Origin of the sequence: Streptomyces sp. NPDC058534, assembly GCF_042717365.1 — a bacterium.
Taxonomy (GTDB): domain Bacteria; phylum Actinomycetota; class Actinomycetes; order Streptomycetales; family Streptomycetaceae; genus Streptomyces.
Window position 1 is genome coordinate 1 of sequence record NZ_JBHXNW010000021.1, and the last position, 55,526, is coordinate 55,526.

The 55,526-nt window shown below is 71.0% G+C and carries 54 protein-coding genes (1 of these 54 running past the window's edge); 18 read left to right on the forward strand and 36 right to left on the reverse strand.

Annotated elements, in window-relative coordinates:
- Window positions 1-72: 72 nt before the first annotated feature.
- The gene (locus ACFWR9_RS15385; RefSeq protein WP_383841321.1) at window positions 73-969 is read left to right on the forward strand and encodes an alpha/beta fold hydrolase; all 897 of its coding nucleotides are present in this window, start codon (window positions 73-75) and stop codon (window positions 967-969) included.
- Window positions 970-1,031: 62 nt separating this feature from the next.
- Here the strand turns inward: ACFWR9_RS15385 and ACFWR9_RS15390 are convergent, their stop codons facing one another.
- Entirely contained in the window at window positions 1,032-1,925 is an 894-nt protein-coding gene (locus tag ACFWR9_RS15390) for an NYN domain-containing protein (RefSeq protein ID WP_383841324.1), read from the reverse strand.
- A gap of 244 nt (window positions 1,926-2,169) precedes the next feature.
- On the opposite strand from ACFWR9_RS15390, the gene ACFWR9_RS15395 reads away from it, so the two are divergent.
- A complete protein-coding gene (locus ACFWR9_RS15395) occupies window positions 2,170-2,322 on the forward strand; it encodes a hypothetical protein (protein ID WP_383841327.1) in 153 nt (50 codons plus the stop codon).
- 89 nt (window positions 2,323-2,411) lie between these two features.
- Here ACFWR9_RS15395 and ACFWR9_RS15400 read toward each other — a convergent pair whose 3' ends face one another.
- The 3 genes from ACFWR9_RS15400 to ACFWR9_RS15410 form a co-directional block, all read right to left on the reverse strand.
- Window positions 2,412-3,017, reverse strand: coding sequence for a MarC family protein (locus ACFWR9_RS15400; protein ID WP_383841331.1), 606 nt, complete (start codon window positions 3,015-3,017; stop codon window positions 2,412-2,414).
- Between the two features lie 74 nt (window positions 3,018-3,091).
- Window positions 3,092-3,949, reverse strand: a complete 858-nt coding sequence (locus ACFWR9_RS15405) for a PHP domain-containing protein (RefSeq protein WP_383841334.1) — start codon at window positions 3,947-3,949, stop codon at window positions 3,092-3,094.
- 124 nt (window positions 3,950-4,073) lie between these two features.
- On the reverse strand, window positions 4,074-4,715 hold the full coding sequence (locus ACFWR9_RS15410) for a DUF6758 family protein (RefSeq protein ID WP_383841337.1): 642 nt from the start codon (window positions 4,713-4,715) through the stop codon (window positions 4,074-4,076).
- A 184-nt stretch (window positions 4,716-4,899) separates the two neighbouring features.
- Here ACFWR9_RS15410 and ACFWR9_RS15415 point away from each other — a divergent pair, with 184 nt between their 5' ends.
- Window positions 4,900-6,159, forward strand: a complete 1,260-nt coding sequence (locus tag ACFWR9_RS15415; RefSeq protein ID WP_383841340.1) for an MFS transporter — start codon at window positions 4,900-4,902, stop codon at window positions 6,157-6,159.
- Window positions 6,160-6,189: 30 nt separating this feature from the next.
- Here the strand turns inward: ACFWR9_RS15415 and ACFWR9_RS15420 are convergent, their stop codons facing one another.
- Window positions 6,190-6,786, reverse strand: a complete 597-nt coding sequence (locus ACFWR9_RS15420) for a suppressor of fused domain protein (protein ID WP_383841343.1) — start codon at window positions 6,784-6,786, stop codon at window positions 6,190-6,192.
- A gap of 524 nt (window positions 6,787-7,310) precedes the next feature.
- On the opposite strand from ACFWR9_RS15420, the gene ACFWR9_RS15425 reads away from it, so the two are divergent.
- Complete coding sequence (locus tag ACFWR9_RS15425) at window positions 7,311-8,426, forward strand: magnesium and cobalt transport protein CorA (RefSeq protein WP_383841346.1); 1,116 nt, start codon at window positions 7,311-7,313, stop codon at window positions 8,424-8,426.
- 33 nt (window positions 8,427-8,459) lie between these two features.
- A complete protein-coding gene (locus tag ACFWR9_RS15430) occupies window positions 8,460-8,969 on the forward strand; it encodes a hypothetical protein (protein WP_383841349.1) in 510 nt (169 codons plus the stop codon).
- 95 nt (window positions 8,970-9,064) lie between these two features.
- Here ACFWR9_RS15430 and ACFWR9_RS15435 read toward each other — a convergent pair whose 3' ends face one another.
- Window positions 9,065-9,805 (reverse strand): hypothetical protein, encoded by a 741-nt coding sequence (locus ACFWR9_RS15435; RefSeq protein ID WP_383841352.1) that lies wholly within the window; start codon window positions 9,803-9,805, stop codon window positions 9,065-9,067.
- Window positions 9,806-10,078: 273 nt separating this feature from the next.
- Here ACFWR9_RS15435 and ACFWR9_RS15440 point away from each other — a divergent pair, with 273 nt between their 5' ends.
- From ACFWR9_RS15440 to ACFWR9_RS15450, 3 genes are read left to right on the forward strand one after another with little or no spacing between them, the layout of a single operon-like run.
- Complete coding sequence (locus tag ACFWR9_RS15440; RefSeq protein ID WP_383841356.1) at window positions 10,079-11,380, forward strand: magnesium transporter MgtE N-terminal domain-containing protein; 1,302 nt, start codon at window positions 10,079-10,081, stop codon at window positions 11,378-11,380.
- On the forward strand, window positions 11,370-11,966 hold the full coding sequence (locus ACFWR9_RS15445; RefSeq protein WP_383841359.1) for a DUF1003 domain-containing protein: 597 nt from the start codon (window positions 11,370-11,372) through the stop codon (window positions 11,964-11,966). Before ACFWR9_RS15440 ends, ACFWR9_RS15445 begins: the two co-directional genes overlap by 11 nt.
- A 44-nt stretch (window positions 11,967-12,010) precedes the next feature.
- Window positions 12,011-13,144 (forward strand): Mrp/NBP35 family ATP-binding protein, encoded by a 1,134-nt coding sequence (locus ACFWR9_RS15450; protein WP_383841362.1) that lies wholly within the window; start codon window positions 12,011-12,013, stop codon window positions 13,142-13,144.
- 84 nt (window positions 13,145-13,228) lie between these two features.
- On the opposite strand, the gene ACFWR9_RS15455 is transcribed toward ACFWR9_RS15450, so the two are convergent.
- The 5 genes from ACFWR9_RS15455 to sigE all read right to left on the reverse strand — a co-directional run bounded on the left by ACFWR9_RS15455 (window position 13,229) and on the right by sigE (window position 18,407).
- Window positions 13,229-13,900, reverse strand: coding sequence for a hypothetical protein (locus tag ACFWR9_RS15455; protein WP_376361713.1), 672 nt, complete (start codon window positions 13,898-13,900; stop codon window positions 13,229-13,231).
- Between the two features lie 217 nt (window positions 13,901-14,117).
- A complete protein-coding gene (locus ACFWR9_RS15460; protein WP_383841367.1) occupies window positions 14,118-14,591 on the reverse strand; it encodes a sec-independent translocase in 474 nt (157 codons plus the stop codon).
- Window positions 14,592-14,712: 121 nt separating this feature from the next.
- Window positions 14,713-16,626, reverse strand: a complete 1,914-nt coding sequence (locus ACFWR9_RS15465; protein WP_383841369.1) for a trypsin-like peptidase domain-containing protein — start codon at window positions 16,624-16,626, stop codon at window positions 14,713-14,715.
- A gap of 93 nt (window positions 16,627-16,719) precedes the next feature.
- Window positions 16,720-17,739, reverse strand: a complete 1,020-nt coding sequence (locus ACFWR9_RS15470) for a zf-HC2 domain-containing protein (RefSeq protein WP_383841372.1) — start codon at window positions 17,737-17,739, stop codon at window positions 16,720-16,722.
- Window positions 17,736-18,407: an RNA polymerase sigma factor SigE gene (gene sigE / locus ACFWR9_RS15475; protein ID WP_383841375.1), complete on the reverse strand. Its 672-nt coding sequence runs from the start codon at window positions 18,405-18,407 to the stop codon at window positions 17,736-17,738. The genes ACFWR9_RS15470 and sigE overlap by 4 nt, the downstream gene beginning before the upstream one ends.
- A 288-nt stretch (window positions 18,408-18,695) precedes the next feature.
- Between sigE and ACFWR9_RS15480 the strand changes: the two genes are divergently transcribed.
- Window positions 18,696-19,394 carry an O-methyltransferase gene (locus tag ACFWR9_RS15480; RefSeq protein WP_383841612.1) on the forward strand — a complete coding sequence of 233 codons (699 nt, stop codon included), beginning with the start codon at window positions 18,696-18,698 and terminating at the stop codon, window positions 19,392-19,394.
- A 100-nt stretch (window positions 19,395-19,494) separates the two neighbouring features.
- On the opposite strand, the gene ACFWR9_RS15485 is transcribed toward ACFWR9_RS15480, so the two are convergent.
- A complete protein-coding gene (locus tag ACFWR9_RS15485; RefSeq protein WP_003966491.1) occupies window positions 19,495-19,662 on the reverse strand; it encodes a DUF3117 domain-containing protein in 168 nt (55 codons plus the stop codon).
- A 349-nt stretch (window positions 19,663-20,011) separates the two neighbouring features.
- Between ACFWR9_RS15485 and ACFWR9_RS15490 the strand changes: the two genes are divergently transcribed.
- Window positions 20,012-20,815 (forward strand): enoyl-CoA hydratase/isomerase family protein, encoded by an 804-nt coding sequence (locus tag ACFWR9_RS15490; RefSeq protein ID WP_383841378.1) that lies wholly within the window; start codon window positions 20,012-20,014, stop codon window positions 20,813-20,815.
- 106 nt (window positions 20,816-20,921) lie between these two features.
- On the opposite strand, the gene ACFWR9_RS15495 is transcribed toward ACFWR9_RS15490, so the two are convergent.
- On the reverse strand, window positions 20,922-21,509 hold the full coding sequence (locus ACFWR9_RS15495) for a DNA-3-methyladenine glycosylase I (RefSeq protein WP_383841381.1): 588 nt from the start codon (window positions 21,507-21,509) through the stop codon (window positions 20,922-20,924).
- Window positions 21,506-21,865, reverse strand: coding sequence for a DivIVA domain-containing protein (locus tag ACFWR9_RS15500; RefSeq protein ID WP_383841384.1), 360 nt, complete (start codon window positions 21,863-21,865; stop codon window positions 21,506-21,508). Before ACFWR9_RS15500 ends, ACFWR9_RS15495 begins: the two co-directional genes overlap by 4 nt.
- 142 nt (window positions 21,866-22,007) lie before the next feature.
- On the opposite strand from ACFWR9_RS15500, the gene folP reads away from it, so the two are divergent.
- On the forward strand, window positions 22,008-22,868 hold the full coding sequence (gene folP / locus ACFWR9_RS15505; RefSeq protein WP_383841615.1) for a dihydropteroate synthase: 861 nt from the start codon (window positions 22,008-22,010) through the stop codon (window positions 22,866-22,868).
- A 34-nt stretch (window positions 22,869-22,902) separates the two neighbouring features.
- Here folP and ACFWR9_RS15510 read toward each other — a convergent pair whose 3' ends face one another.
- Complete coding sequence (locus tag ACFWR9_RS15510; protein WP_383841387.1) at window positions 22,903-23,661, reverse strand: TIGR00730 family Rossman fold protein; 759 nt, start codon at window positions 23,659-23,661, stop codon at window positions 22,903-22,905.
- Between the two features lie 117 nt (window positions 23,662-23,778).
- Window positions 23,779-24,858, reverse strand: a complete 1,080-nt coding sequence (gene dapE, locus ACFWR9_RS15515) for a succinyl-diaminopimelate desuccinylase (protein ID WP_383841390.1) — start codon at window positions 24,856-24,858, stop codon at window positions 23,779-23,781.
- 84 nt (window positions 24,859-24,942) lie between these two features.
- On the opposite strand from dapE, the gene ACFWR9_RS15520 reads away from it, so the two are divergent.
- Together ACFWR9_RS15520 and ACFWR9_RS15525 are read left to right on the forward strand one after the other, a co-directional pair.
- Window positions 24,943-25,923, forward strand: coding sequence for a heavy metal transporter (locus tag ACFWR9_RS15520; protein WP_383841393.1), 981 nt, complete (start codon window positions 24,943-24,945; stop codon window positions 25,921-25,923).
- Between the two features lie 322 nt (window positions 25,924-26,245).
- Window positions 26,246-26,662, forward strand: coding sequence for an ATP-binding protein (locus ACFWR9_RS15525; RefSeq protein ID WP_383841396.1), 417 nt, complete (start codon window positions 26,246-26,248; stop codon window positions 26,660-26,662).
- Window positions 26,663-26,838: 176 nt separating this feature from the next.
- Here the strand turns inward: ACFWR9_RS15525 and ACFWR9_RS15530 are convergent, their stop codons facing one another.
- Together ACFWR9_RS15530 and fdxA are read right to left on the reverse strand one after the other, a co-directional pair.
- Window positions 26,839-27,936, reverse strand: a complete 1,098-nt coding sequence (locus ACFWR9_RS15530) for a bifunctional succinyldiaminopimelate transaminase/glutamate-prephenate aminotransferase (protein ID WP_383841399.1) — start codon at window positions 27,934-27,936, stop codon at window positions 26,839-26,841.
- A 117-nt stretch (window positions 27,937-28,053) separates the two neighbouring features.
- On the reverse strand, window positions 28,054-28,374 hold the full coding sequence (gene fdxA / locus ACFWR9_RS15535) for a ferredoxin (RefSeq protein WP_217165050.1): 321 nt from the start codon (window positions 28,372-28,374) through the stop codon (window positions 28,054-28,056).
- A 140-nt stretch (window positions 28,375-28,514) separates the two neighbouring features.
- Here fdxA and ACFWR9_RS15540 point away from each other — a divergent pair, with 140 nt between their 5' ends.
- The gene (locus tag ACFWR9_RS15540; RefSeq protein WP_383841402.1) at window positions 28,515-29,525 is read left to right on the forward strand and encodes a GNAT family N-acetyltransferase; all 1,011 of its coding nucleotides are present in this window, start codon (window positions 28,515-28,517) and stop codon (window positions 29,523-29,525) included.
- Window positions 29,522-30,388, forward strand: coding sequence for a transglutaminase-like domain-containing protein (locus ACFWR9_RS15545; RefSeq protein ID WP_383841405.1), 867 nt, complete (start codon window positions 29,522-29,524; stop codon window positions 30,386-30,388). Before ACFWR9_RS15540 ends, ACFWR9_RS15545 begins: the two co-directional genes overlap by 4 nt.
- A 142-nt stretch (window positions 30,389-30,530) precedes the next feature.
- On the opposite strand, the gene ACFWR9_RS15550 is transcribed toward ACFWR9_RS15545, so the two are convergent.
- The 5 genes from ACFWR9_RS15550 to ACFWR9_RS15570 all read right to left on the reverse strand — a co-directional run bounded on the left by ACFWR9_RS15550 (window position 30,531) and on the right by ACFWR9_RS15570 (window position 35,850).
- A complete protein-coding gene (locus ACFWR9_RS15550; RefSeq protein ID WP_383841408.1) occupies window positions 30,531-32,843 on the reverse strand; it encodes a hypothetical protein in 2,313 nt (770 codons plus the stop codon).
- A 157-nt stretch (window positions 32,844-33,000) separates the two neighbouring features.
- Window positions 33,001-33,423 (reverse strand): DUF6113 family protein, encoded by a 423-nt coding sequence (locus tag ACFWR9_RS15555; protein ID WP_383841411.1) that lies wholly within the window; start codon window positions 33,421-33,423, stop codon window positions 33,001-33,003.
- Window positions 33,420-34,301 carry an N-acetyl-1-D-myo-inositol-2-amino-2-deoxy-alpha-D-glucopyranoside deacetylase gene (gene mshB / locus ACFWR9_RS15560; RefSeq protein WP_383841414.1) on the reverse strand — a complete coding sequence of 294 codons (882 nt, stop codon included), beginning with the start codon at window positions 34,299-34,301 and terminating at the stop codon, window positions 33,420-33,422. Before mshB ends, ACFWR9_RS15555 begins: the two co-directional genes overlap by 4 nt.
- A gap of 9 nt (window positions 34,302-34,310) precedes the next feature.
- Window positions 34,311-34,919 carry a Uma2 family endonuclease gene (locus ACFWR9_RS15565; RefSeq protein WP_383841417.1) on the reverse strand — a complete coding sequence of 203 codons (609 nt, stop codon included), beginning with the start codon at window positions 34,917-34,919 and terminating at the stop codon, window positions 34,311-34,313.
- Between the two features lie 58 nt (window positions 34,920-34,977).
- A complete protein-coding gene (locus tag ACFWR9_RS15570) occupies window positions 34,978-35,850 on the reverse strand; it encodes a helix-turn-helix domain-containing protein (RefSeq protein WP_383841420.1) in 873 nt (290 codons plus the stop codon).
- A 384-nt stretch (window positions 35,851-36,234) separates the two neighbouring features.
- Between ACFWR9_RS15570 and ACFWR9_RS15575 the strand changes: the two genes are divergently transcribed.
- Together ACFWR9_RS15575 and ACFWR9_RS15580 are read left to right on the forward strand one after the other, a co-directional pair.
- A complete protein-coding gene (locus ACFWR9_RS15575) occupies window positions 36,235-37,116 on the forward strand; it encodes a helix-turn-helix domain-containing protein (RefSeq protein ID WP_383841423.1) in 882 nt (293 codons plus the stop codon).
- Window positions 37,113-37,310: a DUF397 domain-containing protein gene (locus ACFWR9_RS15580; protein WP_383841426.1), complete on the forward strand. Its 198-nt coding sequence runs from the start codon at window positions 37,113-37,115 to the stop codon at window positions 37,308-37,310. The genes ACFWR9_RS15575 and ACFWR9_RS15580 overlap by 4 nt, the downstream gene beginning before the upstream one ends.
- Here the strand turns inward: ACFWR9_RS15580 and ACFWR9_RS15585 are convergent.
- A complete protein-coding gene (locus ACFWR9_RS15585; protein WP_029393692.1) occupies window positions 37,300-37,494 on the reverse strand; it encodes a hypothetical protein in 195 nt (64 codons plus the stop codon). The genes ACFWR9_RS15580 and ACFWR9_RS15585 overlap by 11 nt on opposite strands.
- A gap of 143 nt (window positions 37,495-37,637) precedes the next feature.
- On the opposite strand from ACFWR9_RS15585, the gene ACFWR9_RS15590 reads away from it, so the two are divergent.
- Window positions 37,638-39,752 carry a prolyl oligopeptidase family serine peptidase gene (locus ACFWR9_RS15590; RefSeq protein WP_383841429.1) on the forward strand — a complete coding sequence of 705 codons (2,115 nt, stop codon included), beginning with the start codon at window positions 37,638-37,640 and terminating at the stop codon, window positions 39,750-39,752.
- A gap of 10 nt (window positions 39,753-39,762) precedes the next feature.
- On the opposite strand, the gene ACFWR9_RS15595 is transcribed toward ACFWR9_RS15590, so the two are convergent.
- From ACFWR9_RS15595 to ACFWR9_RS15650, 12 genes are all read right to left on the reverse strand, one after another.
- The gene (locus ACFWR9_RS15595) at window positions 39,763-40,812 is read right to left on the reverse strand and encodes an ABC transporter ATP-binding protein (protein WP_383841433.1); all 1,050 of its coding nucleotides are present in this window, start codon (window positions 40,810-40,812) and stop codon (window positions 39,763-39,765) included.
- Entirely contained in the window at window positions 40,805-41,788 is a 984-nt protein-coding gene (locus tag ACFWR9_RS15600) for an ABC transporter ATP-binding protein (RefSeq protein WP_383841436.1), read from the reverse strand. The genes ACFWR9_RS15595 and ACFWR9_RS15600 overlap by 8 nt, the downstream gene beginning before the upstream one ends.
- A gap of 9 nt (window positions 41,789-41,797) precedes the next feature.
- Window positions 41,798-42,805, reverse strand: coding sequence for an ABC transporter permease (locus ACFWR9_RS15605; protein ID WP_383841439.1), 1,008 nt, complete (start codon window positions 42,803-42,805; stop codon window positions 41,798-41,800).
- The gene (locus ACFWR9_RS15610; protein ID WP_383841441.1) at window positions 42,798-43,721 is read right to left on the reverse strand and encodes an ABC transporter permease; all 924 of its coding nucleotides are present in this window, start codon (window positions 43,719-43,721) and stop codon (window positions 42,798-42,800) included. Before ACFWR9_RS15610 ends, ACFWR9_RS15605 begins: the two co-directional genes overlap by 8 nt.
- Window positions 43,722-43,730: 9 nt before the next feature.
- Window positions 43,731-45,362: an ABC transporter substrate-binding protein gene (locus ACFWR9_RS15615; protein WP_383841444.1), complete on the reverse strand. Its 1,632-nt coding sequence runs from the start codon at window positions 45,360-45,362 to the stop codon at window positions 43,731-43,733.
- A 189-nt stretch (window positions 45,363-45,551) separates the two neighbouring features.
- Complete coding sequence (locus ACFWR9_RS15620; protein ID WP_383841447.1) at window positions 45,552-46,697, reverse strand: ABC transporter ATP-binding protein; 1,146 nt, start codon at window positions 46,695-46,697, stop codon at window positions 45,552-45,554.
- Window positions 46,698-46,724: 27 nt separating this feature from the next.
- Window positions 46,725-47,786, reverse strand: a complete 1,062-nt coding sequence (locus ACFWR9_RS15625) for an ABC transporter ATP-binding protein (protein ID WP_383841450.1) — start codon at window positions 47,784-47,786, stop codon at window positions 46,725-46,727.
- 10 nt (window positions 47,787-47,796) lie between these two features.
- A complete protein-coding gene (locus tag ACFWR9_RS15630; RefSeq protein ID WP_383841452.1) occupies window positions 47,797-48,774 on the reverse strand; it encodes an ABC transporter permease in 978 nt (325 codons plus the stop codon).
- A 111-nt stretch (window positions 48,775-48,885) separates the two neighbouring features.
- Complete coding sequence (locus ACFWR9_RS15635) at window positions 48,886-50,685, reverse strand: ABC transporter substrate-binding protein (RefSeq protein WP_383841456.1); 1,800 nt, start codon at window positions 50,683-50,685, stop codon at window positions 48,886-48,888.
- A gap of 111 nt (window positions 50,686-50,796) precedes the next feature.
- The gene (locus ACFWR9_RS15640; RefSeq protein WP_383841459.1) at window positions 50,797-51,828 is read right to left on the reverse strand and encodes an ABC transporter permease; all 1,032 of its coding nucleotides are present in this window, start codon (window positions 51,826-51,828) and stop codon (window positions 50,797-50,799) included.
- Between the two features lie 886 nt (window positions 51,829-52,714).
- Entirely contained in the window at window positions 52,715-54,631 is a 1,917-nt protein-coding gene (gene typA, locus ACFWR9_RS15645; RefSeq protein ID WP_383841462.1) for a translational GTPase TypA, read from the reverse strand.
- A 143-nt stretch (window positions 54,632-54,774) separates the two neighbouring features.
- A protein-coding gene (locus ACFWR9_RS15650) for an ABC transporter substrate-binding protein (protein WP_383841466.1) crosses the window boundary here: on the reverse strand, window positions 54,775-55,526 show its 3' portion. Its footprint extends 1,522 nt past the window's final position; the window shows 752 of its 2,274 coding nt (coding positions 1,523-2,274); the start codon falls outside the window, past its right edge; the stop codon is at window positions 54,775-54,777.

The window sequence follows — 55,526 nt, forward strand, 5'->3', positions numbered from 1 at the left end:
GCCCGGTCCCGCCACCCAGGCGGGGCCGGGCCGACGGCGTTCCCGCGCCCCACCGCCCGATAACCTCTGCCCGTGAGCAGGAACGCCGCCTTCAGTCCACCGCCAGGCGCCCGCGCGTACCGGATGTCCACCGCGCGGGGTGAGTTCGCCGTCGTCGACTCGCCCGTGGCCGGCGGGTTGGAGGCGCGGGGGACGGTGCTGATGCTGCCCGGGTTCACCGGGAGCAAGGAGGACTTCACGCTGCTGCACGCACCGCTCGGGGTGCGTGGGTACCGTACGGTCGCCGTCGACGGGCGGGGGCAGTACGAGTCGGACGGGCCCGAGCACGACGAGGCCGGCTACGCGCGGCCCGAGCTGGCCCGGGACGTGCTCGCGCAGGTCGCCGCCCTCGGGACGCGTGTGCACCTCGTCGGGCACTCCCTCGGCGGCCAGATCGCGCGGGCCGCCGTCCTGCTCGATGACGCCCCCTTCGTCTCCCTCACGCTGGTCTCCTCGGGTCCGGCGCGGATCTCCGAGTCCCAGCGGCTGCGCGTGAAGCTGCTGCGGGACGCGCTCGACACCTTGACGATGGCGGAGGTCTGGCAGGTGATGCAGGCCATGGGGCCGCCCGAGGAGGTCGGCGCCCCGGCCCCCGCCCACGGCCCGGAGGACCCGGCCCGGCTGCGCGAGCGCTGGCTGGGCACCAGGCCCGCTCAACTGCGCGCGACAGGGCGCCAGTTGTGCGCCGAGCCGGACCGGGTCGCGGAGCTGGCCGCGCTGGCGCTGCCGTATCACGTGCTGTCCGGCGCGTACGACGACACCTGGCCCGTACCCCTCCTGGACGAGATGGCCGTGCGCCTGGACGCGCACCGGACCGTGGTCGCCGGCGCCGAGCACTCCCCCAACACCGACCAGCCCCTGCCGACCGCCCTCGCGCTCGCCGACTTCTGGGACGGCCTCTCCGCGCGGCCGGAACCGGAAGGGCCCTGATCCTGCCCTGGTCCGGCCCTAATCCGGCCCTGGTCCGGCCCTAATCCGGCCCTGATCCGGCCCTAGTACTGCGCCCGCAGGTGCTCCCAGAAGCCGTCCCGCAGGGCCCGCCTCAGGTCGGCCTGGCCGCGCAGCGAGTACTGGAGCAGACCCTCGGCCTCCACCAGCAGGTCCTGGTCGACCGAGCCGGGGAGGTAGGGGTGGCCGGGGAGGAGATCCAGCAGGGCGTCGCGGCCCCGGGCGGCCAGCCACTTCGCCGCGATCTGCGCGCCCACGAAGCGGACGTCCTCGCGGGTCGGCCGGGTGCCCGCCGCGTCGAAGGCCTGGGCCGCGCGCCGGGAGACGTACGGCTTGAAGAACTCCAGGTCGAAGGTGCGCTGGCTGTCGACCTCCCAGAGCAGCGGGTCGGCCTGGTTGCGGCCCTCGGGAGCCTCGATGCCCCACAGGTGGACGCGGGCGCCGTACCCCTGAGCGGCCTCGACCGCGGAGACCAGGTCCTCGTCACCGCCGAGCAGGGCCGCGTCGCTGATGGCGCGGTACCGGGCGAGGGACTCCAGGTCGGAGCGGATGAGTGAGTCGACGCCCTTCTGCTGGTTGTTGGCGTTGAGGTTGCCCAGGCGCACCTTGACGTCCGGCAGCTCGGCGATGGACTGCTGCTCGGCGGTGTGGATGCGGCGGCGGGCGCCGTCGTACCAGTAGACGCGGAGCAGGCGGCTGTCCGCGAAGATCGTGCGCGCCTTGTCGATGAGCGCCTCGATCAGCCCCTCGGCGTCCAGGTCGAAGGCCCGGCGGTCCTCGGTCCCGGTCACCAGCCGCCCCGCCGCCGCGTACAGATACCCGGCGTCGACGAAGATCGCGTGGGTCGAGGGTGTCTTCGCCACCTCGGCGAGCATGCGCAGCAGCAGCTCGTTGGTGCGGTCGATACGGGCGTTCAGGGACGCGAGGTCGGCGTTCATCGCCTCCATTGTCCCGGCGGTCACGCTACGAACACAACCGGCCCCGGTCAGTCTTGTATCGGACACCTATCGCACGGCAACAAGACGCTTACCTGTCAGTAATTAGTTGTTCGAAAAATTTCCTTAGCGTAGGGAATGTTTGTACCGAGCACCCCGTTGACTCCTACGGAAGCCCGGGCACCGACGACCCAGGAGCCACACCAGTAGTTCTCCTCAGGAGGATGACCAGATCAAGGGAGAGGCCATGCGCTTTGAAGTCATGCGACTCGACGACGTCGACGGGACCCCCGTCGACACGACTGTCGTGGACGCCGCCTCCGTAAACCGGATCGTCCAGCACGCCGCCGCCATCGGACAGCGCCTGTGGATCCGCCCCGCCGAACCCTCGGCCTTGTAGCGCGGACCCCTTCACACACCCGCGGGGCCCCCGTACGGAACGCCGGTACGGGGGCCCCGCGCGTGTCGGGTGCGTGTCCGGGACCGCGCTCAGGCGCCCTGGATCACCTGTGTGACACCGTTGATGATCTGCTGGACCGCGATCGCGGAGAGCATCATGCCGGCGAGCCGGGTCACCAGGACCACACCGCCGTCCTTGATGACGCGGATGATCAGCAGCGAGTACCGCATCACCAGCCACAGCACCACGTGGATCGCGAGGATCGCCGCCCACACCGAGACCTGGCCGGTCACGCCGTCCGCCTTCTGCACGGCGAGGATGACCGACACGATCGCCCCGGGCCCGGCGAGCAGCGGCATGCCCAGCGGCACGAGCGCCACGTTGACGTCCTTGGTCTGCTTCGGCTCGTCCGTCTTGCCGGTGAGCAGGTCGAGCGCGATCAGCAGGAGCAGCAGCCCGCCCGCGATCATCAGGGCGGGCACGGACACGTGCAGGTAGTCCAGGATCTGGTGTCCGAGCAGACCGAACACGGTGATCACGCCACCGGCGACGCAGACCGCCTGGAAGGCCATCCGCCGCTGCACCTTGGCGGGGCGCCCGGAGGTCAGCGCGAGGAAGATCGGGGTGATCCCGGGGGGATCCATGATGACGAAAAGGGTCAGGAAGAGGGAGCCGAACACGGCGAAGTCGAACATGGGTGAGCTACTGGCCTTGCGGGAGAGGACGGGAGAGGACGGGAGAGGGACAGCGGTCGCGCGGGAGGTGAGGCTCAGGCCCCGCCGGCCCCCGGCACGGGGAACGCCCCGAACGCCCGTCGCGTGATCTCCCCGTACACCTCGGGGTCGGTCGTGTACTGGCCGAGCACGCAGGTCTTCCGGCTGCCGTGGTAGTCGCTGGAGCCGGTCGTCAGGAGCCCCAGCTCCTTCGCGATCCCGCGCAGCCGTGCCCGGGTGTCCGCGTCGTGGTCCATGTGGTCGACCTCGATGCCGTCGAGCCCGGCGGCGGTCAGGTCGGCGATCGCGGTCTCCGGCACCGTGCGGCCCCGCTTGACGGCGGCCGGGTGGGCGAAGACGGCGACCCCGCCCGCGCCCTTGATCAGCCGGAGCGCCTCGAAGGGGTCGGTCTCGTGCTTCTCCACGAAGGCCCGGCCGCCGTCGGCCAGCCAGTCCGCGGTGAAGGCGTCGCTCACCGCCGGCACGACGCCGAGTTCCACCAGCGCGGTGGCCACGTGCGGCCGCCCGACCGAGCCGTCGCCGGCGATCCGGGCGACCTGCTCCCAGGTGACGGGCACGCCCAGGTCGTTGAGTTTCGCGACCATGCCACGGGCCCGCGGCACGCGGTCGTCGCGGACCAGCTCGCGCTCGGCGAGCAGGGCGGGCTCCTCGGGGTCGAAGAGGTAGGCCAGCATGTGCATGCTGACGCCGTCGAGACGGCAGGAGAGCTCGGCCCCGGTGACCAGGGTCAGGCCCTCGGGCAGCGCGGCGAGGGCCTCGGCATGCCCGCGGGTGGTGTCGTGGTCGGTCAGCGCGACGACGTCGAGACCGGCCGTGGCGGCCTTGCGCACCAGCTGGACCGGGGTGTCCGTGCCGTCGGACGCGGTGGAGTGGGTGTGCAGATCGATGCGCACGACGCTGACTCCAAACGGTGACGGGACGGAAGGGACGCTCAAGGATAACCGGTACCGCACCCCGCCCTGTCACACCCGCAGGGGCCCCGCGCCCCCTACGCACACTCTCCCGCGCCCGGGGCGCCTACGGCTGGATCAGGCGCGGCGACAACGCCCCGCACGGCACCAGGTCGATCTCGGCGCCCGCGTCCCGCAGGTCGGTCAGCACCAGTTCCTCGTACATCAGCAGCCCCGACCGCTCGGGCCACACGACGGCCCACAGCCACATGCCGAGGGCCTCCCCGGCGAAGACCGCACGGTCGACGGGTCCGCCCGAGACGTGCCAGAGGGGGGTCGGGCGGCCGACGGCCAGGACCTTGGCCTGGGGCGGCTTCTCCACGTTCATGTACGGCCCCGGGTCCGGGGCGTCGAGGCCGGCGTAGCGCGCGCCCAGACCGACGCCGAGTTCCTCGGCGATCAGGATCAGCTCACCGATGCCGCCGAGCGGGCCCGGTCCGGAACAGGCCACCGCGGTCGCGCGGCCACCACTGCGGTCGTCGCCCGCGCAGGCCACCCCGGTGAACAGCCAGCCGACCGGCAGCGGCCAGGGCATCCAGACCGGCACCTGGGTGCGGTGCACCACGACACCGAGCGCCTCGACGCTGGGCGGGAGCACGGGCTGGAGCGGATGCACGGTGCCGTGCAGATCGCACTGCCAGGAATCGGCGAAGAGACCGGGAGCCCTGACCCGGCCACCACACTTCGGGCAACTGGGTTCGCCCCTCATACAGCCCCACGGTCCTACCCTCACTCCCCCACGTCAAGGACGATCACCCATCCGGAGGGAAGCGCGCGCCTCGGGCCTGCGTCTCGGGCCCGCCCCTCAAGCACTAGGTGTACGTTGCATTATTTAGCAGAGCTAACTTAGTATGTGTAAACACCAACCATCTCGTCGGCATTGGAGCACTGGCATGGACCCCTTCGACGCGGGTGCGGGCGGCATCCTGCGACAGCCCAAGGCGGTGTGGGCGACCGCCGGCGCGTCCGTCGTGGCCTTCATGGGCATCGGGCTCGTCGACCCGATCCTGCCGTCCATCGCGAAGGGCCTGGACGCGAGCGCCGGACAGGTCTCCCTGCTGTTCACCTCGTACTTCCTCATCACCGCGCTCGCGATGCTGGTCACCGGCTTCGTCTCCAGCCGCATCGGCGGACGCAAGACCCTGCTGCTCGGCCTGGCCTTCGTCGTGGTCTTCGCGGGCCTGGCGGGCACGTCCGACACGGTCGGCCAGCTCGTCGGCTACCGGGCCGGCTGGGGCCTGGGCAACGCGCTGTTCGTCTCGACCGCCCTCGCCGTCATCGTCGGCGCCGCGGCCGGGGGCAGCGCGGCGGCGATCCTGCTCTACGAGTCCGCCCTCGGCCTCGGCATGGCGTGCGGCCCGCTGCTGGGCGCGCTGCTCGGCGACGCCAGCTGGCGCTACCCGTTCTTCGGCACGGCCTTCCTGATGGCGATCGGCTTCCTGTGCATCACGGTGTTCCTGAAGGAGCAGCCGAAGCCGGCCCGCAAGACGTCACTGCTCGACCCGATCAGGGCGCTGGGCCACGGCGGCCTCGCGTCCGCCGCGGTCTCGGCCTTCTTCTACAACTACACGTTCTTCACGGTGCTGGCCTTCACCCCGTTCGTGCTGAACATGACCCCGTACAAATCCGGCGCGGTGTTCTTCGCCTGGGGTGTGCTGCTCGCCGTCTTCTCGGTCCTCGTGGCGCCGCGCATGCAGAAGCGGTTCGGCTCGCTGAAGGTGCTCGGCGGCTCGCTGGTGCTGCTCGCGGCCGACGTCCTGGTCCTCGGCTACGGCAACCACACCACCGCGATCGTCTGCACGATCCTGTCCGGCGCGTTCATCGGCGTGAACAACACCGTCTACACCGAGCTGGCCCTCGGGGTGTCGGACGCGCCGCGGCCGGTGGCGAGCGCCGGGTACAACTTCGTGCGCTGGTTCGCGGCGGCGGCAGCGCCCTACTTCGCGCCGAAGATCGAGGAGTGGACCGACATCCACATCCCGTTCGTGGTGGCGGCCGTCACCGCCGTGCTGGGCGCGGTCGTGGTCCTCGTACGGCGCCGGGCGCTCACCCTCCCCCACTCTCGGCTTCGCTCGAGCGGGGGGACCCCCATGGCGGAGGAGCTGGAGACCGGGCACGCCACCGAGGACAGCGTCACCGTCTTCGCCAACTGAGGAACGGGGAGGCGGACTTGGTGAGTTCCGTCACTCCAGTGGGACGGACCTGCGGGACGGATCGCGCAGGTCCGTGCCGTGCGTCAGCCAGCGCTCCTGGAGGGCCTGCGCGCCGTGCACGCGCTTCCAGGCGGCCTCGTTCGGCGTCATCGGCAGCAGCGGCAGGAACCGTACGGGGTCCAGCGGGGCGTCCAGCTCCAGGTCCTCGACCAGGCCGCCCGGCTCGGCGACCAGGACCGAGGTGAACGGCGCCCCGGGCCACAGCGCCTCCCCCACGTCCAGCGAGGCGCCCGGCGCCACGATCACGCCCTCGACCTGCGGGGAAGCCGCCAGCACGGCGAGCGGCCGCAGCACCTTGCCGGTGTCGGCCGGACCGGCCCGGACGGAGAGCACCAGCTCGGCGCGGGGCCCCTCGACCGGGTCGGCGAGCGTGGCCGTGGGCTCCGCCATGGGCTGCGCCGACATGCCGAGGGTGGCGTAGCGGACGATGTCGCCCTCCTGGTCCCCGGCGGGGAAGCGCAGCACCTCGATGCGGTCGGTGCCGAGGAAGGTGACCGCCGCGCGTGCGTCCGGTTCGCCCAGCGCGCTGCGCAACCGGGCCTCCACCAGAGGAAGAACATCAGCCATGCGGCGAGCATAGAACTCGTCGTGAACCGGCGAAGCGGCGCCTTGACACCTCGGGTGACTGGTACTCTGGGCCAGCGGTTCGGGGCAGCGCTCAGCACATCGCGATCAAGTACCCGACGCTATCAAGACTCCCCTACGGGGAACCCCTCCAAACAAGGGGTGTGGATCGTCCCTCACGAGGGACCGGCCGGAGGAGGTGGGCGGCATGGACCGAAGTCGACCGTGCAGTACCACCCGCTCTTCCGGCCACTGACGCAGCTGTTCCGGTTCCTGCCGCTGCCGCTTTCCGTCCGCGCGCCCTTCACGCGGAAGAGCACTTCGTCTCGTAGTGCCTGATCCGATCCGTCGACGCCCCTCGCGTCGATCCGTGTCAGCAGCTGAATCAGCAGCGAAGCCGGCCACCGCGACGGTGCGGTGCCCCCCGCTTTGTGGACGCGCCGAGCACGCGTAGCCAGGACGTCCCCATTCCGGGCGGTTCCACCCGTCTCCGGCCCCGTTCGCTGCCCGTCGCGAAGGAGCCTGCCATGTCGATGATCCGTGACCTGCGCGCCGCGGTCCGCCCGTCCCGCGTCTCTCTGCGCAAGGACAACGGCGCCTACGACACCACCCGCGACCCGGGGACCCCCTCCGCCGTCGTCGACTGCGCCGTCTACCGCGACGGTGCCCGCGTCGAGACGGACGCGCCGCTGACCTCGCACACGGCGATGCGCCAGGTGCGCCGCGACGGCGGCTTCGTGTGGATCGGCCTGCACGAGCCCACCGAGGACGAGTTCGCCGGTATCGCCCGGGAGTTCGGGCTGCACCCGCTGGCCGTGGAGGACGCCGTCCAGGCCCACCAGCGGCCCAAGCTGGAGCGCTACGACGACTCCCTGTTCACGGTCTTCAAGACCATCCACTACGTCGACCACGCCGAGCTGACCGCCAGCAGCGAGGTCGTCGAGACCGGCGAGGTCATGTGCTTCACCGGGCGGGACTTCTTCATCACCGTCCGGCACGGCGGGCAGGGCTCGCTGCGCGCGCTGCGGCACCGGCTCCAGGAGGACCCCGAGCTGCTGCTCAAGGGCCCCTCGGCGGTGCTGCACGCCATCGCCGACCACGTCGTGGACGGCTACATCGCGGTCGCCGACGCGGTGCAGGACGACATCGACGAGGTCGAGACGGAGGTGTTCTCACCGGGCCGCAAGGGCAGCCCGCGCGGCACGGACGCCGGCCGGATCTACCAACTCAAGCGCGAGGTACTGGAGTTCAAGCGGGCGGTGGCGCCGCTGCTGCGCCCCATGCTGCTGCTGAGCGAGCGGCCGATGCGGCTGATCGACCCGGAGATCCAGAAGTACTTCCGGGACGTCGCCGACCACGTGGCCCGGGTGCACGAACAGGTCGTCGGCTTCGACGAGCTGCTGAACTCGATCCTCCAGGCCAACCTCGCCCAGGCGTCCGTCGCGCAGAACGAGGACATGCGCAAGATCACCTCGTGGGCGGCGATCATCGCCGTACCGACAATGGTGTGCGGTGTGTACGGGATGAACTTCGACTACATGCCGGAGACGCACTGGAAGTTCGGCTATCCGCTGGTCCTGTCCGTCACCGTCGTCATCTGCCTGGGCATTCACCGCACGCTCAAGCGCAACGGCTGGCTCTGACCGGGGCGGACGGGCGCTGGATAGGCTGACCGCATGACAAGCGAGCTGCTCGACCAGGCCCTCGTCGAGGAGGCCACGAAGAAGTCCGGCCTCATCTGGGCCAAGGGCCCCGGGGTGCCCGCCCGGGCGCTGTGGCACGTCTGGCACGAGGGCGCGGCCTGCGTCGTCGGCGACGGGCCCGGCGAGCAGCCGCTGCCGGGGCTGACGGACGGGGCCGCGGCCGAGGTGACGGTGCGCAGCAAGGACAAGGGCGGCCGGCTGGTCACCTGGGCGGCCCGGGTCGTGGAGCTGCCGTCCGGTTCCGAGGCGTGGCAGGCCGCGGTCGCCGACCTCAAGGGCAAGCGCCTGAACGCCCCCGACGGCGAGGCGATGACCGGCCGCTGGGCCCGCGAGTGCCGGGTGCTCCGGCTGGAACCGACCGGGACCACGGCCCCACTGCCCGACGGGGCGCTGGCCGAGACACCGCTGCCGACCCCGGCGACGACACGGAATCCGGCACCGGCGGGCCTCCCGCGCCTGCTGCTGAAGCGGCGCCGCCGCTAGGGGTTGTCGTTTGGATCAGGGCCGACTCCAGGCAACGGCACTCTCCCCGCGCCCCCGGGAAGATCCAAGCGCCACCCCCTGGGGCCGGTCCGGGCTCAGGACGACGGCAGCTGTTTGCCGTAGTCCAGGGTGTCGCCCTTCGGTGGCTCCTTGAGCGCGAAGTCCTTGTTCCAGTCCGAGAAACTCAGCGTGCCCGCGCTGCCCGCCCGCACCAGCCGCAGCGGGTACGGCGCGCCCTCCAGAGAGACGTCGAGCGAGCCGCCGGCGCCGTCGTCGCCGGTGATCCGGATGGTGCGCACGCCCGCCTGCTCGTGCCGGCCGTCCGTCTTGACCTCGCCGTGCAGCGTCAGCAGACCTCCGAGGAGGACGTCCTTGTCCGTGAAGCCGCTGAACTTCTTGTACACGGGGTCACCCTGCGGCACCTTCACGTACTTGCCGGCCAGCTTCTCGGCGGCCTTGGCGTCACCGCCGTCGTGGCTCCAGAACCCGGCGTCGGCCTTGAGGAAGAGCTGCTCCCCGACCCGCAGCAGCCCGAACGTCGTCCCCTCGGCGGCGACCGAGCCGGTGCCTCCATCGCCCTTCAGCCGCATGTCGAGGCGGTACGTGCTCCCGCCGGCGGCCACGGTGCCGTGCAGGCGTACCGTCTCGGCGGACTGGGCGACCGAGCGGGACTTGGTCTGGATCTTGTCCGCCGGAAGCTTCCCGACGCCGTTGGTCCCCGCGTCCGGGTCCTCGCCGCCGCATCCCGTCAGCCCCGCGCCCGTCACCGCGGCCAGGACGCACGCCGCGCCCTTGAGAGCGGCCCTGCGGACACGGCGCCGGGGAGTCACAGACACAGGTGGAACTGCCTTTCTGACAGGGGCTGACACGACGCGGACGGACGCCGGTGGCGGGCTGACCGCCCGGGCGGCGTACCGCAGCGTACCGGGGCCCCGGAGGGCGAACGGAGCCAGTCCGTCCGGACCGGCCGCCAGGGCGCGGCCGATCGGGACGGGCTAGCCTGAAGCCCGTCCGAGCGGGCAATTCGGAAAAGAGACCCCGTACGAATCAGCCGTCACGCACTCCGAGCCACGCACTCTGAGGCACGCTTACGAAAAGGAGCCGCGGCCATGGCAGCGGGCGCCCCCCGGATCTTCGTCTCCCATCTCTCCGGCATCGCCGTGTTCGACCCGGCCGGCGACCAGGTGGGGCGGGTGCGCGACCTGGTCGTCATGCTCCGGGTCGGCCGCAAGCCCCCGCGGGTGCTCGGGCTGGTCGTCGAACTCACCACCCGCCGCCGCATCTTCCTGCCCATGACCCGGATCACCGGCATCGAGTCCGGCCAGGTCATCACCACCGGAGTGGTCAACGTCCGGCGCTTCGAGCAGCGGCCCACCGAGCGCCTCGTCTTCGGCGAGCTGCTCGACCGGCGGGTCACGCTCACCGAGACGGGCGAGGAGGTCACCGTCCTTGACCTGTCGGTGCAGCAGCTGCCGGCCCGCCGGGACTGGGAGATCGACAAGGTCTTCGTGCGCAAGGGCAGGAAGGGCGGCGCCTTCCGGCGGGCCAAGGGCGAGACCCTCACCGTCGAGTGGTCCGGCGTCACCGGCTTCTCCGTGGAGGAGCACGGGCAGGGCGCCGAGAACCTCCTCGCCACCTTCGAGCAGCTGCGCCCCGCCGACCTCGCCAACGTCCTGCACCACCTGTCCGCCAAGCGCCGCGCGGAGGTCGCCGCCGCCCTCGACGACGACCGCCTGGCCGACGTACTGGAGGAGCTGCCGGAGGACGACCAGATCGAGATCCTCGGCAAGCTCAAGGAGGAGCGCGCCGCGGACGTGCTGGAGGCCATGGACCCCGACGACGCGGCCGACCTGCTCGGCGAGCTGCCCGAGGAGGACAAGGAACGGCTGCTGAGCCTGATGCAGCCGGACGACGCGGCCGACATGCGGCGCCTGATGGCGTACGAGGAGCACACGGCCGGCGGTCTGATGACGACCGAGCCGATCGTGCTGCGGCCCGACGCGACCGTCGCGGACGCCCTGGCCCACATCCGCAACCCCGACCTGTCCCCCGCGCACGCCGCCCAGGTCTACGTCTGCCGGCCGCCCGAGGAGACCCCGACCGGCAAGTACCTCGGCACGGTCCACTTCCAGCGCCTGCTGCGCGACCCGCCGTACACGCTGGTCGGCTCGATCATCGACGACGACCTGCAACCCCTGGATCCGGACGCCGCGCTGCCGGTGGTCGCCGGGTTCTTCGCCGCGTACGACATGGTCGCGGCGCCGGTCGTGGACGACTCCGGGTCGTTGCTGGGCGCGGTCACCGTGGACGACGTACTGGATCACATGCTGCCCGAGGACTGGCGGGAGACCGAGTACCACCTCGACGAGCCGGCCGGGGCGGCGAAGGAGGGGAGCGCCGATGGTGCCTGAGCGTGAGACGGCGACCCGGGAGCGGGCCGCGTCGGGAGCCACGGCCTCCCGTTCCCGGACCCGCCTGGACCAGCCCCGCGCGCCGCGCCGCCGGATCGTGCCGGAGTGGGACCCGGAGGCCTTCGGACGGCTGTCGGAGCGGATCGCCCGGTTCATCGGCACCGGGCGGTTCCTCGTCTGGATGACGGTCGTCATCATCGTGTGGGTGCTGTGGAACGTGTCCGCGCCGAGCGATCTGCGGTTCGACCAGTATCCGTTCATCTTCCTGACGCTGGCGCTGTCCCTCCAGGCCTCCTACGCGGCCCCGCTGATCCTGCTCGCGCAGAACCGGCAGGCCGACCGGGACCGGGTCAACCTGGAGCAGGACCGAAAGCAGAACGAGCGATCGATCGCCGACACCGAGTACCTGACCCGGGAGATCGCCGCCCTGCGCATCGGGCTGGGCGAGGTCGCCACCAGGGACTGGATCCGCTCCGAGCTGCAGGACGTGCTCAGGGACCTGGAGGAGCGGCAGAACGGCCACCACCCCGACCGCGGGGTATTCCCGGCGGATCGCCCGCCGAGGCGTGACGTACACGACCGCTGACGGGGCTTACCCTGCCCCGTGTGCGGCGCCGTACCATCGTCACTATGGCTACGGAAGACGCGGTGCGCGAAGCACTGGCGACGGTGAACGACCCCGAGATCAACCGGCCCATCACCGAGCTGGGGATGGTCAAGTCGGTGGAGATCGGTGCGGACGGAGCGGTCGCGGTCGCCGTGTACCTGACCGTCTCCGGCTGCCCCATGCGGGACACCATCACACAGCGCGTGACCGACGCGGTCGCGCAGGTCGAGGGCGTCACGCGGGTCGACGTCGAGCTGGACGTGATGAGCGACGAGCAGCGCAAGGAGCTGGCGAGCGCCCTGCGCGGCGGCCAGACCGAGCGCGAGGTCCCCTTCGCCAAGCCCGGCAGCCTCACCCGGGTCTACGCGGTCGCGTCCGGCAAGGGCGGCGTCGGCAAGTCGTCGGTGACGGTGAACCTGGCGGCGGCGATGGCGGCGGACGGCCTCAAGGTCGGGGTCGTCGACGCCGACATCTACGGCCACTCCGTGCCGCGCATGCTGGGCGCCGACGGACGCCCCACCCAGGTCGAGAACATGATCATGCCGCCGTCGGCGAACGGCGTGAAGGTCATCTCCATCGGCATGTTCACGCCGGGCAACGCGCCGGTCGTCTGGCGCGGCCCGATGCTGCACCGCGCGCTCCAGCAGTTCCTGGCGGACGTGTACTGGGGCGACCTGGACGTCCTGCTGCTCGACCTGCCGCCCGGCACCGGTGACATCGCGATCTCCGTGGCCCAGCTCGTGCCGAACGCCGAGATCCTGGTCGTGACGACCCCTCAGCAGGCCGCCGCCGAGGTGGCGGAGCGCGCCGGGGCCATCGCCGTGCAGACCCACCAGAAGATCGTCGGCGTGGTCGAGAACATGTCCGGCCTGCCCTGCCCGCACTGCGGCGAGATGGTCGACGTGTTCGGCACGGGCGGCGGCCAGTCGGTCGCCGACGGCCTCACCCGCACGACCGGTGCGTCCGTGCCGGTGCTCGGGTCCATCCCGATCGACGTCCGGCTGCGCGAGGGCGGCGACGAGGGCAGGCCCGTGGTGCTGTCCGACCCGGACTCCCCGGCCGGCGCGGCCCTGCGCTCGATCGCGGGCAAGCTCGGCGGCCGCCAGCGCGGCCTCTCGGGCCTGTCCCTGGGGATCACGCCGAAGAACAAGTTCTGACCCTCCCCGCGGGCGCGCGGGAGGAGTGGGGGGCGCTGTCCGTCGGGATGGCGCCCCTCGTCGTACGTACCGCTGCCGGGCCCCCTAGGCGTAGGCGGCGATGTCCTTGACCACGGAGAAGGCCAGGCCGTACGCGCTCATGCCCCGGCCGTAGGCGCCGAGGTGCACGCCCTGCTCGGTGGATCCGGCGAGCACCCAGCCGAACTCGGACTCCCGGTAGTGGAAGGGCGTCGGAACGCCGTCCACGGGGAGTGACAGGGTCGTCCAGTCCTCGCCGTCGAGGTCGTCCGCGAGGACCCAGGCCGTCTCCGTCTGCTGCTCCAGCCAGTCGTCGCGCAGCGAGTGGTCCATCTGGCCGGGCCAGGTGAAGGACAGCAGGCCCACGCCGGCCAGCCAGGCCGCCGAGGAGACCGAGGTGGCCTCCAGCAGGCCCGTGCCGTCGGCGCTGCGCCGGTCCGGGTTGGCCGCCACGGTCACGACGACCGCGAACTTCTCCTTGGCGTCCTGCTCGTCGCCCGCGACGTGCTCGTTGCGGACCGACGGTTCGTCGCCGTGCCCGATCGAGCCGTGCTCCACGCTGCCGTCGGCCGCCGTACCGATCTGCATCAGCCGGCGCCGTCCCGTGAACGCCTCGTCGAGGCCGTACCACGGGAAGGGCGCACTCAGGTAGCCGTCGACCGTCTGCCGGCCGGACGGGGACTGTGGTCCACCCTCCGCGGCCGGCGTCTGCGCGACCGCCTGACTCGTCGTCTCCATGTGCCCGGACGCCTCCTCGCGCTCGTCGGGCCGGTACGGCCCGCCCCCCTTCGGGCGCACTCGTCCGGTCCGCACAACAACTCGGGAAGCATAGCCACACCACTGGCGGCAGCCGGGAAACCGCCCGGCGCGTGGGTCGCCCGGAGGTCGCCTTCGGGCCCGGTACGCCCCGTCCGGAGTATGAGACGCGTCACCTGCGGTGCGGCGGCGGGTGGGCTCAGGTGGCGTCGGCGTCGAAGGGCGGGCGGTCCTCGGCGGCGGGCTGCTCGGGCTTCTCGGGCTTCTCGGGCTTCTTCGACATGTCGATACGGCCGCCGCCCGAACCGGACGAGGACGCGGACCCGGACCCGGACGACGAGGACTCCGCGTCGCGGCTGTGCACCGCGTCGGTGACCTCGGCCATCTCCTTCTTCAGGTCGAAGCCGTTGCGGAGTTCCTTGAGCCCCAGCTCGTCGTTCTCCATCTGCTTGCGGATGAACGTCTTGGGGTTGAGGTCCTCGAACTCGAAGTCCTTGAACTCGGGTCCCAGCTCCTGGCGGATGTCCTGCTTGGCGCTGTCCGAGAACTCCCGGATCTTCCGGATGGTGCGGGTCACGTCCTGGATGACCTTGGGGAGCTTGTCCGGACCGAAGACGAGCACGGCGAGAACAACGAGCGCGACCAGCTCGAGTGGTCCTATGTCATTGAACACCTGAAGCTCCTTGGGATGTCCGGGCCGCCACCACGGTACCCGCCGACCCCGCCCGACCGGTACCGTCCCGTGAGTCCCGAGTGCGTGTATGCGAGCGCTTTCCGAATTGTTTGCCTTCCGCTCAGTCGCCGTCGGAGGAGCCGAGGACCAGGGAGACCTTCGTCTCCTTGCCGCCGCGTTCCAGGGTGAGTTCGAGGCGGTCGCCGGGGCGGTGGGCGCGGGTCTTGACGATCAGTTCCTCGCCCGAGTGGACGCGTTGTCCGTCGACCGCGGTGATCACGTCGCCCGGCTTGATGCCGGCCTTGGCGCCGGGGCCGCCCTTGGTGACCGCGGATCCGTCGGGGCCGACCCGGGCGCCGTCACCCGTGTAGTTCATGTCGAGGGTGATGCCGATGACCGGGTGGCTGGCCTTGCCGGTGTTGATCAGTTCCTCGGCGACGCGCTTGCCCTGGTTGATGGGGATGGCGAAGCCGAGTCCTATGGAACCGGACTGGCCGCCGTCCGACTCGGCGCTGCCGCTGCCGGCGGAGCGGATGGCGGAGTTGATGCCGATGGCCCGGCCCTGGGCGTCCAGGAGGGGACCGCCGGAGTTGCCCGGGTTGATGGGCGCGTCGGTCTGGAGGGCGTCGACGTACGACACGTCGCTGGCGTCGCCCTCCTCGCCGCCGGCGGTGATGGGTCGCTCCTTGGCGCTGATGATGCCGGAGGTGACCGTGCCCGCCAGGTCGAAGGGGGCGCCGATGGCCACGACGGAGTCGCCGACCCGTACGTTGTCGGAGTTGCCGAGGGGCATGGGGGTGAGGCCGCTGACGCCCTTCACCTTCACCACGGCGAGGTCGTATCCGCTGTCGCGGCCGACGACCGTGGCCTCGGCCGTGTCGCCACTGTTGAAGGTCACCGTTATCTCGCCGCCGTCTCCGGCGGGGTCCACGACGTGGTTGTTGGTGAGGATGTGGCCGCGGTCGTCGAGGACGAAGCCGGTGCCGGTGCCCGCGGCATCGCTGCCGCTGACGTGCAGGGTCACCACGCTGGGCAGGGCGCGGGCGGCGAGGGCCGCGACGCTGCCGGGCGCCCGGTCGGCGGACTCGGCACCGGCCTGCGGCAGCTCCACGGTGCCCACGCCGCCGTTGCGCTCCAGGTAGACGCCGATGGCGCCGCCCGCCGTGCCGGAGATCAGCGCGATGAGCAGCGCTCCGCCGATCAGCGCCTTCCTGATCCCCCGACGTCGTTCGTCCGGCGTCCCCGGGGGCCTGCCGCTGTGCTGGAGGGGCGCGGCGGCGGCCGACGCGGCCCAGGGGTCGTAGCGACCCCAGGGGTCGAGAGGGGGCTCGGCCCCCTGGACCGCCGTCGGCTCGGGGGCGTGGCCGCCGGCGCCGACGGGCTCGGCTGCCGCGGCGGCCGTCGCAACGGGGACACCGGGGGACGCCGCGTCACGCATCCCCGCGGGCTGCCGGGCCGGAGGGACGGGGCGCGGAACCGGAGGCGGCGCGTCCGCCAACGCCGGGTCGGGGGTCGCGCCGGGTGGGGTCGCTGGGATGGCGGGCGCGGGCGGCACCCCCGTGCCGTGGGGCAGGGGCGGCGCCGGGTGTCCGGTCGGCGGGGGCGGGGGCGGGGCGTCCGAGAGCGCCGGGGCGGGTGGGGGTGTGGGGGACGCCTGCGAAGGTGGCGTCGCCGTGCCGTGGGCCGGGGTTGTCGCCGGGTGCTGGACGGGTGGGGCGGGCGCCCAGGGGCCCGGTTCGCCGTACGGCGGGGTGCTGTACGGGTCGGGTTCGTGCAGGGGTTTGGGGCGCTCGGCGGACGGGGCGGGCGGCGTGGCCAGGGGGACGTCGCCGCCGGGCGCCGGGCGGTCCAGCTCGTAGTCGCCCTCGTCGGCCGCGCGGGTCGCCGTCGGGCGTTCGAGCTCGAAGTCGCCGCCGTCGGTGCGCTCGGCACCCGTACCGCGAGGCCGTTCGAGCTCGAAGTCGCCGTCGGTCGCGTCCTCGGACGAGCGGGGACGAGTCCACCACTTCGCCTTCGTGGGCTTCGCCTCGTTCATGTTCTCCCCGCAGCCGGCCGCAGATCGTCGGCTCCAAGGGCTCTGGCGCCACCCCGGATTCAATCAGGTTCCGGGCCCGGCGCGCAGAGCCCGTCAGCGGACCGGGCGATGCGAGGGCGCCGAGGACGCCGTCGGGATCGGAGACACGGCCGGGTCGGGGGCGGGGGCGGCGAACAGGCCGGGTGGCCGGAGCTCGGGCGCCGTCGACCAGGAGGAGAGCGAGAGCGGCGGCACCGCTTCGAGCGGACGTATCAACGGGGACATGGCGGCGGCGCCGGCCGTCACCGGGGCGGTCAGCGCGTGCACGGCCTGCCGGCGCGCGTCGGCCCCGGCGGGCGCGGGCAGCCCCGGCACCAGCGGCGCGGAGGCGCTGGTGGGCGCGACTGGGATGTCACCGAGCGACCGCTGCCCCTGGGCCTGCCCGAGCAGCGGACCGGCCGTGCGGCGGCGCTGGCTCTCGGACGTGGTGGCCGCTCCCGCGCCCTGGGTCCGGGTCGGCGTCACATTGCTGCCGTTCCCCGAGCCGCGGGCGTCGGTGGTGGTGTCCGGCGTGCCGAAGGTGACGCCGCCCAGGGCGATGGCGGCCAGCGAGACCGCGCCGGCGGCGGCGAAGGCGAACCGCAGTCCGCGCGAGGCCGACCGCTCGGACTCCTGACGGCCCACGTCGTGGATCCGGAAGCCCCGCCCCGGTGCGGAGGGCGGCAGGACGGAGGCGTGCGGCCGCAGCGGTGCGTAGTCGAACTCGAACCGCTCGCCCCGCTTCGGGCCGAGGACGCCGGAGCCGCCGAGCCGTCCGGACAGCCCTGTCAGGTCGTCGGCGAACCCGCCGCCGAACGGCGGCAGGCCGCCACCGTCCCCGTCACCCCCTGCGGGCAGCCCCTGGAGGCGAGCCAGGAAGCTCTCGGAGGGGGCCGGCGGGGCGGCTTCCGCGAAGACGTTCTTCAACCGGCGCTGCGCGTCGACCTCCGTCTTGCATTTCGGGCAGGTCGCCACATGCGCCAGCACGCGCTCACGCGCGTCATGACCGAGCTCTCCGTCCACCAGGGCGGAGAGTCGGTCTCCCAGATGCTGCTCTGCGAGGTGTCCCTCGGATTCAGGCCGTGACCCACTCACGCGCTCGTGCCCCCTCCTCCCAGTGCGGGAACGCCGGCCACGAAGGAACGACGCTCGGCGCGCGCCTGGGGTGAACGGTGGGCGAGCGCCTTGCGGAGCTGGGAGCGACCGCGGTGGATGCGGGAGCGGACCGTACCGAGCTTGACGCCGAGGGTCGCGGCGATCTCCTCGTACGACAGCCCCTCGATGTCGCACAGCACGACGGCGGCACGGAACTCGGGCGCGAGGGTGTCCAGCGCCTGCTGGACGTCCGCGTCGAAGTGGGCGTCGTGGAAGATCTGCTGCGGGGTGGGCTCCTTGCTGGGCAGCCGCTCGGCCGCGTCGTCACCGAGCGCGTCGAAGCGGATGCGCTGCTTGCGGCGCACCATGTCCAGGAAGAGGTTGGTCGTGATGCGGTGCAGCCAGCCCTCGAAGGTACCCGGCGTGTACGTCGACAGGGACCTGAAGACGCGGACGAAGACCTCCTGGGTGAGGTCCTCGGCGTCGTGCTGGTTGCCGGTGAGGCGGTAGGCGAGGCGGTAGACCCGGCCGCTGTGGGTGCTGACGATCTCCTCCCAGGTGGGCGGAGTCCACGCCTGCCCGTCCGCGTCGCTGGTGAAGGTCGCGGTCTGGGCATGTCCCGTGGCGGGACCGTCGGCGTGGCTGTGGTCAGCAGCGGTGTCGTTCACAGATTTCGGCCTGCCTGCCGATCCGAAGAAGCGCCGCAGCACTCCGCCCCGATCCGCGGGTGCGGCCGCACCTCCCCTGTCGGCTCTGGTGGTGTCCAGTGGAGCCCCTACCATAGCCACCTCGCCCGTTAGCTCCGGATAAGCGGTTTTACGAGAATTTGATCTGTGCCGGCACGGCTCGTACGGCTGCGTCAGCAGTTGCTCGGCGCCCTGGTCCATTCGCCGCCCCCGTCCCAGCTCCGGCCGCTCGTTCGTCTCTTTGCTCTCCCCCTTTAAACGACCGGTCCCATCTGCGGGTTCCCGACGCCAACGGATACAGTCACGCCGAGGCAACAACGGGGACAGGAGAGGGTCATTACCGGCAACCGGCAGACGAGCTGGGCGTTCTCCGACGCCTATGTCGCCGAGGACGACGCGCTGCTCTGGGCACGTGACCGGGCCCGCGAGGCGGGTCTGCGCTCGGTGACCCCGGGCACGGGTTCGGCCCTGGGGCTGCTCGCCGCTGCCGTGGACGCGAAGGCGGTCGCGGAGATCGGCACCGGCTGCGGTGTCTCCGGGATCCATCTGCTGCACGGAATGCGACCGGACGGCGTACTGACCACGGTCGACCCGGAGCCGGAGCACCAGCAGTTCGCCCGCCAGGCCTTCCGCGCGGCGGGCTTCGCCAGCAACCGGGCCCGGTTCATCCCCGGGCGCGCCCTGGACGTGCTGCCCCGGCTCGCGGACGCCGGCTACGACCTCGTCTTCTGCGACGGCGACCGCCTGGAGTACCTGGACTACCTCGCTGAATCGTTGCGCCTGCTGCGCCCGGGGGGCCTGGTCGCGTTCGAGGGTGTCTTCGGCGCCGGCCGGACGACCGACTCCGGACCGCAGCCCACCGAGGTGCTGCGGCTGCGGGAGGTCCTGCGCGCGGTGCGCGAGAGCCAGGACCTGGTGCCGTCACTGCTGCCGGTCGGCGACGGGCTGCTGTGCGCCGTGAAGCGCTGAGAGCACCTGAGGCAACACCCGAGACAGCACCTGAGACAAACAATCGCCCCGGCACCACGTGCGGTACCGGGGCGACTGAACGGGTATGGTCGCTCGCGCGTCAGCCGACGACCTTCTTGAGGGCGTCGCCGAGCGCGTCGGCCTCATCGGGGGTCAGCTCGACGACGAGCCGCCCGCCGCCTTCGAGCGGAACGCGCATGACGATGCCCCGCCCCTCCTTGGTCACCTCGAGCGGGCCATCGCCCGTTCGCGGCTTCATGGCCGCCATGCTCGTTCCCCTTCCTGATACCAGCTCACCGTCACCGCCGACGGCCCGTGAGGGCACGCGCAGTCCGGCCCGGACGCGCGACACCGGCATCGAACACATTGCTTCCCAGCCATTATCCCGCATCCCAGGACCCGATGACCAACATCGGTCGGCATCGCTTGGGCAACGCGCGCGAGCAAAACCACTCAATTCGGGGATGTGACTGCGATACTGCGCGCCCTCACCCACTTCCACCGAATGGATACGGACCGGAACTCTTTGACGCAGGTCACATCGCCGCAGCCCCGCGTTGGCGGCGATCTCCGTCATGCTGTTGCCCGACACACACACCGACGCGGAGGGGAATTCCATGGCCGACACCGTGCTCTACGAGGTGAGCGACGGGCTCGCGACGATCACGCTGAACCGCCCCGAGGCGATGAACGCGCTGAACATCGAGACCAAGGTCGCGCTCCGGGACGCGGTGCGCTCCGCGGCGGCGGACGGCGGGGTACGGGCGGTGCTGCTGACGGCGGCCGGTGACCGGTCGTTCTGCGTCGGCCAGGACCTCAAGGAGCACATCGGGCTGCTGGCCGCCGACCGGGAGGCGGGCTCGGGCGAAACCATGAGCACGGTGCGCGAGCACTACAACCCGATCGTGCGGGCGCTCGCGGGAGCCGAGAAGCCGGTGGTCGCCGCCGTGAACGGCGTGGCGGCCGGGGCGGGCCTCGGCTTCGCGCTGGCGGCGGACTACCGGATCGTCGCGGACACCGCCGCCTTCAACACGTCCTTCGCCGGGGTCGCGCTCACCGCGGACTCGGGCATCTCCTGGACGCTGCCGCGTGTCGTCGGCCCCGGGCGCGCCGCCGACCTGCTGCTCTTCCCGCGCAGCATCGGCGCCCAGGAGGCGTACGAGCTGGGCATCGCCACCCGGGTCGTGCCCGCCGCCGAGCTGCGCGCCGAGGCCGAACGGACGGCGCGGGCGCTGGCCGAGGGGCCGACGGTGGCGTACGCGGCGCTGAAGGAGGCGATGGCGTACGGGCTGACGCACTCGCTCTCCGAGACGCTGGAGAAGGAGGACGAGCTGCAGTCGCGGGCGGGGTCCTCCGAGGATCATGGGATCGCGGTGCGGGCCTTCGTCGAGAAGCGGAAGCCCAAGTATTTGGGGCGGTGAGCTCGGGCCGGTGAGCTCGGGACTCCAGCGCCGTCGGGGGGTGCGGGCGCGCTGTGGTTGATCGCGCCCACGCGGCGGAGCCGCATATCGATACAGCCCCGCGCCCCTAAAGGGCGCTTCTTGCCACGCATGTCGACAGGTGGTCGTCTACCAAGCCGCATGCCTGCATCAAGGCGTACGCCGTTGTCGGGCCGATGAAGCGCAGGCCCCGTTTCTTCAGTGCCTTGGACAGTGCCGTGGACTCGGGGGTGACGGCGGGGACGTCGGCGACGGTCTTCGGGGCCGGGCGGCCCGTCGGGTCGGGGGCGTGGGACCAGATCAGCTCGTCCAGCTCGCCCGGCGCCCACTCGGCGAGCACGCGCGCGTTGGCGAGGGTCGCGTCGATCTTGGCGCGGTTGCGGATGATGCCCGCGTCGGCGAGCAGCCGCTCGCGGTCCTCGTCAGTGAAGGCCGCCACCTCGGCGATCCCGAAGCCGGCGAAGGCGGCGCGGAAGCCGGTGCGGCGGCGCAGGATGGTGATCCAGGACAGGCCGGACTGGAAGGCCTCCAGGCTGAGGCGCTCGTACAGGGCGTCGTCCCCGTGGACCGTCCTGCCCCACTCCTCGTCGTGGTACGTCACGTAGTCCGCGGTGGACAGGGCCCAGGGGCAGCGCAGCGCGCCGTCCGGGCCGGCGACGGCCTCGCCGGTGCTCACTGCTGCTCCTCCGGGGCCGGCTTGTCCATCACGACGTGCTGGTGGGCGACGGCGGCCCGGGCACCGGCCAGGGCGGACTCCAGGTCGGCGATGCGGGCGTCGCGCTCGGCCAGCTCGGCGCCGAGGCGGCCGAGGGCGTCGTCGACGTCGGCCATGCGGTAGCCGCGGACGACGAGCGGGAAGCGGAGCCGTTCCACGTCCGGGCGGCCCACCGGGCGGTCGGGGGGCAGGGAGTCCCGGAGCCGTTCGGGGTCGGCGTCGGGCAGCGGCCCGCTGTCGCCGCCGCTCACCACGGCGAGCGTCACCCCGGCCACCACGACGACCAGCGCGATGACGAGGAACAAGAACATGACCATCGCTGGGGCCCCCACGGTCGGATCGGTTGGGTCGGATCTGTTGGGTCGGGTCGGTTGTGTCGGGTCCGATCGTGCCATGCGAGTCTGACAGTCAGCGGCAGTGGGACGAGAGAACGGTATGGACGAGGAGATGTCACAGGGGATGCTCAGGCTGGGCAGGCGTGAATTCGCGGCGCACGAGCCGGTGATCATGGCGATCGTGAACCGGACCCCGGACTCCTTCTACGACCAGGGGGCCACCTTCCTCGACGAGCCCGCCCTCGCGCGCGTGGAGCGGGCGGTGGCCGAGGGGGCCGCGATCATCGACATCGGCGGTGTGAAGGCCGGGCCCGGCGACGAGGTGTCGGCCAAGGAGGAGGCGCGGCGGACGGTGGGGTTCGTCGCGGAGGTGCGGCGGCGGTTCCCGGACGTCGTGATCAGCGTGGACACCTGGCGGCACGAGGTCGGCGAGGCCGTGTGCGAGGTGGGGGCTGACCTGCTGAACGACGCGTGGGGCGGGGTCGATCCGAAGCTGGCGGAGGTCGCCGCGCGGTACGGGGTGGGGCTGGTGTGCACGCACGCGGGGGGCGCGGAGCCGCGTACGCGGCCGCACCGGGTGACGTACGACGACGTCGTGGCCGACATCCTGCGGGTGACGCTGGGGCTGGCCGAGCGGGCGGTGGCGCTGGGGGTGCCGCGGGAGTCGGTGCTGATCGATCCCGGGCACGACTTCGGGAAGAACACCCGGCACAGTCTTGAGGCGACGCGGCGGCTCGGGGAGATGGTGGACACGGGGTGGCCGGTGCTGGTGTCCCTGTCGAACAAGGACTTCGTCGGGGAGACGCTGGACCGGCCGGTGAAGGAGCGGGTGCTCGGGACGCTGGCGACCACGGCCGTGTCGGCGTGGCTGGGGGCGCGGGTGTACCGCGTGCACGAGGTGGAGGAGACCCGGCAGGTCCTGGACATGGTGGCGACGATCGCGGGACACCGCGCGCCGGCGGTGGCGCGGCGGGGGTTGGCGTAAGGGCGGGGAACCGAGCCCCCGCCCTACCGAAGGCCTAGCGGCCCGCCTCCTTGGAGACCAGGGCGACCGCCTCGTCCACGTCGTCCGTGACGTGGAAGAGGAGGAGGTCCTTCTCGGCGGCCTTGCCCTGGGCCACCAGGGTGCCCCGGAGCCAGTCGACCAGGCCGCCCCAGTAGTCGGTGCCGAAGAGGACGATGGGGAAGCGGGTCACCTTCTGGGTCTGGACCAGGGTGAGGGCCTCGAAGAGTTCGTCGAGGGTGCCGAGGCCGCCGGGCAGGACCACGAAGCCCTGCGCGTACTTCACGAACATCATCTTGCGGACGAAGAAGTAGCGGAAGTTCAGGCCGATGTCGACGTAGGGGTTGAGCCCCTGCTCGAAGGGCAGCTCGATGCCGAGGCCGACCGAGGTGCCATCCGCCTCCAGGGCGCCCTTGTTGGCCGCCTCCATGGCGCCGGGCCCACCGCCGGTGATGACCGCGAAGCCCGCCTCGACCAGGCCGCGGCCCAGTCGGACACCGGCGTCGTACTCCGGCGAGTCGACCGGCGTGCGGGCGGAGCCGAAGACGCTGATCGCGGGGGGCAGTTCGGCGAGCGTGCCGAAGCCCTCGATGAACTCCGACTGGATGCGCAGGACCCGCCAGGGGTCGGTGTGCACCCAGTCCGTCGGAGCGCGCTCGTCCAGCAGACGCTGGTCCGTGGTGCTCTTCTGGACCTGACCCCGCCGCCGGAGGACAGGGCCCAGGCGCTGCTCCTCCGGTGGCCGCTTCTTGCCCTCGGGGTTGCCGGTAGCCATGCGCGCTCCCTCCAGTTGCAGGTTCTTCCACCTCAGCGTAGATCTACGCGGGTTACGTACGAGGGACCTGAGCATGTCCGCCACGCGCCGGGGTAAACCAATTCCGGCGCGCGTGGATCAAGCCGTCAGCCAGGACCGCAGGCGCTCCTCGCCCGCGAGGATCTTCGCCACCTCGACCCGTTCGTCCCGCTTGTGCGCCAGGTGCGGGTTGCCCGGGCCGTAGTTCACGGCCGGTACGCCGAGCGCCGAGAAGCGGGACACGTCGGTCCAGCCGTACTTGGGCTGCGGGGTGCCGCCCACCGCCTCGATGAAGGCCGCCGCGGCCGGGTGGGACAGGCCGGGCAGGGCCGCGCCGCTGTGGTCGTCGACCACGAACTCGGCCACCCCGCAGTCCGCGAAGACCTCGCGCACGTGGGCGAGGGCGTCCTCGGGGCTGCGGTCGGGGGCGTAGCGGAAGTTGACCGTGACCACGCACTCGTCGGGGATGACGTTGCCCGCGACCCCGCCCGTGACGCCGACCGCGTTCAGGCCCTCGCGGTACTCCAGGCCGTCGATCACGGGGTAGCGGGGCTCGTACGCGGCCAGGCGGGCGAGGATCGGGGCGGCCGCGTGGATCGCGTTGGAGCCCATCCAGCTCCGTGCCGAGTGCGCCCGCTCCCCCGTCGTCCTGAGCAGCACCCGCAGGGTGCCCTGGCAGCCGCCCTCCACCTGGCCGTCCGACGGTTCGAGGAGCACCGCGAAGTCGCCCTCCAGCCACTCGGGATGCGCCTCGGCGACGTGCTTCAGGCCGTTCAGGTCGGCGGCGACCTCCTCGTTGTCGTAGAAGACGAAGGTCAGATCGCGGTTGGGGGCCGGGACGGTGGCCGCGATGCGCAGCTGCACCGCGACGCCCGCCTTCATGTCGCAGGTGCCGCAGCCCCACAGGACGCCGTCCTCGTCGAGCCGGGAGGGCACGTTGTCCGCGATGGGGACGGTGTCGATGTGACCGGCCAGGATCACGCGCTCCGCACGGCCGAGGTCCGTCCGCGCGACGACGTTGTTGCCGTACCGCTCGACCGTCAGGTGCGGCAGGGCGCGCAGGGCGCTCTCGACCGCGTCCGCCAGCGGCTTCTCGGTGCCGCTCTCGGAGCGGAAGTCGACGAGCCGCGCGGTAAGCTCCGCGGCGTCCAGGGCGAGGTCAAGCGGGGTGTCGGCCATGGTTCCGACCCTAACGCCCCTGCCCTTTCGGGCACTGTGCGTACCCGGCGTACACCGGACCCTACCCTCCAGTACCTTGTACGCGTGCTTCAGCCCTCCCAGCCGCCCAAGCGCCGTGGCCGCCTCGTCCGTTCCGGGGCGGCCGCCATGGCCCTGTTCGCCGTCGCCGGTTATCTCGCGGTGCAGTACGTCACCGGGGGCGCGGGCGCTCCCGGCTGCAAGGTGGTCTCCGCCGGGGGTGACCGGACGACGTACGAGTTCACGCCCGAGCAGGCGGTGAACGCGGCGACGATCACCGCCGTGGGCACCGCGCGCAAGCTGCCGGAGCGGGCGGTGACGATAGCGCTGGCGACCGCGTTGCAGGAGTCCACGCTGCGCAACCTCGACCACGGCGACCGGGACTCGCTCGGCCTGTTCCAGCAGCGCCCCTCACAGGGCTGGGGCACGCCGGAGAAGATCATGGACCCGGCGTACTCGGCGGGCCTGTTCTACGACCACCTGGTCGAGATCCCCGGCTACCAGGACCTCGAACTGACCGACGCCGCCCAGCGGGTGCAGCGCAGCGCCTTCCCCGACGCGTACGCCAAGCACGAGCCGGACGCCACCCTGCTCGCGGCCGCCCTGACCGGACGGTCCGCGGCGACCCTGACCTGCGACGGACGCCCCGGCGCGACGCGGGAGAAGGGGCCGGACGCGGTACGCGCGGCGCTGGTGCGGGACTTCGGGCGCGCGGTGTTCCAGCCGGTCGGCGCGACGGTGGGCGACGCCTCGGCGGCGCCGTCCGCCGCCTCCGGCACCGGTGGCCGTGGCGACGAGCGGACCGTGACGCTGCCCGTGACCGCCGGCGCCGCCGCGGACGCCGGGGAGGACCCGCGGCAGCGTGGCTGGCAGTTGGCGCACTGGGCGGTCGCCAACGCCTCCTCGCTCCACGTCGAGCGGGTCTCCTACGCGGGCCGGGAGTGGACCGCGGGCAACACCGACAGCAAGTGGGCCCCGTCGGGCACCGGCGGCGCCCAGGGCGCGGAGCGGGCCGCGGGTGCGGTGCGGATCACGTCCATGCGGTAGCGGTCACCCGTACGATCCGTCACTCCCGCGGGTTACCCGCGCGGGCCTCGGGTCGACGCGGGGCACGCCTTTTCGCGTGGTCACCGCCGAGCACTCCGGAGCCCGGGGAAATCAAGGGCTGTAAGGATTCGGCAGACTTTCCGACCGGAGCCCTTTTGCCCGTTTTTCTGTGCACCTGATAATGCGACGCATTGCCAACTCTTTACGTTGTGCCGCCGCAACCTTCGTGGCCTTCGAGCGGTAGTCACTGCGTCCGAGCCCGGTGGATCACTCGCCGGGAACGGTCGGTACCTCACCAGTTGACTTCCGTCGAAGGAGCATCATGTCCCTCCCCCTGACCCGCCGGATCGCCCGTGCCGCGCTGCTCGTCGCTGCGGGAGCGGCCGCCGGGGTCGGTGCGGCCGGCTCCGCCAGCGCGGCTCCCGAACTGCCCGCCACCCCGAACCTCGGGGGACTGACCGCCCTGGACGGCGCGAACGTCGGCAACACCGTGGACTCCGCCGCCCAGAACGTGACCGAGACCGCGGGCGAGACCGGCGGCAAGACCGTCCAGAAGGCCGTGCCGACCGCCGGCAAGACCGGTGGCTCGGTCGTCAAGGAGGCCACCCCGGCCGCGCAGAACGCCGCCGGGGACGTGGCGGGGTCCGCCGGGGACATCGTCGGTGACACGGCGCAGACCGCCACGAAGGGTGGGCTGCCGACGGACGCGCTGGGCACGGGTGGGCTGCCGGTCGGCTAGCGCCGGGCTTGTGCGGCGCCGGGGCCCAGGTTCTTCTGCCTGGGTCCCGGCGTTTTTGCTTGCCTACGTCGGTGCGGTGGGCGTGTGTTGGCCGTGGCCCGGCGTCGGTGGCTGTGCCCACCCGTTCCGCCCTGCGGAACGACTGCCCACAGCCGGGGCGCCAGGCCGCCAAGGCGTCAGGACTTCAGGCGGGCCGTCGCTGTTCGGATGCGTTCGTCCGTTGCCGTCAGGGCCACCCGGACGAAGTTCTCGCCGGCGGGGCCGTAGAAGTCGCCCGGGGCCACCAGGATGCCGCGTTCGGCCAGGTGGGCGACCGTGTCCCAGCAGGACTCGTCGCGGGTGGCCCAGAGGTAGAGGCTGGCCTCGCTGTGCTCGATACGGAAGCCGTGACCGAGCAGGGCCTCGCGCAGGACCGTGCGGCGGGCCGCGTACCGCTCGCGCTGGACGCGCACGTGCTCGTCGTCGCCGAGGGCCGCCACGACGGCCGCCTGCGTCGGCGCCGACGTCATCATGCCGCCGTGCTTGCGGATCTCCAGCAGCGGACCCAGGACCGCCGGGTCGCCGGCCAGGAAGGCCGCGCGGTATCCGGCGAGGTTGGACCGCTTGGAGAGCGAGTGCACGGCCACCAGACCGTCGTACGAACCGCCGTTGACGTCCGGGTGCAGGACGGAGACCGGGGCGGCCTCCCAGCCCAGCTCCAGGTAGCACTCGTCGGAGACGACGAGGACGCCGTGCTCGCGGGCCCAGGCCACGATCCGGGTCAGCTCCGCCTTCGACAGCACCCTGCCGGTCGGGTTCGACGGCGAGTTGAGCCACAGCAGCCTCAGGCCCGCCGGATCCAGGTCGGTCGGATCGTCGTAGGCCTCGTACTCCGCGCGGGCCAGGCGCGCGCCGACCTCGTAGGTCGGGTAGGCCAGGCGGGGGAAGGCCACCCGGTCGCCGGGGCCGAGGCCCAGCTGGGTCGGGAGCCAGGCGACGAGTTCCTTGGAGCCGACGATGGGGAGCACGTGGCGGTGGGTGACGTCGCGGGCGCCGAGGCGGCGCTCCACCCAGCCGGTGATCGCGTCGCGCAGTGCCGGGGTCCCCCAGACGGTCGGGTAGCCCGGAGAGTCCGCCGCGTCGGTCAGGGCCTTCTGGATCAGCTCGGGGACCGGGTCGACGGGCGTGCCGACGGAGAGGTCGACGATGCCGTCGGGATGGGCCGCGGCCGTCTTCTTGTACGGCTCCAGCTTGTCCCAGGGGAAGGTGGGAAGGCGGTCGGAGACTGCGGACACGGTGGGTGGCTCCCTTTCCTCGTGAGCGCCCGGTACGGCAAACGCCTCGGTCCCGTGCGGCGCCGATCGGGGTGATCAGGCCGTACGGGACCGAGGCGGCGCGAGTGCGGGCCGCTCTTACTGGTTCTGCGGCGGCAGCGCGGCGACGAAGGGGTGATCGCGCTCGATCAGGCCCAGCTTGCTGGCGCCGCCCGGCGAGCCGAGCTCGTCGAAGAACTCGACGTTCGCCTTGTAGTAGTCCTTCCACTCCTCCGGAGTGTCGTCTTCGTAGAAGATCGCCTCGACCGGGCAGACCGGCTCACAGGCACCACAGTCGACGCATTCGTCCGGGTGGATGTACAAGGACCGCTGGCCCTCGTAGATGCAGTCGACCGGGCACTCTTCGATGCACGCCTTGTCCTTCAAGTCGACACAAGGCTGCGCGATGACGTAGGTCACGCTGTCGTTCCTCCTCGATAGGGCGCCGGCGGGCCTCCTCAGGCTCCGCCGCCTGGCGCGCGGGAGCGCGGCGTCGTCGATGCCCGCCCCTAGTATCTCCGTTCTTGGGCATGATCCGAACAGGAGGGGTGGACAGACCCGTGGAAATCTCTGCCGCCGGGCGTCTTGAGGTCCGTGTCACCGCTTCTGACGTGGGCAAACGAGTCTCCGTACGGAGCTTGAGCGAACCGGGTGGCGCGGGTGAGAAGTTCACCGACACGGTCGGTGTTCTCACATCGTGGACCAACGGTGTGCTGCTGATCACACGGAAGAGTGGCGAGTCGGTACGTGTCGCGGAGTCCGCGCTGGTCGCCGGGAAGGTCGTGCCGCCCGCGCCCGCGCGCCGGCGCGGTCCCGCCGCGTCGTACGAGGAGCTGGCGCGGATCGCGGCGCGGGCCTGGCCGCCCGTCGAGAGCGAGTGGCTCGGCGAGTGGCAGCTGCGGGCGGCCGCCGGCTTCACACGGCGGGCCAACTCCGTGCTCCCGCTCGGCGATCCGGGGCTGCCGCTCGACGACGCGCTGAGCGCCGTACGACGCTGGTACGGCGCTCGCGGGCTGCCCGCGTACGTGCAGACCGCCACCGGTGCCGAGGGCACGCAGGAGCGGCTGTGCGCGGAGCTGGAGCGGCGGGGCTGGGTGCGGGAGGTGTCGGCCGAGGTGTGGACCGGCGCGCTGGCGCCGGTGGCCGACCTGACCGAGGGCGCCGGGGTGGTCCTGTCCCGGGACGCGGACGACGCCTGGCTGGCCCGCTACCAGCGCAAAGGCGTCAGTGACGTGGCCCTGCGGGTGCTGGGCGGCGGTCCCTCGGTTTGGTTCGCCACGGTGCCCGGCGCGGACGCCCCGGCCGCGGTCGGGCGGTGTGTGGTGGACGGGCGGTGGGCCTCCTTCGCGGCCGTCGAGGTGGACCCCGCGCAGCGGCGCCGGGGACTCGCGACCGCCGTGATGGCCGCCCTGGCCCGGCGGGCGCTGGACGAGGGCGCGTCGGCGGCGTGGCTCCAGGTGGAGACGGACAACGCCGCTGCGCGGGCGCTGTACGCCGGGATGGGCTTCTCGGCGCACCACGCGTACCACCACTACCGGGAGCCCGCCAGCGCCGGGACGGAGACGCCGTGACGGGGCACGTGCGGCCGCCCTCGCCGGAGCGCTCCGCCGAGGTGCGGCGCCGGTTCGCCGAGGAGGCGCGGTCCGAGCGGCCGGACCTGGCCACGCTGTGCCTGCTGCTGGGCGCGGAGGCGGACGGGGCGCTGGACGAGGCGGGTCTCGACGCCGCGCAGGTGGAGCTGGACCGGCTGGCCGGGGAGCTGCCCTTCCGGCCGGGTTCGCCGCGGGCCTGGGCGGTGGCGCTGCGGGATCTGCTCGGCGAGCGGTACGGGTTCCACGGGGTGGCCGCGGACTACCAGCGGCTGGAGTCGTCCCTGCTGCACGAGGTGCTGCGGCGGCGGCGCGGGCTGCCGATCATGCTGTCGGTGGTGTGGCTGGAGGTCGCCCGGCGGGCGGGGGCGCCGGTGTACGGGGTCGCGCTGCCGGGGCACTTCGTGGTCGGGTTCGGGCCGGAGTACGGCCCGGAGGAGGAGCGGGTGCTCGCCGATCCCTTCGACGGCGGCCGGGTGCTCGGCGGCGAGGACGCGGAGGTGCTGGTCGCCGGGGCGACGGGGGCGGGGCTGCGGCCGTCGATGCTGGAGCCCGCGGCACCGTTGGAGGTGGTGGCGCGGGTGCTGAACAACATCCGGGCGTGGGCGGCGGGGCGGCCGGAGCAGTCGGCCGTGGGGCTGTGGGCGATCGAGCTGGCGCTGCTGCTGCCGGCGCATGCGGCGCGGTTGCGGTACGAACGGGCGCGGCTGTTGGTGCGGCGGGGGGAGTTCTCGGCGGGGGCCGGGGAGTTGGAGGCGTATGCGGAGGTTGTGGGGGCGGTGGACGAGGGGGTCGCGGAGGAGGTTCGAGGGGAGGCGCGGGCCGCTCGCGCGAGGCTGAACTGAGTTTTCGCCTGCGCGCCGTGGAGGTTCTGTGGTTTTGCGGCTGCCGCGTGCGACGTGGCTGGTCGCGCAGTTCCCCGCGCCCCTGTCGGGGCGCTCCAGTCGGCCCTGCGAGGGGGGCCCGGCGCCCCCCTCGTGGAGTGCGTCAGGTGGGGTTCGTCTCGATGACGGCCACGCGGTCGGTCTTGCTCTTCAGGGCCTGGCGCAGGGCGCCGTAGACGTCCTCGGGGGTGACGGGCGTCTTCTTGCCGTTGGCGCGGGTGATGAGGACGCCGTCGAACGTCTGGCCGTAGAGGCCCTTGAGGGCGTTCAGATCGGGCTTGTCGACCAGCTTGCCGCCGACGGCCGTGACGCCGAGGAACTTCCAGAGCGACTTCTCCGGGCTGAACTTGACCTCGGCCCCGCTCGCCTTGACCGTGACTATGCCCGACATGGCCGGCTCGGCGAACTCCTTCATGATCCGGTCGACCTCGGCCTTGGAGACCGTCGGCTGCCGGCTGGTGGTCGGCACGTTCACCGCGGTGGCGGTGCCGGTCTCCACCTGAGCGCGGTACGCGGCCTGCACGGACTCGGTCGACTTGGCCGCGTCGATGCCCTGACCGGCCTTGCCGTACACGGGGACGGCCTTGCCGGACTCGAACTTGACCGTGCCCTCGGTCACCGATCCGGCGCCGCCCGCCGCGTCCTCCAGGGCGGCGTGCAGCTTCTCCTCGTCGACCGGCATGACCGGGTCCACGACGCGCTTCTGCCCGAAGAGCGAGCCGATGACGGAGACCGGGTTGTAGTCGCTCTTCGCCGCCGCGCTGGCGGTGGCCTGCGAGTCGAGCTGGAGTCCGGCCTGGTCCGGCTTGAGGGAGACGGTCTCGCCGCCCACCGTGAGCTTCAGCGGCTTGCCCGCGCGGGCGCCGAGGGTGTCGTCCAGCTTCTCGACGGCGTCGTCGCGCGTGCCGCCGCCGATGTCGACGCCGAGCACGGTGGTGCCCTTGGGCACGTCGGAGCGGTTCATCAGCAGGCCGGCGCCGTAGGTGACACCGGCGACCACGACCAGGCCGCCGACGAGCAGCGGCAGCTTGCCGCGCCTCTTCTTCTTGGCGGGCTTGGCGGAGCTCGCCGGGGGCGTGGAGACCGGTTCGGGCAGCCTGGGGGGCGTGTGCGGCAGGGGTCCGTCGCCGGCGGGGCCCTGGAACGGCGCGTTGCGGTCGCTCGGTACGACGGGGATGCCGCTGGTGACGGTGTTGCCGGAGATGTTGTCCGGGTTGCCGTAGCCCGGGGTGCCCGGCTCGGGGGCCGGCTTCTGCGGGGTGAGGATCGCGGTGTCGTCGCTGAGCCCGCCGCCGGGGCCGGTGCCGGTGCCCTGCGCCCTGCCGGGGGCGCCGGGTCCTCCGGGTCCCCCGGGACCAACGGGTCCACCGGGTCCCCGTACGCCGGAGGGCCCTCCGGGTCCCCCGGGACCCCGTATGCCGGTCGGCGCGGGCCCGCGCTGTGCCGGGGGCGCTGTGGGTCCCCCGGCCGCCCCGGCCGCCCGGGGGGCGCCGAAGTCACCGAGATCGCCGAGGTCGCCCACCGGGGGCGGCGCCAGCCGACCCTCCCCGGTGACCGGGCCGCCGGTCGGACCCGCGGGGCCCGAGCCGCCGCCGTAGGGGGACTGCCCGTTCGGGCCGGCGCCCCGGGCGCCCGGTCCGTCACCGGAGAAGTACGGCAGGTCGTCGCGGCGCGGCTCGCCGCCGGGGCCGGTGCCGGGGCGGGCGCCGTTGCCGCCGAGCGGTCCGGCCGCCAGCGCCTCGGTCACGTCGAAGGAACCGGTGCCTCCGCCGTGGCCGGGCGCCACGGGGCCGCCGGTCGCCCCGGGGAGACCGGCGCCGTTCGTGGAGCCGGGCCGGGGGCCGCCGGGCACGTTCATGGAGCCGACGACGCCACCGGGACGGCCGCTGCCGCCCCCCGGCCGCGCACCGCCACCGGACGCGCCCGCGCCGGGCGTGCCGCCGGGTGCACCGGTCGCCGGGCCCGAACCGCCGGGCAGACCCGCGCCGTTGGTGGAGCCGCCGCCCTGAGCGCCCTTGCCGGGACCGGACTTGCGGGGCGCGAACCAGTCGCTGGTCGGCTTCTCCTCGGCGGACGCGGCGGGCTCGGCGGGAGCCTCGGGCGCGCTCGTGGGCGTGGCCGCGCTCGGCGCGGGCTGCTCGGCCGTCGTCTCCGCGTCGCCCGCGGCGCCCTCGGCGGCCGTGACGGGCTTGCGCACGACGACCGGCGGGATGGGCCGGGACCCGGGGATGTTGATCCGGATACGGGTCGTCAGCGTCGTCTCGGTCTTGCGCTCCTCCGGTCGCGCGGCCGAACGGCCCGCGTCCGCACCGGCGTCGGAAGCCGTGGGTGTCCCGTAGGGCGGGGTGCCCGACGGGTAGGCGGCTCCGCCGCGCCCGTGGGGCCCGGAGGACGAACTGTCAGTTTCACGACTCAAGGCAGGTTCTCCCGGTTGGCTCCGCCGCCCGTCACCCCTTCAGAGCGGGCGGCTCGGCGGCGCGCACCACCATACTGGCCACCTCTCACGCGTATCCCGTGACCGCCGGGGAAACCCACACCGGACTCGCACGCGCGCACAACGGCGAAGTAGTACGTCACTTGCGAAGTCGGACAGCTTCGCCGTCCGGTTGCCGTACCGGCGCCAGGGTGGCGCACATCACAGCAACGGCGATCCCGCCGAGCAGGAAGAGATAGGAGCCGCTGCCGGCCGCGAACACGAAGTCGCCCTCCGGACGGCTGGTGGTGAGCAGCACCACGGCGAGCGCCCAGCCCGCGGCCGGCGCGACGGCCCCGCCCCGGCGCCCCACGGCACGGCCCGCCCCGAGACACAGCCCGGCCTCGGCGGCCAGCGCCAGCAGCAGCCCGCCGGGGAACCAGGCCGGCTGCAGCAGCGCCCCGGCGACGCCGATCACGGCGCCGAGTACGAAAAGCCCCACGTAGAGGGCGGCGCGGCCGAGCGAGGGCGGGCGCAGGGGCTGGGCCAGGGTGGAGGTGGTGGGCCTGGTGCGTCCGCTCACGACGCCTCCTCGTTCTCGATGGCACTGATCCCGGCGAAGAGATCACTTTCGACCCCGGCACCGCCCCGCTCACCGCGCACCAGCTCGTAGTACTCGGTGGTGAGGACCGGCTGGGCCAGGTCGTTGGAGAGGACGAAGTACGGTCCGGCGACCGTGATCTGCGTGGCGTGCTCGCGCATCGCGGCGGCCTTGGCGGCGGCGTACGCGGTGCCCTCGCCGTGGATCTCGGTGGTGATCTTCTCGTCGTCGACGATGCCCGGTACGTCCTCGACGCCGGCCGCCCTGTCGAACGGCGTGCCCGGCAGGTCGGCCCGGAGGCGGGTGAAGCCGTCCTCGGCGAAGGAGCGCGGGACGCGGTTCCAGTACACCTTCTCGACCGGGCAGCCCGCCTCGGCGGCCAGTTCCACCGCCCGCATGGCGATGCGGTGGGCCTGGATGTGGTCGGGGTGGCCGTAGCCGCCGTCGGGGTCGTAGGTGACGAGCACCTGGGGGCGTACCTCGCGGATCACCTCGACGAGGAGCGCGGCGGCGGCGTCGACGTCCGCCTGCCACAGGCAGCCGGGGTCGTCGTTGTCGGACAGGCCCATCATCCCGGAGTCCGCGAACCGGCCCGGCCCGCCGAGCAGCCGGAAGTCCTCGACGCCGAGCGCGCGCATCGCGGCCGCCAGCTCGCCCCTGCGGTGTCCGCCCAGGACGGCACCGGACAGGTGCGCCAGCTCCGGCGGGATGACCTCCCCCAGCTCACCGAGGGTGCAGGTCACCAGCGTCACGTGGGCGCCTTCGGCGGCGTACCTGGCCATGGTGACGCCGTTGTTGATCGACTCGTCGTCCGGGTGCGCGTGCACCAGCAGCAGACGCCGGGCGGGGAGTGCCTTCATGGGGCCACCCTATGAGGCCGCGTCCTCGTCCCTGTAACGCGGGAGACCGGCCGTGGAGATCGTCCATTCCGCTACGGTGACCTCTTCGCCGTAGACGAAATCCTTGCGGGTGGCGTAGCGAGGGCCGTCCGGGGTGGCGTGGATGTCGGTGAAGACGGCGCCGGTTCCGGTGCGGGGGTCGAAGATCGCGTAGACGGGGATGCCGAGCAAGGGGTAGTCGCGCAACTTGCCCGACCAGTCATTGTCGGGATTGGAGCGGGAGACGATCTCGATGGCGGCGACGACTGTCCGGGGGTCGATCGATCCTTCGACGTTGAGATCGTTCCAGGCAATCACCATGACATCCGGGTGTCGCAGGATCCCCTCGGACACGTCCTCTACGTCGGGCGTGCCATTGTGAGCCAGCAACTCGTCCGGCATCACTCTCTCCAGACGCCGACTGACATGCGCGGCCGTAACCTCGTGCGGGCCTCCCGGCGACATCATGTCGTGCACGATCCCTTCCTTGGTGATCTCGAACTTTCCGGGGAGGACGTCGTCCGTCGACTGCACGACATCCCTCATGACCCGGTAGAGGTGGGAGGCGCCCTGCTGCGCGTTGTCGGATGCGACGGTCATGGCGCTCACTCCTCGTCGTCTGTGCCCACGGGCTCGGGCAAGGATCGTCACGTTCATGCTAGGCGGCCTCCAAGTGATCGGTTCGGCAGTCGCGGCAGCGGCCTGGTCCTGGGGCGCGGAAGGCGCGGTCGCAGTCGTCGCAGTTCCGCAGGGGGTGCCGCACGGGCGGTGGCGCGGTCGGTGCACGGAACGGGGGCGGGAGTGGCAGCCGTGCCGTGAGCCGGTGGGCGAGGAAGGCGGCGGGCCGTCGTAGCCCCTCGGGCGGCAGGTCGGTGGTCAGGGCGTGGCGTACGGCTGCCGGGCTGACCTCGCGCTCCAGCCAGGCCGCGACGCCGGGGGCCAGGTGGGCCGTGTCGCAGGCAGAGAGGAGCAAGCGGGAATCCAGCCCCCGCAGACCCGCGAGAAGTTCGGTGGCACTCTCCAACAGGGCCGAGGCAGGAAACGAGGGGCGTGGCACGGCGGGGAGCGGTTTGGGCGCCCTGCGTGTCTCGCGCTTCTCGGGCCGCCTCTCCCTCCCTCCTCGCGGCTCGTACGCCGGGCGGGCCGCCGCGGGCTGGTTACAGGAGACCGTGCGGGTGACGATGCGGCCGTCGGGGGCGCGTACGCGTTCCCGGCGCAGGTAGCCGTGGGCTTCCAGTTCGCGCAGGGCGGCGGAGATACGGGTGGCTCCCTCGGGGAAGCGGGCGGCGAGGGTCTTGATGTCGGCCTGGGCGCCCTTGGGCAGCGACTGGAGATGGAGACCGAGCCCGATCGCGAGCAGGGACAGTTCGGGGTGCTGTGCCAGGTGGTTGCCGACCACCGTGAAGCGGGTGGTGTGGCGGGTGTTGTCGTGGACCAACCCGCCGGTGCGGGAACGCCGCCGGTTCGGGTGCTTGTTGCCCGCGAAACGGGCCTGGGCGTGCGGGGGCACGCTAGGGTTCTGCGTATCCATCGGGAAGTCCTTGTCTTCCTCGGTGGTCAGGCCCTCGCATTGGGATTGCCGTCCCGGCGGGGGCCGTCGCATGTCTGCTGTTGTCTTGCGCTGAGCGTGGAGCCTCGGCCGCCACGAAATCCAGCCGAGCCGGGGATGTTCACCCGCCCGAGTGAGCTTTGGCCACGGGCGGGAGGGGTGGGGCTTGGTTGGGTGTTTTCCCTCTCCTTTCTTGGTCTTTGGCCGCTTGCGGCACCGAAGCACGTGGATGCGGGTTCCGGTGCCTGAGGCCTGAGGACCCCTGTCCGGGGCTGTCCAGGGTTTGTCCAGTGCCGTCCGGGCTGTCGGTGGCGTTGACCTGGGTAAGGCGTGGCAGTACGGCACGGGAGTACGGAGGGGCGCGACATGTCGGTGGACGTCGAGACGGAACAGACGGAACAGACGGAACAGTTGGACGAGCCGGGGTGGGAGGTGGACCCCAACGACGACTGGGCCCTCGCCGTGATCGCCACGGTGGGGCGGCAGCTGAAGCTGCGGCGCGAGGCGGCGGGGATGCGGGCCGCCGAGTTCGCGGTGGCGGTCGGGTACGGAGAGGACCTGGTCTACAAGGTCGAGGGCGGTAAGCGGATCCCCCGGCTCGACTACCTGGACACGGCGGACCGGGTCCTGGACGCGGGTGGGCTCATCGCCGCGATGAAGGAGGACGTGCGGAAGGTCAGGTACCCGAAGAAGGTGCGGGATCTCGCGCAGATGGAGGCGCGGGCGGTGGAGATGCAGTTGTACGACCCGTTGAACGTGCACGGGTTGTTGCAGACGCCGGAGTACGCGCGCGGACTGCTGCTGATGCGGCGCCCCGCGTACTCGGTGGACGAGGTGGAGCAGTTCATCGCCGCGCGCGTGGCTCGCAAAGCCGTCTTCGAGCGGGATCCGGCACCCGAACTCAGCTTCGTCCTGGAGGAGTGGACACTCAGGCGCCCGCTGGGCGGGAGGACGCGTCTGCGCAACCAGTTGGAGCACCTGCTGGAAGTGGGGCAGATGCGGAACGTCGAGTTGCAAGTGATGCCGACGGACCGCGAGGAGCACGCCGGTCTGGCGGGCGGGATCGAGGTGCTGAAGTTCCAGGACGGGTCGATGGTGGGACGTTCGCCGGTGGTGGCTTACGGCCGACCGGTCTCGGAGCCCCGGCAGCTACGTATCCTGGAACTCCGGTATGGCATCATCCGGGCGCAGGCCTTCACGCCGCGTGAGTCGGCCGCGTTCATCGAACGACTGCTGGGGGAGACATGATCCGCAAGACCGGCCTGGCGTGGTTCAAGAGCAGCTACAGCAGCAGCAGTGAGGGCGACTCCTGCGTGGAGATCGCCGTCGAACCCCGCACCGTCCACGTCCGCGACTCCAAGAACCTGCCGGACGTCGGCCCCCGACTCGCACTGACGTCGGAGGCCTGGGTCGCCTTCCTCGCCGCCGCCGTCAGAAGTTGATGCTCCCGATCATCCCCGCGATGTTCGTCGTCAGCTCACTGATCGTGGGCGCGACGGTCGAGGAAGCCAGGTAGAAGCCGAGCAGCATGCACACCACCGCGTGCCCCGCCTTCAGGCCGGATTTCTTGACCAGCAGGAAGACGATGATCGCCAGCAGCACAACCGCCGAAATCGAGAGTGCCACGGCGGCTCACCTCCAATAGGCCCAGGGACATGAGGGGTCGGGGGTTGGTACCCACTATGCGCTAGTGATCATAACTATCCGTGCGTGCGCATCTCTCGGGCGCACGGCCGCACAAGGGGGCGCATGGCCAATATGGTCGAGGCATGACGACCGAGTCCGACTCCTTCCCCAAACGGCACGCCCGCACCCAGCGGTTCACGCTCGGCGCGCCGCGTTCGTTCACCGTGGCACCCGACGGTTCACGGGTCGCCTTCCTGCGCTCCGGCACCGGCACGGACCGGGCCAACTCCCTCTGGGTTCTCGACGTCGACGAGGGCACGGAGCGCGTCGCCGCCGACCCGCGCGCCCTCCTCGGCGGTGCCGAGGAGGCCCTGTCGCCCGAGGAACGGGCACGGCGCGAGCGCAGCCGTGAGGGAGGTGCGGGCATCGTCGGTCACGCCACCGACTCGGCGGTCGAGCTGGCCTCCTTCGCCCTCTCCGGGCGGCTGTTCGCGGCCGGACTGCGGGCCGGCACCGCCCGCGAACTGTCCACGCCCGGACCGGTGATCGACCCCCGCCCCTCCCCCGACGGCCGGCACATCGCCTACGTCGCGCAGGGCGGCCTGCGGGTCGTGGGCGCCGAGGGGGACGGGGACAGGGCCCTGGCCGAGGCGGACGGCGAGGGCGTCACGTACGGGCTCGCCGAGTTCGTCGCCGCCGAGGAGATGGGCCGCAGCCGGGGCTTCTGGTGGGGCCCGGATTCGGACCGGCTGCTGGTGGCGCGGGTGGACGACACGCCCGTGCAGCGCTGGTGGATCTCCGACCCGGCCCGCCCCGAGCGTGATCCACAACACGTGCCGTACCCGGCGGCCGGCACCGCCAACGCGGACGTACGACTGTTCGTCTTCGGGCTTGACGGGGGGCGCACGGAGGTTCTGTGGGACCGGGCGCGGTATCCGTATCTGGCGCGAGTGCACTGGTCAGCGTCGGGTGCGCCGCTCCTTCTCGTACAGGCGCGCGACCAGCGCAGCCAGTTGTTCCTGGCCGTGGACACCGCGTCCGGGACGACCCGGATGGTGCACGCCGACGAAGATCCAATTTGGCTGGAACTCTTCCCCGGCGTGCCCTGCTGGAGCCCGTCCGGGCAGTTGGTGCGGATCGTCGACGAAGGGGGTGCGCGCGTACTGGCGGTCGGTGAACGGCTGCTGACCGGAGGCCAGTTGCATCTGCGGGCGGTCCTGGACGTCGGGGACGACGACGTGCTGGTCTCGGCGTCGGCGGGCGAGGAGGCCGCCGACCCGGAGACGGGCGAGGTGCACGTCTACCGGGTGAACGAACTCGGCATGGAGCGCATCTCGCAGGAGCCCGGCGTGCACACAGCGGCGCGCTCCGGGGGCGTGACCGTTCTCGTCTCCGCGACGCTGGAGCGGCCGGGGGCCCAGGTGCAGGTTCTGCGGGACGGCAAGACGGCGGCCACCGTCACCTCGTATGCCGAACACCCCGGTTTGTCCCCGCGCGTGACGCTCACCCGAGGGGGCGCACGCTCTGTCCCGTGCGCCGTGCTTATGCCAACGGACTACCACGGTGACACCCTCCTCCCCGTGCTCCTGGACCCGTACGGTGGCCCGCACGGCCAGCGGGTGGTCGCGGCGCACAACGCCCACCTCACCTCGCAGTGGTTCGCCGACCAGGGGTTCGCGGTGATCGTCGCCGACGGGCGGGGCACTCCGGGGCACTCCCCCGCCTGGGAGAAGTCCATCAAGGACGACGTGGCCGCGGTCGTGCTCCAGGACCAGGTCGACGCGCTCCAGGCGCTCGCCGCCGACTTCCCGCTCGACCTCGGCCGGGTGGCCGTGCGCGGCTGGTCCTTCGGCGGCTACCTGGCCGCGCTGGCGGCCCTGCGCCGGCCCGACGTCTTCCACGCGGCGGTGGTCGGGGCGCCGGTCACCGACCTGCGGCTCTACGACACCCACTACCAGGAGCGGTACCTCGGTGACCCCGGCGAGCAGCCGGACGTCTACCGCCGCAACTCGGTGATCGACGACGCCGGGCTGGTGGACGCCGCCGAGCCGCACCGCCCGATGATGGTCATCCACGGGCTGGCGGACGACAACGTGGTGGTCGCGCACTCCCTGCGCCTGTCCTCGGCCCTGCTGGCCGCCGGCCGCCCGCACGAGGTGCTGCCGCTGTCCGGCGTCACGCACATGACCCCGCAGGAGTCGGTCGCCGAGAACCTGCTGCTGCTCCAGGTGGACTTCCTGAAGCGGTCTCTGGGGTAGCACCGCGATGTCACTCCGGCCCGCTGCCCTCGCCCTCCGGCGGAACCACCTGCTTCTCCTCAGCGAAGTGGCACGCCGAGTCGTGGGCCGCGGGCCCGGAGACCGAGCGGAACTCGGCGGGGACGGCCAGGGCGGGCACCTCCAGCGCGCACCGCTCCTTCGCCTTCCAGCAGCGGGTGCGGAAGCGGCAGCCGGAGGGGATGTTCGTCGGGGACGGGACGTCGCCGGTCAGGATGATCCGCTCCCGGTGTTCCCGGGCCTCCGGGTCGGGCACCGGTACGGCGGACAGCAGGGCCTGGGTGTAGGGGTGCGTGGGATGGTCGTAGATCTCCGCATCCCTGCCCGTCTCCACGATGCGGCCCAGGTACATCACGCCGACCCGGTCCGAGATGTGCCGGACGATCGACAGGTCGTGCGCGATGAAGATGTAGGACAGGTCGAACTCGTCCTGGAGCCGGGCCATCAGGTTGATCACCTGTGCCTGGACCGACACGTCGAGGGCCGAGACCGGTTCGTCGGCGACGATGATCTCCGGGCGCAGGGCGAGGCCGCGCGCGATGCCAATGCGCTGGCGCTGGCCGCCGGAGAACTGGTGGGGGTAGCGGTTGATGTACTCGGGGTTCAGGCCGACCACGTCCAGGAGTTGCTGGACGCGCTTCCGCCGGTCGCCCTTCGGCGCCACCTCCGGGTGGATGTCGTAGGCCTCGCCGATGATGTCGCCGACCGTCATGCGGGGGTTGAGGGAGGTGTAGGGGTCCTGGAAGACCATCTGGATGTTCCGGCGTACGGACTTCAACGCGCGGCCCGAGAGCTTGGTGATGTCCTCGCCCTTGTAGCGGATCTCGCCGGCCGTCGGGCGCTCCAGGTTGACCAGCATCTTGGCGACTGTGGACTTGCCGCAGCCGGACTCGCCGACGATGCCGAGGGTCTCGCCGCGGTCGAGGTGGAAGTCGACGCCGTCGACCGCCTTGACCGCGCCGACCTGCTTCTTGAAGAGGATGCCGGTGGTCAGCGGGTAGTGCTTGACGAGGCCGGTGACCTGAAGGATCGGCTCAGCCATGCAGGCACTCCCTCCAGAAGTGGCAGGCGCTGCCCCGCTCCGCGTCCGAGTCGGTGACGTCGTACAGCGGCGGTACGTCGGTGCGGCAGACGTCCTGGGCCATCGGGCAGCGGGGGTGGAAGGCGCAGCCGGGCGGGATGCGGGTGAGGTTGGGCGGCAGGCCCTTGATGGCGTACAGCTCCTGGCCCTTCTGGTCCAGGCGCGGAATCGACTCCAGGAGGCCGCGGGTGTAGGGGTGGGCGGGGTTCTTGTAGATGTCGTGGACCGGGGCGGTCTCGACGATGCGGCCCGCGTACATGACGGCGATCTTGTCGGCGACGTCGGCGACCACGCCCAGGTCGTGGGTGATGAGGATGAGGCCCATGTGCAGCTCGCGCTGGAGTTCCGCGAGCAGGTCCATGACCTGGGCCTGGACGGTGACGTCGAGGGCGGTGGTCGGTTCGTCGGCGATGATCAGCTTGGGTTCCAGGGCCATCGCCATGGCGATCATGATGCGCTGGCGCATGCCGCCGGAGAACTGGTGCGGGTACTGCCGCACGCGCTCCTTCGCGGCCGGGATGCGGACCCGGTCCATCAGCTCGACGGCCTTGGCGTGGGCGTCCTTGCGGGACATGCCGCGGTGCACGGTGAACATCTCGGCGAGCTGGGCGCCGACGGTCAGCACGGGGTTCAACGACGACAGCGCGTCCTGGAAGATCATCGCCATCTCGGCGCCGCGGACCTTCCTGCGCTCCTCCTCCTTCAGCTTCAGCAGGTCCCGGCCCTCGAAGAGGACCTCGCCCGAGGTGATCCGGCCCGGCGGGACGTCGAGGATGCCCATGACCGTCTGGGCGGTGACGGACTTGCCGGAGCCGGACTCGCCGAGGACGGCCAGGGTCTCGCCCGCGTCCACGCCGTAGCTGACGCCGTTGACGGCTCTGGCGACGCCGTCCCGGGTGTGGAACTCCACGTGCAGGCCGCGCACTTCGAGCAGCATGGCGCCGGCTCACCTCAGCTTCGGGTCGAGGGCGTCGCGCACCGCGTCGCCGAGCATGATGAACGCGAGGACGGTGATGGCCAGCGCGCCCGACGGCCACAGCAGCGCGTGCGGGGCGTTGCGGACGTAGGGGGCGGCGGCGGAGATGTCGATGCCCCAGGAGACGCTGGGCGGCTTCAGGCCGACGCCGAGGAAGGACAGGGTCGCCTCCAGGGAGATGTAGGTGCCGAGCGCGATGGTCGCCACGACGATGACGGGGGCGACGGCGTTGGGCGCGATGTGCCGCAGCAGGAGCCGGGAGTTGGAGGCGCCGAGGGCGCGGGCGGCCTGGACGTAGTCGTTCTGCTTGGCGGTGATGACGGAGCCGCGGGCGATGCGGGAGATCTGCGGCCAGCCGAGCAGCACGATGAAGCCGATGACGGGCCAGACGGTGTTGCTGGTGATGACGGAGAGCAGCACCAGGCCGCCGAGGACGACCGGGATCGCGAAGAAGATGTCGGTGATCCGGGACAGCACCGAGTCCCCCGCCCCGCCGAAGAACCCGGCGAGTCCGCCGAGCACGCTGCCGAGGACGGCGACCCCGAGGGTGGCGAGGACGCCGACCGCCACCGACGTACGGGCGCCGTAGACGGTGCGGGTGTAGACGTCGCAGCCCTGGCCGTTGAAGCCGAAGGGGTGCCCGGACTGGGAGCCTTCCTGGGCCTTGGCGAGGTCGCACTTGAGGGGGCTGCCGGAGGTGATCAGGGACGGCCAGACGGAGATGACGACCAGGAAGAGGATCACCAGGGCGGAGATGATGAAGACGGGGTTGCGGCGCAGGTCGTGCCAGGCGTCGGACCAGAGGCTGCGGGGCTTGTCCTGTGGGCCGGGGCCGTCGGGGCCCGGTGCCCGTCCGCCGGAGGCGGCTGATGACTGCTGCTCCAGGGTCACCGCCTCGCTCGCGCCGAGGTCCATCGTGCCGCCCATGCCGGTGCCCGCGATGGCGCGCTCGGACTCGTACGGCTCCTGTTCAGGCATACCGGATCCTCGGGTCGAGCACGGCGTACAGGAGGTCGACGACGAGGTTGGCGACGAGGAAGACGAGGACCAGGACGGTGACGAAGCCGACGACGGTCTGCGTGTTCTGGCGCAGGATGCCCTGGTAGAGCTGGTAGCCGACGCCGTGGATGTTGAAGATCCGCTCGGTGACGATGGCGCCGCCCATCAGGGCGCCGATGTCGGTGCCGATGAAGGTGACGACGGGGATGAGGGAGTTGCGCAGCAGGTGCCGGGTGATGACCCGGTGGCGCGGCAGGCCCTTGGCGATGGCGGTGCGGACGCAGTCGGAGCGCCGGTTCTCCGCGATGGAGGTGCGGGTCAGCCGGGTGACGTAGGCCAGCGACACCGAGGCGAGGACCAGGCCGGGGACGATCAGCTCGTCGAAGGGCGCCTCGGAGGAGACGGCCGGGTCGATCCAGCCCCACTTGACGCCGAGCAGGAGCTGGAGCAGCAGGCCGGTGACGAAGGTGGGCACGGAGATGACGACCAGGGTGAGCAGCAGCACCCCGGTGTCGACGGGGCGCCCGCGGCGCAGGCCGGTGACGACGCCGAGGACGATGCCGACGACGATCTCGAAGAGGATCGCGATGATGGTGAGCCGGATGGTGACCGGGAACGCCGTCCCCATCAGCTCGGTGACCGGCTGACCGTTGAAGGCGGTGCCGAAGTCGCCGGTGAAGACGTTGCCCATGTAGGTCAGGTACTGCTGCCACTCGGGCTTGTCGAGGCCGAATTCCTTCCGCAGCCGGGCCGCGGTCGCGGGGTCGCACTCCCGGTCGCCGCAGAGGCCCGCGATGGGGTCGCCCATCACGTTGACCATCAGGAAGATCAGCAGCGTGGCCCCGATGAAGACCGGGATCATCTGGAGCAGCCGCCGGACGACGTAGCGTCCCATGGCGCCCCCTCAGCTCACCTTGATCTCGTTGTACACCGGGACGCTGAACGGGTTGAGCTCCACGTTGGAGAGCCGGTCCGAGTAGCCTGCGCTGCCGTTCTGGTACCAGAGCGGGATGGCGGCCATGTTGTCGCGGACGACCTCCTCGGCCTGCTGGAAGGTCTTGATGGCCTCTGCGGTGTCCGTCTGGCCGTTGGCCTTGTCGATCAGGTCGTCGAACTCCTGGTTGGACCACTTGCCGTCGTTGGAGGAGGCGTTGGTGTAGTAGAGCGGCTGGAGGAAGTTCTGGATGAGCGGGTAGTCCATCTGCCAGCCGGCGCGGAAGGGGCCGCTCATCTTCCGGTCGGTGATCTGGTTGCGGAAGTCGGCGAAGGTGCCGACGGGGTTGCCGACGCAGGCGCGGTCGTTGTCCAGGGCGTTGTTGATGGAGTTGCAGACCGCGTCGATCCACTGCTTGTGGGAGCCGGTGTCGGCGTTGTAGGTGATCTTGACCTGGCCGCCGGGGAGCCCGCCGCCGTCCCTGACCAGCTTCTTCGCCTCGTCGGGGTTGTAGTCGCAGGCGTCGCCGCAGAGGCCGGCCTTGTAGCCGCCGTCCTCGCCGAGGACCGGTGAGGTCCAGTCGGTGGCCGGGGTGCGGGTCTGCTGGAAGATCGTGTCGGTGATCTGCTTGCGGTCGATCGCCATGGACAGGCCCTTGCGGACCTTCTCGGACCCGGACTTGTTCCAGTCGTCGTCGTAGTAGGGGAAGGCGAGGGTCTGGATGATGCCGGCCGGGGTGTTGATGTACCGGTCGCCGAGGTCGTTCTCGACGTTCCTGAGCTGGGCGGCCGGGACGTCGTCGACGAGGTCGAGGTTGCCGGCCATCAGGTCGGTGTAGGCCGTGTTGTTGTCGGTGTAGACCTTCAGGTCGACGCCGCCGTTCTGGGCCTTGTCGGGACCCGGGTACTGCTCCCACGTGCGCAGGGACATCTGGGAGCCGCGGGTGTAGTTGTCCACCATGTACGGCCCGTTGCCGATGGGCTTCTGCAGCCAGGCGTCGTGGTCGTCGAAGAAGGCGCGGGGCAGTGGCGCGAAGGCCGGGTAACCGAGCGTGTCGGGGAACGTCGAGAACTTCTGACTGAGCTTCACGGTGAAGGTGAGCGGCCCGGTGACCTTGAGCCCGGAGAGCGTGTCGGCGCTCTGGTCGCCGCCGTCCTCGGGGTGCACCTTGTCGTAGCCGTCGATGTACGCGAAGAAGTAGGCGTTGCGCTGGTTGTTCTTCAGGCTCGCGCCGTAGTTCCAGGCGTCGACGAAGGACTGGGCGGTGACCTTCTCGCCGTTGCTGAAGGTCCAGCCGTCCTTGACGGTGACGGTGAAGTTCTGCGAGTCGGAGGTCTCGATCTTCTCGGCGAGCATGTCCTGCGCCTCGCCGGTCTCGGGGTCGTACTTCTTCAGCCCGCGGAAGATCATGTCGAGGACCTTGCCGCCCTGCACCTCGTTGGTGTTGGCCGGCTCCAGCGGGTTCTGGGGGTCGCCCCACGAGGAACTGAGCACGGCGCCGCTGACCCCACCACTGTCCCCGCCCCCGCCGCCGCAGGCCGTCGCCGCGAGGGCTACGGCCGCCGCGCATGCCGCCCATCGGGCGTGCGTCGCTCCGCGCATGGAGTGCCTCCTCGTGCCCTGACTCGTCCGCTGGTGCGTTCCCGGTCAGCTTCGGGCGGCTGGTGGCACGGCGCACACCCGTACGGTCCGTACGGGTTGCGGATGTCCGCCGGACGGGTGCCGGCGGTGGGCGGGCACGACGAAGGCGGGGACGGAAGTGGTGCTCCGGTCCCCGCCTTTGTCGCCGGTTCAGCTCTTGGCGACCGCCGCGCCGCCGCCGGCGCCGTCCTCCATCGCCTTCAGGCCCGGGTCCATGACGATGTCCTCGTCGCGGGCCTCGGTCGTGGGCTCCTCCGGGAAGTGGCAGGCCGTCAGGTGGCCCGCACGGTTGCCGGAGAGCTGCACCAGCGGCGGCTCCTCGGTCGCGCACTTGTCCTGCGCCTTCCAGCACCGGGTGCGGAACCGGCAGCCGGACGGCGGCGAGATCGGCGAGGGCACGTCGCCCTCCAGGCGGATCCGCTCACGCTTGACCGCGTCCAGGTCCGCCTCCGGCACGGCCGACAGCAGCGCGTGCGTGTACGGGTGGCGGGGCCGGTTGTAGAGCGAGGCGCGGTCCGCGATCTCCACGACCTTGCCGAGGTACATCACCGCGACGCGCTGCGAGAAGTGCCGCACGATCGCCAGGTCGTGGGCGATGAAGACGAACGCGATGCCCATCTCCCGCTGCACTTCCTGCAGCAGGTTGACCACCTGGGCCTGGATCGACACGTCGAGGGCCGAGACCGGCTCGTCGGCGACGATGAGCTTCGGCTGGAGGGCGACGGCGCGCGCGACGCCGATGCGCTGACGCTGGCCGCCGGAGAACTCGTGCGGGAAGCGGTTGTAGTGCTCCGGGTTGAGACCGACGATCTCCAGGAGCTCGCGGACGCGCTTCTCCCGGCCGCCGGGCGGGTTGATCCCGTTGATCTCCATCGGGCCCGAGATGATCGTGCCCACGGTCTGCCGCGGGTTCAGCGACGCGTACGGGTCCTGGAAGATCATCTGGATCTCGGACCGGATCGGCGCCAGCTGCCGCCGGTTGGCGCGGGTGATGTCCTCGCCCTTGTACTCGATCGTGCCCTGCGTGGGCTCGTACAGCCGGGTCAGCAGCCGGCCGGTCGTCGACTTGCCGCAGCCGGACTCGCCGACGAGGCCCAGGCTCTCGCCGGGGTAGACCGCGAAGTCGACGCCGTCGACGGCCTTGACGTGGCCGACGGTGCGTTTGATCGGGAAGCCGCCCTTGATGGGGAAGTGTTTCGTCAGGCCCCTGACCTGGAGAAGCGGCGCGGTGTCGCCGTCCCGCTGCTGCGGGAACGAGTCGGCCACCGCCGTTGTCGTCTTGGTGTTGTCGCTCATGGTGATGCCCCAGTCGCCGGTTTCCGCTCAGCCCAGCCGGGGCTGAATCTTCTCGATGAACACCTGCTGCCGCTGGTCCCCCGTCAGGTGACAGGCGGCGGCGCGGCCCCCGGGGAGCACCGGACGCTCACCGGAGCACCGGCTGCCGGACACCAGGTCGGTGAAGCCGCACCGCGGGTGGAAAGCACACCCCGAGGGCGGGTTCATCAGGGAGGGCGGCGATCCCGGGATCGGCATCAGCGGCTCGTCGATGTCCGAGGAGAGACTCGGCATCGATCCCAGCAGACCCCAGGTGTACGGGTGCTGCGGCGACTTGAGCACCTCACGCACCGAGCCGCGCTCGACGGCCCGGCCCGCGTACATGACCAGGATGTCGTCGGCCATGTTACCGACCACACCGAGGTCGTGGGTGATCATGATGATCGCGGAGCCGAACTCCTGCTGGAGGTCCTTGAGCAGGTCGAGGATCTGCGCCTGCACCGTCACGTCGAGGGCCGTGGTCGGCTCGTCGGCGATCAGCAGCTCCGGGTTGCAGGAGAGCGCCATGGCGATCATGGCGCGCTGCCGCATACCGCCGGAGAACTGGTGCGGGAAGTCGTCGACCCGCTGCGCCGGGTTCGGGATGCCGACCTTCTGAAGCAGGTCGATGGCGCGCACCCGGGCGTCCCTCTTGGACGCGCCGTCGTGCTTCATGAACGGCTCGCCGATCTGCCGGCCGACCGTGTAGTACGGCGACAGCGCGGTGAGCGCGTCCTGGAAGATCATCGCCATCTTCTTGCCGCGCAGCTTCTCCAGCTGCTTCTCACTGGCGTCGGTCAGCTCCTGGCCGTCCAGGGTGATCGAGCCGTCGACGGCGGTCTTCCGGCGGTCGTGCAGGCCGAGGACGGCCAGGTTGGTCACCGACTTGCCGGAGCCGGACTCGCCCACGATGCCGAGGGTCTGGCCGCGCGCCAGGTCGAAGGAGAGTCCGTCCACCGCCTTGACGACGCCGCCCTCGGTGGAGAAGTGGACCTTGAGGTCGCGCACCGAGAGAAAGGCGTCCCCCGCGGCGGCGGCCGGGGCCTCTTCGGGCTTGGTCTGAGTGGTCACGGTGGTTCTCCTAGGACAGGCGCACGCGCGGGTCGATGATGGCGTACACGGTGTCCACGATCAGGTTGAAGACGATGATGAGCGCGGCGCTGACCAGCATGACGCCCATCAGCATCGGCAGGTCCTTGTCACGGACGGAATCCAGTGCGAGCCGGCCGATCCCGGCCAGGCCGAACGTCATCTCGGTCACCATGCCGCCGCCCATGAGCGCGGACAGGTCGATACCGAGGATGGTGACGATGGGAACGAGCGATCCGCGCCACGCGTACCGGAAGAAGGTGTAGTTGCCCGACATGCCCTTGGCGCGGGCCGCTCTCACGTGTTCTTCCTGGAGTTGCTCGATCATCGACGAGCGGCTCATACGAGTGTAGTTGGCGGTGAAGATGGTCGCCATGACGACCCAGGGGATCAGCAGCCCCATGAACCAGCCGCCCAGGTCCTCGGAGAACGGCACGTACTTCGGCTTCTCCAGCCAGCCGGTGCTGAAGACGAACGCCAGCACCACGAGCGGGCCCAGGAAGTAGATCTGCAGGGAACTGACGACCAGCGACCCGGAGCTGAACACCTTGTCGATCCAGGTGCCGCGGTTCCTGGCGGCCAGCAGGCCGGCGCCGAGGCCGAGGGTGAGGAAGACGAGCAGGCTGCCGAGGGTCAGCGAGACGGTCACCGGGAAGCGGTCGAGGATCGTGTCCCAGACGTTCTGGTCGTTGGCGAAGGAGACGCCGAAGCAGGGGGCCGCGCAGTGGCCGACGGCGAAGTCACGGCCGGCGAAGATGCCGATCAGGAAGTTCCAGTACTGGACCGTGACCGGCTTGTCGAGGCCCATGTTCTTGTGGATGATCTCCAGCGCGTCCGGAGTGCAGTTCTTGCCACACGCCAGCAGGGCCGGGTCCTGCGGGATCGCGAAGAACATGAAGAAGGTGAAGGCACTGATCAACACCAGGATCAGCACCGCGCCGAAGGACCGGCGAATGAGGAATTGAAGCATGGCAGACAGCTGCTCTCAGGACTGCGGCAGTCGGATGGGGAGGTCTGGAGGAGTCCGGGCCCGGTGGGGGCGCTCCGCCGCGCGCCCCCACCGGTTTCCCGACCGAACGGACTACTTCTTGAGGAAGATCCGGGTCACGTCCACGTAGCTCGAGTCCGAGCTGTAGCGGATGCCGCCGATGTTCGAACCGAAGATCTGGAAGACCTTGGTGTAGTACAGCGGGGCGGCCGGGTTGACTTCCTTGGAGATGTACTCGCTCAGCTCGGCCCAGGCCTTGGTGGCCTCCTCCGGGTTGGCGATCTTCTGGATGCGCTTGATCTCGGAGTTCACGTGGTCGTCGTTGATGTGCGAGTAGTTCGACGCGCCGTCCTGGATCTGCGTGCCGTCGTACACCGGCGGGATGACCGTGGAGGCGGACGGCCAGTCCTGGCCCCAGCCGGTCATGTAGAGGTCGTAGCCGTTCTTGACCTTGCCGACCTGCTCGTACCAGGTGGCGGAGTCGATCTCCTTCTTCTGGATGTCCAGACCGATCTTCTCCAGCGCGGTGGCGATCAGGACGGCCTGCTGCTGCCGGGTCGGCGTGTTGGCGTAGGCGTAGACGAGGCTCTTGCCGTCGAAGCCGCCTTCCTTGATCAGCTTCTTGGCGGCCTCGATGTCACCGTTCGGCTTCTTGGCGCGGTTGAACGGGTCGAATTCCCCGTCGTAGCCCGGTGTCGTGGGCGAGAGCAGCGAGTTGGCGACCTCACCGCCGTAGGCGCCACCGTCCGCCTTGAAGACCGAGGCGGCGGGCAGCGCCAGGGTGATCGCGTCGCGGAGCTTCTTGTCCTTGATGCGGTCCAGGTTGAAGTTGAGCTGCCACACGTAGGGGGCGTAGCCCTGGATCGTGCGGTTCTGCATCGCCTGCTTGTCGCCGACGACCTTCTGGAGCTGGGTGGTGGCGACCTGGCCCGTGAACATCATCGCGTTCTTGGCCTCGCCCTGGTCGGCGAGGAGGGTCTTGGTCTGGTCCTCGTCGTCGTGGTTCATCGAGATGTTGAACCCGTCGACGTACTGGTGGCGCACCGAGTCGGACTTGGGGTCCCACTGGGTGTTCTTGACCAGCTTCATCGACTTGCCCGGCTTGAATTCGGCGATCTTGTACGGGCCGACGGCGACGGGGGCGGAGTCGTACTTCTCCTTGGTGTCCGTCTCCTCCGGCACGACGCTGTAACCGGGCATGGTCAGCATCTGCGGGAGGTCCGGGCGGGCTTCCTTGAAGTGGAAGACGATCGTCTTGTCGTCCGGTGTCTCCAGGACGGACTTCGGCAGGTGCTTGCCCTTGTCCGGACCCGCGTAGGCGTCGCGGTAGGTGGTGCCGTCACCGGACAGCCACTGCTGGAGGTAGGTCGGGCCGTCGGTGATGTAGTTCGAGTACAGGCGCTCGACCGTGTTGCGGATGTCCGCGGCGTTGATCGGGTTCCCGTTCGCGTCCTTCAGGTTGTCCTTCAGGGTGTACGTCCAGGTCTTGCCGCCCTCGGACGACTTGCCCGCGTCGGTGGCGAGGTCGCCCACGACGGTCAGGTTGCCGTTCTCGTCCTCGCTGTACTGGGTCAGGCCGCGGAAGATGAGGCGGCCGAGCAGCTTGCCGTCCGAGACGTAGATCTGACCCGGGTCCAGGTGCGAGAAGTCCGCCTCCTGGTAAACGGTCGCGATGCCGCCCGGCTGGGCGCCCTCGACGTCGGGAGCCGGACCGGTGGACGCCGCGGCGTCACCGATCTGGACCGGCTTCGACTGCGACTTGGCGTCCTCCTTCTGCTTGCTGTTGTCCTTGGAGGAGCTGTCGCTGCCACCACCGCAGGCGGTGAGAGTCAGGGCGCCGGCTGCGACCGCGACGATGGCGGCCGAGGCGGTGCGGTTACGGAAGATGCTCATAGGGACGAATCCACCTGCCTGTGAGTAGTGAGCACTGCTGGTACGTGGCCGGAGCCGGGCTGAGCGGCGCCGGACCGGCCGGGCGAGGACGTGGGGGGATTCCCCTGGGCCTCAGCGGTTTCCCTTGGGATCGAAGGCGTCCCGCACCGAGTCACCGAGGAGGTTGAAGGCCACCATGAAGATCACCATGGCCGCTCCAGGGAAGAGCATGTAGTACGGATCCTGCTCGACGATGTTGGCGCCGATGGCGAACATCCGCCCCCAGTCCGGCGTGGGCTCGACGTACCCCACGCCCACGAAGGACAGGAACGCGATGCTGAGGATGGTGCTCGGCAGCGTGAGCGTCGCCTGTACCAACGTCGGAGTGACGATGTTGGGCAGCAGTTCCTTGCGGAGGATGCGCCAGGGCGAGGCCCCGGAGATGCGCGCCGCCTCGATGAACTCCCGGTCGCGCAGGGACATCGTGGCGCCGCGGACGATGCGGGCCATGCTCATCCATCCCAGGAAGGACAGCACGATGATGATCGCGCTGGCGCGCACGTAGGTGGGCGTCTCCTTGTCCGGGGCGACGAACACCGTGGTGATGACGGGCATCGCCGCGACGAAGAACAGCTGGCTGGGCAGGGCCATGAAGAAGTCGGTGATCCGGCCGAGCCAGTAGTCGATCTTCCCGCCGAAGTAGCCGCCGGCGAGACCGATCAGGACACCCAGCACCGTCATGATGAGGGTGGCGGCCAGTGCCGTGGCCATCGAGTTGCGCATGCCGTACAGCAGTTGGGTGAACACGTCCCGGCCCAGGCCCGGTTCGATACCGAACCAGAACTCGCCGTCGATGCCGCCGAACGGCGCGGCGGGCATGGTGAACATGTCCAGGAGGTCGGGGTTCTCCTGCCCGTACAGCGTGTACGGGTCCTTGCCGTACACCATCGAGATCAGCGGCGCCGCGGCCGCGATCACGAAGAAGAACAGGACGACGAAGGCAGAGATCACACCGGCGCGGTCGCGCTTGAAGCGCGCCCACATCAACTGTCCGGGCTTGCGCCCTTCCGGCTCCTTGGTCTCCGGGGCGTCACCCTGCGGCGCGCTCTCTTTGTCCAAGACGGAAGAGGCTTCAGCACCCTCAATCTCGATTGGACTCGTCATGATTCGTCCATTTCACAGGTTGGAGGTCGTCGGGAGTGCACGGGTTCCGACGGCCTTCGCACGGCGTACGTCTTTCGCAGCGCGCGAGGGGAACAACGACTCAGGGGCGGCACCGCCCCCTGGAGAACCCTGGCTCGCGGTCGGGGCTACCGACCGACGGCACGCGTCGTCAAGGAAGTTCGCGACGCCGCGCCGCTGCCGCATCAACCGTTGCGGCACTGAACGCACCCGCGGGGCCTACACCTGCCATCGGGAACGATGCGACCCATATGGCGCTTGTGGCACCTCGCATGGGTTCCTCCTCATGAATCCGCTGGTTCACCGCAAAGAGGAGCACACGACACATCCCGGCCACTCACCGGTGACCGGAGATCGCCTGGCGCCCTCGCGCTCGCGAGCCTGCGCCCCGTCAGCGCGTGACCCGTTTATCCGAGCTCTACGCGCCTAACTATCTGCCATCCTCCGGGGAACGAACCACAGGTTCGAGGTCTCGGTTCGATCACAGATAGGGGCCAGATCTTTCAAAATCCGGACAAAGGGTTTGGTGCGAGATCGCTGCGAAACGGACTTGTTACACATCTAACGGGAGTCACTGTCCGTATAACGGACGTCCGCGCGACGGAAATTGATTGCGCGTGACCCTCGGGAGGTGCAAGCTGACAGACAGCTCTGTCCCGCGTCGGACTCGACCCTCGCCCTTGAGCGCGATGCCCCGGGTGCTCCCGCGCAGGTTAGTGCCGGCGGGCCCGCCCGGCGTCGGCCCGCGCCAAAATCGAGGGTTTTCCCTACCTCTTCTCTTTCGGTCATATCTTTCGGTCATACGAAACGGCACCGGACACCACGTAAGCCGTGGTGTCCGGTGCCGTCTTGGTGCGGGAGTGCGGGATCAGCCGTGCTTGGCGCGGCTCGCGGCGCGGGCGCGCTCGCGGGCGTCCAGGTTCACCTTGCGGATGCGGACCGCCTCCGGGGTCACCTCGACGCACTCGTCGTCGCGGCAGAACTCCAGCGACTGCTCCAGCGAGAGCTTGCGCGGCGGGACGATCGCCTCGAACGAATCGGCCGAGGCCGACCGCATGTTGGTGAGCTTCTTCTCCTTGGTGATGTTGACGTCCATGTCGTCGGCGCGGGAGTTCTCGCCGACGATCATGCCCTCGTACACCTCGGTGCCGGGCTCCGTGAAGAGCACCCCGCGCTCCTGGAGGTTCGTCATCGCGAACGCGGTGACGGCGCCGGAACGGTCGGCGACCAGGGAGCCGTTGTTGCGGGTCGTGAGGGTGCCGAACCAGGGCTCGTGGCCCTCGTGGATGGAGTGGGCGATACCCGTGCCGCGGGTCTGGGTGAGGAACTCCGTCCGGAATCCGATCAGACCGCGGGAGGGCACCACGAACTCCATGCGGACCCAGCCCGAACCGTGGTTGGACATGTTGTCCATGCGGCCCTTGCGTACGCCCATGACCTGCGTGACGGCGCCCATGTGCTCCTCGGGCACGTCGATCGTCATGCGCTCGACGGGCTCGTGCGTCTTGCCGTCGACCTCCTTGGTGACGACCTGCGGCTTGCCGATCGTCAGCTCGAAGCCCTCGCGGCGCATCTGCTCGACCAGGATGGCCAGCGCCAGCTCACCGCGGCCCTGCACCTCCCAGGCGTCCGGGCGCTCGGTGTCCAGGACGCGGAGCGAGACGTTGCCGATCAGCTCTCGGTCCAGGCGGTCCTTGACCTGGCGGGCGGTGACCTTGCGGTCCTTGACGGCCGCCTTGCCGTCCGCGCCCTTGCCGGTCGCGCCGCGGCCGACCAGCGGGGAGGTGTTGGTGCCGATGGTCATGGAGATCGCGGGCTCGTCCACCGTGATCAGCGGCAGCGGGACCGGGTTCTCCAGGTCGGCCAGGGTCTCGCCGATCATGATGTCGGGGATACCGGCGACCGCGCAGATGTCACCCGGGCCGGCCTTCTCGGCGGGCTTGCGGGTGAGCGCCTCGGTCATCATCAGCTCGGAGATCCGCACGTTGGACACGGACCCGTCGCGCTTCATCCAGGCGACCGTCTGGCCCTTCTTCAGCTCGCCCTGGTGGACGCGGAGCAGGGCGATACGGCCGAGGAAGTTGTCCGCGTCCAGGTTGGTCACGTGCGCCTGGAGCGGGGCAGCCTCGTCGTAGACCGGGGCCGGGATGTAGTCGAGGATCGTCGAGAAAAACGGCTCCAGGCTGGTGGAGTCCGAGGGGACCGTGCCGTCGTCGGGCTTGGTGAGGGAGGCGATGCCGTCCCGGCCGCACGCGTAGACGATCGGGAACTCGATCTGCTCCTCGTCGGCGTCCAGGTCGAGGAAGAGGTCGTAGGTCTCGTTGACGACCTCGTCGATCCGGGCGTCCGGACGGTCCGTCTTGTTGATGCAGAGGATGATCGGCAGCCGCTGGCTGAGCGCCTTGCGCAGCACGAAGCGGGTCTGCGGCAGCGGACCCTCGGAGGCGTCCACGAGCAGGACGACGCCGTCGACCATCGACAGACCGCGCTCGACCTCACCGCCGAAGTCGGCGTGGCCGGGGGTGTCGATGATGTTGATGGTGATGACGTCCCCCCCGTCCTTCGGGTGGTACTTCACCGCCGTGTTCTTGGCGAGGATCGTGATGCCCTTCTCACGCTCCAGGTCGTTCGAGTCCATCATGCGGTCGTCGACGCCCTCGAGCTGGTGGGCGGCGAAGGCACCGGCCTGCTTCAGCATGCCGTCGACGATGGTGGTCTTGCCGTGGTCGACGTGGGCGACGATGGCGACGTTGCGGATGTCGTGACGCGTTGTAGACGCAGCCATATGAGGCGTACTCCCGGAGGGTGTGAGGACGGCCCTCGCGTACGTCCGTGTCACGCGGGCCTGCCGGGCGGTACATGCCACGGCCTCACCCAATGGTACGGGGCCCCGGGGACCGGGGCTTGCCGGGAGGGTGGGGACGGGCTTCAGGACGAGGGCGTGGCCGAGGGCCGGGGGCCGTTCGCGCCCTTCTTCAGGAAGCCCATGTCCTGGTAAATCGGCGTCTCGAAACCGAAGGCACCCGCGTTGGCGAGGTTCTTCCGGGCCGCGATCAGCTGGGGCCGCTGGTAGAGCGGGATGGAGCCGGCCGCCGCCCAGATCCGCGAGTCGGCCTTGCGCAGCAGGTCCCGGGCCTCTCCCTCGTCCAGGGTGCCCATGGCCCGGTCGAAGAGCTGGTCGACCTGGTCGGTGCCGACCCGGGTGTAGTTCTGCGCGACGTTCAGGGAGCCGTCGGCGGCGGGGACGGGCTTGGCGTAGATGGGGCGGGCGTCGGTGGCGGGGAAGGCGGAGGCGGGCCAGGAGTAGAGCGCCAGGTCGTACTCGCCGGAGGCGATGTGGTCCTTGAAGTAGCTCTCGTCCGGCACCTTGGTGATGTCGGTGCCGACGCCGATCTTCTCCAGCATGTCCGAGACGCGGTCGGCGACGGTGCGCAGCGCGTCGGAGCCGGGTCCCGAGGGGAGCACGAAGCGCAGGGTGAGCGCCTTGCCGTCCTTGGCGACGGGGGCCTCGGCGGCGGCCGGGGCGGCGGTGCCCTTGGGGGCGTAGGCGCCGGGGGCGCCGCCCTGCGCGGTGTTCTTTCCGCTGCTGTGCTTCTCGCCGCTCTCCTGGTCGGTGCCGTCGTCGCCGTCCTGGTTCTTCTCGTCGTCGCCGTCCCGGTTCTTCTCGTCGTCGCCGTCCC

Coding starts and splice junctions, on each gene's coding strand:
- ACFWR9_RS15390 (WP_383841324.1), bottom strand. CDS start 1,925: ATGAACGCCGACCTCGCGTCCCTGAACGCCCGTATCGACCGCACCAAC.
- ACFWR9_RS15395 (WP_383841327.1), top strand. CDS start 2,170: ATGCGCTTTGAAGTCATGCGACTCGACGACGTCGACGGGACCCCCGTC.
- ACFWR9_RS15400 (WP_383841331.1), bottom strand. CDS start 3,017: ATGTTCGACTTCGCCGTGTTCGGCTCCCTCTTCCTGACCCTTTTCGTC.
- ACFWR9_RS15410 (WP_383841337.1), bottom strand. CDS start 4,715: ATGAGGGGCGAACCCAGTTGCCCGAAGTGTGGTGGCCGGGTCAGGGCT.
- ACFWR9_RS15415 (WP_383841340.1), top strand. CDS start 4,900: ATGGACCCCTTCGACGCGGGTGCGGGCGGCATCCTGCGACAGCCCAAG.
- ACFWR9_RS15420 (WP_383841343.1), bottom strand. CDS start 6,786: ATGGCTGATGTTCTTCCTCTGGTGGAGGCCCGGTTGCGCAGCGCGCTG.
- ACFWR9_RS15425 (WP_383841346.1), top strand. CDS start 7,311: ATGTCGATGATCCGTGACCTGCGCGCCGCGGTCCGCCCGTCCCGCGTC.
- ACFWR9_RS15430 (WP_383841349.1), top strand. CDS start 8,460: ATGACAAGCGAGCTGCTCGACCAGGCCCTCGTCGAGGAGGCCACGAAG.
- ACFWR9_RS15440 (WP_383841356.1), top strand. CDS start 10,079: ATGGCAGCGGGCGCCCCCCGGATCTTCGTCTCCCATCTCTCCGGCATC.
- ACFWR9_RS15445 (WP_383841359.1), top strand. CDS start 11,370: ATGGTGCCTGAGCGTGAGACGGCGACCCGGGAGCGGGCCGCGTCGGGA.
- ACFWR9_RS15450 (WP_383841362.1), top strand. CDS start 12,011: ATGGCTACGGAAGACGCGGTGCGCGAAGCACTGGCGACGGTGAACGAC.
- ACFWR9_RS15455 (WP_376361713.1), bottom strand. CDS start 13,900: ATGGAGACGACGAGTCAGGCGGTCGCGCAGACGCCGGCCGCGGAGGGT.
- ACFWR9_RS15465 (WP_383841369.1), bottom strand. CDS start 16,626: ATGAACGAGGCGAAGCCCACGAAGGCGAAGTGGTGGACTCGTCCCCGC.
- ACFWR9_RS15485 (WP_003966491.1), bottom strand. CDS start 19,662: ATGGCGGCCATGAAGCCGCGAACGGGCGATGGCCCGCTCGAGGTGACC.
- ACFWR9_RS15490 (WP_383841378.1), top strand. CDS start 20,012: ATGGCCGACACCGTGCTCTACGAGGTGAGCGACGGGCTCGCGACGATC.
- ACFWR9_RS15500 (WP_383841384.1), bottom strand. CDS start 21,865: ATGGTCATGTTCTTGTTCCTCGTCATCGCGCTGGTCGTCGTGGTGGCC.
- folP (WP_383841615.1), top strand. CDS start 22,008: ATGCTCAGGCTGGGCAGGCGTGAATTCGCGGCGCACGAGCCGGTGATC.
- ACFWR9_RS15510 (WP_383841387.1), bottom strand. CDS start 23,661: ATGGCTACCGGCAACCCCGAGGGCAAGAAGCGGCCACCGGAGGAGCAG.
- dapE (WP_383841390.1), bottom strand. CDS start 24,858: ATGGCCGACACCCCGCTTGACCTCGCCCTGGACGCCGCGGAGCTTACC.
- ACFWR9_RS15525 (WP_383841396.1), top strand. CDS start 26,246: ATGTCCCTCCCCCTGACCCGCCGGATCGCCCGTGCCGCGCTGCTCGTC.
- mshB (WP_383841414.1), bottom strand. CDS start 34,301: ATGAAGGCACTCCCCGCCCGGCGTCTGCTGCTGGTGCACGCGCACCCG.
- ACFWR9_RS15565 (WP_383841417.1), bottom strand. CDS start 34,919: ATGACCGTCGCATCCGACAACGCGCAGCAGGGCGCCTCCCACCTCTAC.
- ACFWR9_RS15570 (WP_383841420.1), bottom strand. CDS start 35,850: ATGGATACGCAGAACCCTAGCGTGCCCCCGCACGCCCAGGCCCGTTTC.
- ACFWR9_RS15575 (WP_383841423.1), top strand. CDS start 36,235: ATGTCGGTGGACGTCGAGACGGAACAGACGGAACAGACGGAACAGTTG.
- ACFWR9_RS15580 (WP_383841426.1), top strand. CDS start 37,113: ATGATCCGCAAGACCGGCCTGGCGTGGTTCAAGAGCAGCTACAGCAGC.
- ACFWR9_RS15590 (WP_383841429.1), top strand. CDS start 37,638: ATGACGACCGAGTCCGACTCCTTCCCCAAACGGCACGCCCGCACCCAG.
- ACFWR9_RS15595 (WP_383841433.1), bottom strand. CDS start 40,812: ATGGCTGAGCCGATCCTTCAGGTCACCGGCCTCGTCAAGCACTACCCG.
- ACFWR9_RS15600 (WP_383841436.1), bottom strand. CDS start 41,788: ATGCTGCTCGAAGTGCGCGGCCTGCACGTGGAGTTCCACACCCGGGAC.
- ACFWR9_RS15605 (WP_383841439.1), bottom strand. CDS start 42,805: ATGCCTGAACAGGAGCCGTACGAGTCCGAGCGCGCCATCGCGGGCACC.
- ACFWR9_RS15610 (WP_383841441.1), bottom strand. CDS start 43,721: ATGGGACGCTACGTCGTCCGGCGGCTGCTCCAGATGATCCCGGTCTTC.
- ACFWR9_RS15615 (WP_383841444.1), bottom strand. CDS start 45,362: ATGCGCGGAGCGACGCACGCCCGATGGGCGGCATGCGCGGCGGCCGTA.
- ACFWR9_RS15620 (WP_383841447.1), bottom strand. CDS start 46,697: ATGAGCGACAACACCAAGACGACAACGGCGGTGGCCGACTCGTTCCCG.
- ACFWR9_RS15630 (WP_383841452.1), bottom strand. CDS start 48,774: ATGCTTCAATTCCTCATTCGCCGGTCCTTCGGCGCGGTGCTGATCCTG.
- ACFWR9_RS15635 (WP_383841456.1), bottom strand. CDS start 50,685: ATGAGCATCTTCCGTAACCGCACCGCCTCGGCCGCCATCGTCGCGGTC.
- ACFWR9_RS15640 (WP_383841459.1), bottom strand. CDS start 51,828: ATGACGAGTCCAATCGAGATTGAGGGTGCTGAAGCCTCTTCCGTCTTG.
- typA (WP_383841462.1), bottom strand. CDS start 54,631: ATGGCTGCGTCTACAACGCGTCACGACATCCGCAACGTCGCCATCGTC.